53 protein-coding genes and 1 pseudogene (2 of these 54 cut by a window edge) are annotated in these 57,046 nt (G+C 64.4%); 30 read left to right on the top strand and 24 right to left on the bottom strand.

Annotated features, from left to right (window positions below):
* From dapA to FOB72_RS06510, 4 genes are all read right to left on the bottom strand, one after another.
* Positions 1 to 721: the 5' portion of a 4-hydroxy-tetrahydrodipicolinate synthase gene (dapA, locus tag FOB72_RS06495; RefSeq protein WP_150373771.1), read on the bottom strand. Its footprint begins 164 nt before the window's first position; the window shows 721 of its 885 coding nt (coding positions 1-721); it begins with the start codon at positions 719 to 721; its stop codon lies off the left edge, out of view.
* A gap of 322 nt (positions 722 to 1,043) precedes the next feature.
* Positions 1,044 to 3,494 (bottom strand): TonB-dependent siderophore receptor, encoded by a 2,451-nt coding sequence (locus tag FOB72_RS06500; protein WP_191002211.1) that lies wholly within the window; start codon positions 3,492 to 3,494, stop codon positions 1,044 to 1,046.
* Positions 3,495 to 3,594: 100 nt separating this feature from the next.
* Positions 3,595 to 4,425, bottom strand: coding sequence for a FecR family protein (locus FOB72_RS06505; protein WP_150371779.1), 831 nt, complete (start codon positions 4,423 to 4,425; stop codon positions 3,595 to 3,597).
* A 20-nt stretch (positions 4,426 to 4,445) separates the two neighbouring features.
* Positions 4,446 to 5,036: an RNA polymerase sigma factor gene (locus FOB72_RS06510; RefSeq protein ID WP_150371780.1), complete on the bottom strand. Its 591-nt coding sequence runs from the start codon at positions 5,034 to 5,036 to the stop codon at positions 4,446 to 4,448.
* A 201-nt stretch (positions 5,037 to 5,237) separates the two neighbouring features.
* Between FOB72_RS06510 and FOB72_RS06515 the strand changes: the two genes are divergently transcribed.
* Entirely contained in the window at positions 5,238 to 5,786 is a 549-nt protein-coding gene (locus FOB72_RS06515; protein WP_150371781.1) for a type 1 glutamine amidotransferase domain-containing protein, read from the top strand.
* Here the strand turns inward: FOB72_RS06515 and FOB72_RS06520 are convergent.
* The gene (locus FOB72_RS06520) at positions 5,783 to 6,598 is read right to left on the bottom strand and encodes a TlpA disulfide reductase family protein (RefSeq protein WP_150371782.1); all 816 of its coding nucleotides are present in this window, start codon (positions 6,596 to 6,598) and stop codon (positions 5,783 to 5,785) included. The two genes, FOB72_RS06515 and FOB72_RS06520, sit on opposite strands and share 4 nt — an antisense overlap.
* 90 nt (positions 6,599 to 6,688) lie before the next feature.
* Complete coding sequence (locus FOB72_RS06525) at positions 6,689 to 7,597, bottom strand: LysR family transcriptional regulator (RefSeq protein WP_223851438.1); 909 nt, start codon at positions 7,595 to 7,597, stop codon at positions 6,689 to 6,691.
* A 226-nt stretch (positions 7,598 to 7,823) separates the two neighbouring features.
* Here FOB72_RS06525 and FOB72_RS06530 point away from each other — a divergent pair, with 226 nt between their 5' ends.
* The 4 genes from FOB72_RS06530 to gcvA all read left to right on the top strand — a co-directional run bounded on the left by FOB72_RS06530 (position 7,824) and on the right by gcvA (position 14,141).
* Positions 7,824 to 8,993 (top strand): efflux RND transporter periplasmic adaptor subunit, encoded by a 1,170-nt coding sequence (locus FOB72_RS06530; protein ID WP_150371784.1) that lies wholly within the window; start codon positions 7,824 to 7,826, stop codon positions 8,991 to 8,993.
* On the top strand, positions 8,990 to 12,175 hold the full coding sequence (locus FOB72_RS06535) for an efflux RND transporter permease subunit (RefSeq protein WP_150371785.1): 3,186 nt from the start codon (positions 8,990 to 8,992) through the stop codon (positions 12,173 to 12,175). Before FOB72_RS06530 ends, FOB72_RS06535 begins: the two co-directional genes overlap by 4 nt.
* Before the next feature lie 133 nt (positions 12,176 to 12,308).
* Positions 12,309 to 13,190, top strand: a complete 882-nt coding sequence (yghU, locus tag FOB72_RS06540; protein WP_150371786.1) for a glutathione-dependent disulfide-bond oxidoreductase — start codon at positions 12,309 to 12,311, stop codon at positions 13,188 to 13,190.
* 66 nt (positions 13,191 to 13,256) lie between these two features.
* Positions 13,257 to 14,141, top strand: coding sequence for a transcriptional regulator GcvA (gene gcvA, locus FOB72_RS06545; protein ID WP_150371787.1), 885 nt, complete (start codon positions 13,257 to 13,259; stop codon positions 14,139 to 14,141).
* A gap of 268 nt (positions 14,142 to 14,409) precedes the next feature.
* Here gcvA and FOB72_RS06550 read toward each other — a convergent pair whose 3' ends face one another.
* The 7 genes from FOB72_RS06550 to FOB72_RS06580 form a co-directional block, all read right to left on the bottom strand.
* Positions 14,410 to 15,597 (bottom strand): CaiB/BaiF CoA transferase family protein, encoded by a 1,188-nt coding sequence (locus FOB72_RS06550; protein ID WP_150371788.1) that lies wholly within the window; start codon positions 15,595 to 15,597, stop codon positions 14,410 to 14,412.
* A gap of 13 nt (positions 15,598 to 15,610) precedes the next feature.
* Positions 15,611 to 16,600, bottom strand: a complete 990-nt coding sequence (locus FOB72_RS06555) for a tripartite tricarboxylate transporter substrate binding protein (RefSeq protein WP_223851439.1) — start codon at positions 16,598 to 16,600, stop codon at positions 15,611 to 15,613.
* Between the two features lie 52 nt (positions 16,601 to 16,652).
* Positions 16,653 to 17,456 carry an enoyl-CoA hydratase/isomerase family protein gene (locus FOB72_RS06560; RefSeq protein WP_150371789.1) on the bottom strand — a complete coding sequence of 268 codons (804 nt, stop codon included), beginning with the start codon at positions 17,454 to 17,456 and terminating at the stop codon, positions 16,653 to 16,655.
* Between the two features lie 8 nt (positions 17,457 to 17,464).
* Entirely contained in the window at positions 17,465 to 18,220 is a 756-nt protein-coding gene (locus FOB72_RS06565; RefSeq protein ID WP_150371790.1) for an SDR family NAD(P)-dependent oxidoreductase, read from the bottom strand.
* Between the two features lies 1 nt (position 18,221).
* Entirely contained in the window at positions 18,222 to 19,367 is a 1,146-nt protein-coding gene (locus FOB72_RS06570) for a thiolase family protein (protein ID WP_150371791.1), read from the bottom strand.
* A gap of 8 nt (positions 19,368 to 19,375) precedes the next feature.
* The gene (locus tag FOB72_RS06575) at positions 19,376 to 19,735 is read right to left on the bottom strand and encodes a Zn-ribbon domain-containing OB-fold protein (RefSeq protein WP_150371792.1); all 360 of its coding nucleotides are present in this window, start codon (positions 19,733 to 19,735) and stop codon (positions 19,376 to 19,378) included.
* 174 nt (positions 19,736 to 19,909) lie between these two features.
* Positions 19,910 to 21,421, bottom strand: coding sequence for an argininosuccinate lyase (locus tag FOB72_RS06580; protein ID WP_150371793.1), 1,512 nt, complete (start codon positions 21,419 to 21,421; stop codon positions 19,910 to 19,912).
* Positions 21,422 to 21,570: 149 nt separating this feature from the next.
* Here FOB72_RS06580 and FOB72_RS06585 point away from each other — a divergent pair, with 149 nt between their 5' ends.
* Entirely contained in the window at positions 21,571 to 21,825 is a 255-nt protein-coding gene (locus FOB72_RS06585) for a translation initiation factor 1 (RefSeq protein WP_150371794.1), read from the top strand.
* A 52-nt stretch (positions 21,826 to 21,877) separates the two neighbouring features.
* On the opposite strand, the gene FOB72_RS06590 is transcribed toward FOB72_RS06585, so the two are convergent.
* The 4 genes from FOB72_RS06590 to FOB72_RS06605 form a co-directional block, all read right to left on the bottom strand.
* Positions 21,878 to 22,564: a hypothetical protein gene (locus tag FOB72_RS06590; protein WP_150371795.1), complete on the bottom strand. Its 687-nt coding sequence runs from the start codon at positions 22,562 to 22,564 to the stop codon at positions 21,878 to 21,880.
* Positions 22,565 to 22,602: 38 nt separating this feature from the next.
* Entirely contained in the window at positions 22,603 to 24,606 is a 2,004-nt protein-coding gene (locus tag FOB72_RS06595; protein ID WP_150371796.1) for a hypothetical protein, read from the bottom strand.
* Position 24,607: 1 nt separating this feature from the next.
* Entirely contained in the window at positions 24,608 to 26,251 is a 1,644-nt protein-coding gene (locus tag FOB72_RS06600) for a hypothetical protein (RefSeq protein ID WP_150371797.1), read from the bottom strand.
* A 189-nt stretch (positions 26,252 to 26,440) separates the two neighbouring features.
* Positions 26,441 to 28,510, bottom strand: a complete 2,070-nt coding sequence (locus FOB72_RS06605) for an FUSC family protein (protein WP_150371798.1) — start codon at positions 28,508 to 28,510, stop codon at positions 26,441 to 26,443.
* A gap of 231 nt (positions 28,511 to 28,741) precedes the next feature.
* Between FOB72_RS06605 and FOB72_RS06610 the strand changes: the two genes are divergently transcribed.
* Positions 28,742 to 30,295, top strand: a complete 1,554-nt coding sequence (locus FOB72_RS06610) for an acetyl-CoA hydrolase/transferase family protein (RefSeq protein ID WP_150371799.1) — start codon at positions 28,742 to 28,744, stop codon at positions 30,293 to 30,295.
* 30 nt (positions 30,296 to 30,325) lie between these two features.
* Here the strand turns inward: FOB72_RS06610 and FOB72_RS06615 are convergent, their stop codons facing one another.
* The gene (locus FOB72_RS06615; RefSeq protein ID WP_150371800.1) at positions 30,326 to 31,231 is read right to left on the bottom strand and encodes a LysR family transcriptional regulator; all 906 of its coding nucleotides are present in this window, start codon (positions 31,229 to 31,231) and stop codon (positions 30,326 to 30,328) included.
* Between the two features lie 125 nt (positions 31,232 to 31,356).
* Here FOB72_RS06615 and FOB72_RS06620 point away from each other — a divergent pair, with 125 nt between their 5' ends.
* The 3 genes from FOB72_RS06620 (at position 31,357) to FOB72_RS06630 (ending at position 34,820) form a co-directional block, all read left to right on the top strand.
* Positions 31,357 to 33,249: an FUSC family protein gene (locus tag FOB72_RS06620; RefSeq protein WP_150371801.1), complete on the top strand. Its 1,893-nt coding sequence runs from the start codon at positions 31,357 to 31,359 to the stop codon at positions 33,247 to 33,249.
* A 135-nt stretch (positions 33,250 to 33,384) separates the two neighbouring features.
* Entirely contained in the window at positions 33,385 to 34,014 is a 630-nt protein-coding gene (locus FOB72_RS06625; RefSeq protein WP_223851440.1) for an ATP-binding cassette domain-containing protein, read from the top strand.
* Positions 34,011 to 34,820, top strand: a complete 810-nt coding sequence (locus FOB72_RS06630; protein ID WP_223851441.1) for an ABC transporter permease — start codon at positions 34,011 to 34,013, stop codon at positions 34,818 to 34,820. The genes FOB72_RS06625 and FOB72_RS06630 overlap by 4 nt, the downstream gene beginning before the upstream one ends.
* Before the next feature lie 23 nt (positions 34,821 to 34,843).
* Here the strand turns inward: FOB72_RS06630 and FOB72_RS06635 are convergent, their stop codons facing one another.
* Genes FOB72_RS06635 through FOB72_RS06650 form a run of 4 tightly spaced genes read right to left on the bottom strand, consistent with a single transcriptional unit; the run spans position 34,844 to position 38,558 of the window.
* The gene (locus tag FOB72_RS06635) at positions 34,844 to 35,752 is read right to left on the bottom strand and encodes an oxaloacetate decarboxylase (protein ID WP_223851442.1); all 909 of its coding nucleotides are present in this window, start codon (positions 35,750 to 35,752) and stop codon (positions 34,844 to 34,846) included.
* Between the two features lie 55 nt (positions 35,753 to 35,807).
* Positions 35,808 to 36,539, bottom strand: a complete 732-nt coding sequence (locus tag FOB72_RS06640) for an HpcH/HpaI aldolase/citrate lyase family protein (RefSeq protein WP_150371802.1) — start codon at positions 36,537 to 36,539, stop codon at positions 35,808 to 35,810.
* Between the two features lie 2 nt (positions 36,540 to 36,541).
* Positions 36,542 to 37,534, bottom strand: coding sequence for a Bug family tripartite tricarboxylate transporter substrate binding protein (locus FOB72_RS06645; RefSeq protein ID WP_150371803.1), 993 nt, complete (start codon positions 37,532 to 37,534; stop codon positions 36,542 to 36,544).
* A gap of 52 nt (positions 37,535 to 37,586) precedes the next feature.
* Positions 37,587 to 38,558: a tripartite tricarboxylate transporter substrate binding protein gene (locus tag FOB72_RS06650; RefSeq protein WP_191002212.1), complete on the bottom strand. Its 972-nt coding sequence runs from the start codon at positions 38,556 to 38,558 to the stop codon at positions 37,587 to 37,589.
* 128 nt (positions 38,559 to 38,686) lie between these two features.
* Between FOB72_RS06650 and FOB72_RS06655 the strand changes: the two genes are divergently transcribed.
* From FOB72_RS06655 to FOB72_RS32140, 16 genes are all read left to right on the top strand, one after another.
* Positions 38,687 to 39,598, top strand: a complete 912-nt coding sequence (locus FOB72_RS06655; RefSeq protein WP_150371805.1) for a LysR family transcriptional regulator — start codon at positions 38,687 to 38,689, stop codon at positions 39,596 to 39,598.
* A gap of 63 nt (positions 39,599 to 39,661) precedes the next feature.
* Complete coding sequence (locus FOB72_RS06660) at positions 39,662 to 40,507, top strand: helix-turn-helix transcriptional regulator (protein WP_150371806.1); 846 nt, start codon at positions 39,662 to 39,664, stop codon at positions 40,505 to 40,507.
* A gap of 88 nt (positions 40,508 to 40,595) precedes the next feature.
* The gene (locus tag FOB72_RS06665) at positions 40,596 to 41,237 is read left to right on the top strand and encodes a LysE family translocator (RefSeq protein ID WP_150371807.1); all 642 of its coding nucleotides are present in this window, start codon (positions 40,596 to 40,598) and stop codon (positions 41,235 to 41,237) included.
* A 131-nt stretch (positions 41,238 to 41,368) separates the two neighbouring features.
* Entirely contained in the window at positions 41,369 to 42,196 is an 828-nt protein-coding gene (locus FOB72_RS06670) for a TonB family protein (protein WP_150371808.1), read from the top strand.
* 527 nt (positions 42,197 to 42,723) lie between these two features.
* Positions 42,724 to 43,101, top strand: a complete 378-nt coding sequence (locus FOB72_RS06680; RefSeq protein ID WP_179594381.1) for a helix-turn-helix domain-containing protein — start codon at positions 42,724 to 42,726, stop codon at positions 43,099 to 43,101.
* Complete coding sequence (locus FOB72_RS06685) at positions 43,098 to 43,967, top strand: alpha/beta fold hydrolase (protein ID WP_150371810.1); 870 nt, start codon at positions 43,098 to 43,100, stop codon at positions 43,965 to 43,967. The genes FOB72_RS06680 and FOB72_RS06685 overlap by 4 nt, the downstream gene beginning before the upstream one ends.
* The gene (locus tag FOB72_RS06690) at positions 43,964 to 44,332 is read left to right on the top strand and encodes a DUF4180 domain-containing protein (protein ID WP_150371811.1); all 369 of its coding nucleotides are present in this window, start codon (positions 43,964 to 43,966) and stop codon (positions 44,330 to 44,332) included. Before FOB72_RS06685 ends, FOB72_RS06690 begins: the two co-directional genes overlap by 4 nt.
* Positions 44,333 to 44,334: 2 nt before the next feature.
* The gene (gene blaOXA, locus FOB72_RS06695; protein ID WP_150371812.1) at positions 44,335 to 45,165 is read left to right on the top strand and encodes a class D beta-lactamase; all 831 of its coding nucleotides are present in this window, start codon (positions 44,335 to 44,337) and stop codon (positions 45,163 to 45,165) included.
* Entirely contained in the window at positions 45,162 to 46,256 is a 1,095-nt protein-coding gene (locus tag FOB72_RS06700) for an acyltransferase family protein (RefSeq protein ID WP_150371813.1), read from the top strand. Before blaOXA ends, FOB72_RS06700 begins: the two co-directional genes overlap by 4 nt.
* Before the next feature lie 421 nt (positions 46,257 to 46,677).
* Positions 46,678 to 47,178, top strand: a complete 501-nt coding sequence (locus tag FOB72_RS06705) for a hypothetical protein (protein WP_223851443.1) — start codon at positions 46,678 to 46,680, stop codon at positions 47,176 to 47,178.
* 238 nt (positions 47,179 to 47,416) lie between these two features.
* On the top strand, positions 47,417 to 48,073 hold the full coding sequence (locus tag FOB72_RS06710) for a DUF6680 family protein (RefSeq protein WP_150371815.1): 657 nt from the start codon (positions 47,417 to 47,419) through the stop codon (positions 48,071 to 48,073).
* Between the two features lie 15 nt (positions 48,074 to 48,088).
* The gene (mauJ, locus tag FOB72_RS06715) at positions 48,089 to 48,835 is read left to right on the top strand and encodes a methylamine utilization protein MauJ (RefSeq protein ID WP_150371816.1); all 747 of its coding nucleotides are present in this window, start codon (positions 48,089 to 48,091) and stop codon (positions 48,833 to 48,835) included.
* A 27-nt stretch (positions 48,836 to 48,862) separates the two neighbouring features.
* Positions 48,863 to 49,216, top strand: coding sequence for a hypothetical protein (locus FOB72_RS06720; protein ID WP_150371817.1), 354 nt, complete (start codon positions 48,863 to 48,865; stop codon positions 49,214 to 49,216).
* 90 nt (positions 49,217 to 49,306) lie between these two features.
* Positions 49,307 to 50,032, top strand: coding sequence for a hypothetical protein (locus FOB72_RS06725; RefSeq protein WP_150371818.1), 726 nt, complete (start codon positions 49,307 to 49,309; stop codon positions 50,030 to 50,032).
* A gap of 1,150 nt (positions 50,033 to 51,182) precedes the next feature.
* Positions 51,183 to 51,626, top strand: coding sequence for a hypothetical protein (locus FOB72_RS06730; RefSeq protein ID WP_150371819.1), 444 nt, complete (start codon positions 51,183 to 51,185; stop codon positions 51,624 to 51,626).
* A 153-nt stretch (positions 51,627 to 51,779) separates the two neighbouring features.
* Entirely contained in the window at positions 51,780 to 52,508 is a 729-nt protein-coding gene (locus FOB72_RS32140) for an SMI1/KNR4 family protein (protein WP_191002213.1), read from the top strand.
* A gap of 639 nt (positions 52,509 to 53,147) precedes the next feature.
* Here the strand turns inward: FOB72_RS32140 and FOB72_RS32145 are convergent.
* Entirely contained in the window at positions 53,148 to 53,372 is a 225-nt protein-coding gene (locus FOB72_RS32145; RefSeq protein WP_191002214.1) for a hypothetical protein, read from the bottom strand.
* 264 nt (positions 53,373 to 53,636) lie between these two features.
* Between FOB72_RS32145 and FOB72_RS06745 the strand changes: the two genes are divergently transcribed.
* The 3 genes from FOB72_RS06745 (at position 53,637) to FOB72_RS06755 (ending at position 55,277) form a co-directional block, all read left to right on the top strand.
* Positions 53,637 to 53,939: an ArsR/SmtB family transcription factor gene (locus tag FOB72_RS06745; protein WP_150371820.1), complete on the top strand. Its 303-nt coding sequence runs from the start codon at positions 53,637 to 53,639 to the stop codon at positions 53,937 to 53,939.
* 74 nt (positions 53,940 to 54,013) lie between these two features.
* Positions 54,014 to 54,991 carry a zinc-dependent alcohol dehydrogenase family protein gene (locus FOB72_RS06750; protein WP_150371821.1) on the top strand — a complete coding sequence of 326 codons (978 nt, stop codon included), beginning with the start codon at positions 54,014 to 54,016 and terminating at the stop codon, positions 54,989 to 54,991.
* The gene (locus tag FOB72_RS06755) at positions 54,981 to 55,277 is read left to right on the top strand and encodes an antibiotic biosynthesis monooxygenase family protein (RefSeq protein ID WP_150371822.1); all 297 of its coding nucleotides are present in this window, start codon (positions 54,981 to 54,983) and stop codon (positions 55,275 to 55,277) included. The genes FOB72_RS06750 and FOB72_RS06755 overlap by 11 nt, the downstream gene beginning before the upstream one ends.
* 4 nt (positions 55,278 to 55,281) lie before the next feature.
* On the opposite strand, the pseudogene FOB72_RS06760 reads toward FOB72_RS06755, so the two are convergent.
* Positions 55,282 to 56,222, bottom strand: a pseudogene (locus tag FOB72_RS06760) (GlxA family transcriptional regulator).
* A 167-nt stretch (positions 56,223 to 56,389) separates the two neighbouring features.
* Here FOB72_RS06760 and FOB72_RS06765 point away from each other — a divergent pair.
* Positions 56,390 to 57,046, top strand: partial view of an SDR family NAD(P)-dependent oxidoreductase gene (locus tag FOB72_RS06765; protein ID WP_150371823.1) — the 5' portion only. It continues 174 nt past the right edge of the window; only the first 657 of its 831 coding nucleotides appear in the window; the start codon lies at positions 56,390 to 56,392; its stop codon lies off the right edge, out of view.

Here is a 57,046-nt window from a genome sequence, read left to right on the forward strand (position 1 = left end):
ACGCGTGAAAGTGGTGTCTGGCGACGTCGAGTTGCTGTTCGGTGACCGCGCGCCATAGCGCGACGAAGCGCTCCGGGTGGATGTGGGCCGATGCGATGATGGCGCCCCGGCCGCCCAGGCTTAATGTGGAAAGCAGCTGATGGTCTTCGCCCGCGAGGACGGCCAGGCGGCCGTCGGCGATCAGCGTCTGCGTGGTGCCGGCGTTGCCGCCGCAATCCTTGATCGCGCGGATATTGGCGTGGCTGGCCAGCGAGAGGATCGTTTCCGCGGTCAGCGTGGCGCCGGTGCGATAGGGGATGTCGTACAGCACCAGCGGCGCGCGCGAGCGATCGGCCAGGGTCCGGAAGTAGGCCTGCGATCCCGCCTGCGACGGGCGGATGTAATACGGTGCGGGCGCGAGGATGCCCGCCACGGGACGTTCGTTGATCCGGTCCAGACGGGCCAGCACATGCCGGACGTTATTGCCGGCCAACCCCATGATGACCGGCAACGTGCCGGCCTCGGCCAGCACCGTGTCGAGAACGGCCAGTTGTTCGGCTTCGTCGAGCGCCGCGGCTTCGCCCGTGCTGCCGCATACAACGAACCCCGCCATTCCGCTGTCGCGATAATGGCCGACGAGTCGCCGCAGCGCGGCGTGATCGACCTCGTCACGGCGAAAGGGCGTGACGAGGGGCAGCCAGATGCCGTCGTAATCTGTTTCAAGCGATTCCACTTCCTGCATTGTTTGCTCCGGATCGACCGATTCGGAAACCGCACAGGCAAGCGGCAGAGCAGGGGAGGCGCTCGAGACGGCAATACGAGGGGGATGGATGACCGTCTTCCGCACTGATGCTGTTCCGTCGCTCATCTGACGGAACAGCACGCTCCGGTCAGGTGAGCGACTGTTTTTTGGCTTTGGCGCGCGCGTCGACGGTGTCCCGCTGCGGCAGCGAATACGCGGCAGATTCAGGACGAAGCGAGGCGGGACGGCGGCTCATGATTCCCGCAATGTAGCGGCATCCCGGGAATCCCGTCAAGACGCCGCCTTCCCCACGCGACGGCGATCAGAACTTGTAGCTGACCGTCCCCAGCACCGTGCGCCGGCTGCCGAAGTAGCAACCGGTCGACGAGATACACGTGCTGACGTAGCGGCGATCGAACAGGTTCGTCGCGTTGACGGCCACCTTCACACCGCGCAGCTGCAGCACCGACTTGCTCAGATCGTAGCTCAGCGCCGCATCGAACAATGTGGCGGCCGGCACGCGATAGACGTTGGCCGCATCGCCATACGACCGGCCGATATACCGCACGCCCAGACCCATCCCCAGTCCTTGCAGCGGCGTCTGCTGGAACTGGTAGTACGTCCACAGCGAAGCCTGATGCTCGGGCACGAACGGCAATGCGTTGCCGGCGATCGTCACGCCCCGTGCATTGGCATTGGCCTTGAGCACCTCGGTATTCGAGTACGCATACGATGCCACCACATCCAGCCCGCGCATCGGGCTGGCCTTGCCCTCGAGTTCCACGCCGCGCACCCGCGCCTCGCCGCTCTGCGTGTTGAAGTTGGTGTTCAGCGGATCGGGCGTTAGCACATTGGTCTGCCGAAGATCGAACGCCGACAGCGTGACGAACGCGTTGATGCCATTGGGCTGGTACTTCACGCCCACCTCGGTCTGGCGCCCGCGCGTGGGCTCGAACGGCGTGCCCGTGCGCCCCGTGCCCGCCTGCGGCTGGAACGACGTGGCAAAGCTTGCAAACGGCGCAATGCCGTTGTCGAAGCGATAGCTCACGCCAGCGCGTCCCGTAAAGGCGTTGTCGCTCTGCCGCGTGCTCACCGTGTTGCCCGTTTGCGCCGTGAGCGTATCGGTATCGCTGCCGGCCCAGTCATAGCGGCCGCTCAGCAGAAACGTCCAGCGGTCGATCGCAAGGCTGTCCTGCAGATAGCCGCCCACCTGATGGCGCGACTGGTCCACGCGCGTGCCCAGCGGCGGGCGGGTGACCGGCGCGCCGTACACGGGATTGAACACGTCGAGCGCCCGCACCAGTACCAGCTGCGACTCCTCGTAACGCGCATCTTCATACTGATAATCGACCCCCATCAGCAACGTATGCCTGATGGGACCGGTACGGAAATTCGCTTCCGCCTGATTGTCGATGGAGAACACGCCGCTACGCTCGGGGAACGCCCAGCCGTATCGGCTCTCCGTGCGCAGGTCGGGGTTCATGGCCAGCCCCTGCACGCGCTGCGAATCCGTATCGATATAGCTGTAGCGCGCGTTCTGCCGGAACTGCCACGTATCGTTGGCGCGATGCTCGAACTTGTAGCCGAACATCATCTGCTCGCTCTCGAACTTGTCGTAGCCGGGCTCGCCGATAAAGCGGCTAGTCGGAATGCTGCCGTTCGGGTTCGGCAGCAGCGTGCCGGCCGCGGGCAGGGCGGGCGGCGCGCCGCCGCCATCGGAGCGGATCTTCTGGTACTGCGCCATCAGCGTCAGCGACGTATCGGTGCTGGGCCGCCACGTCAGGCTGGGCGCGACCATCACGCGGCGCTCGTCGATGTAGTCGATCTCCGTATTGGTATCGCGCGCGAGCCCCACCACGCGATACAGCAGCTTGCCTTCCTCGTCGACGGGGCCCGTGAAGTCGAACGCGCCCTGTGCGCGGTCATGGCTGCCCGTCTGCAGCACGACCTCGCGCGAGGCCTGCGCCTGCGGCAGCTTGCTGACCAGATTCAGCAGGCCGCCCGGCGAGCTTTGTCCATAGAGCACCGACGCCGGCCCCTTCAGTACCTCGACGCTTTCCAGCGCGTAGGGGTCGATACGCGGCTGCGAATAGCCGCGCGCCCCATAGGGCAGGCGCAGGCCGTCGAGGTAGCGCAACGGCACAAAGCCGCGCACCGCCAGCCAGTCATAGCGCAGGTCGGTGTCGCCATACTGGTTGACCACGCCCGGCGTGTACTGCAGCGCCTGCATGACGCTCTGCACGCCCTGTTCGTCCATCTGCTCCCGCGTGACCACGTTGATGGTCTGCGGTGTGTCGATGAGCGGCGTGCTCGTCTTGCTCCCGCTGGCGCGGAGCGGCACCACGCCGTCCGCGTAACCGGACAGATCCGCCGCGCTGGCGCTGACCGTGACCATCGGCAACGTGGCGGCACTGGTATCGGCGGGCGCCTGCACCACGGTAAAGGTACGCGGGCCGTTGCTGACGACGCGCAGGCGCGATCCGGCCAGCATGCGGGCGAGAGCGTCTTCCACCGTCAGCGTGCCGCGAACGGCGGGCGCGCTCAGGCCATCCGCCAGTGACGTGGCAAACAGGATCTGCGTATCGGACTGGCGCGCGAGGGCGGCGAGGGATTGCGCGAGCGGCTGCGCGGGGATGTCGATGGCGCGGGCCACGCCCTGCGCGATGGCGCCGGCGGCGAGCATCGCCGCGAGCACGGGTACGAGTACCGTAAGCGGGCGGACGGCGAGACGGGAAGCGCGGGCAGAGCGCCGGCGGCGGACGGTGGACTTCACGAAAACTCCCTGAGGACGGGCCGAACCATTCGGCCTGTTCATGGAGTTGCCGTACGTCGCCGCCGGCTTGTACACCTATATCGAAAAACTTTTTTTCCGGTCAGGGGCGCTGCCGCGAAGACAGGTGCGTGCTGCCGTCCGCATCGCCACGGACCGCCACGGGCAGGATGCCCGGCAGCAGCCGCAGAATCGCGGCCACCTGGTCGCGATCGAACTCGCCGGAGAGCCGCAGCTGCGCCGCGCGCGCGTCGTCGATCACGATGGGCGATGGCGCGTGCGGCTGCATTTCCGCGACGGCATCGGCCAGGGTCGCGCCATCGAACGAGAACTTGTCGCGCTGCCATGCGAGGGCACGGTCGACGTTCACGGTCATCGTCTTGCCCGGACGGCCATCCGCCGACACATCGAGGCGCTGGCTTGCCCGCAATGACCGGATCTGGCCACCGGCCTCGACTTCCACCGCGCCTTCCAGCACGGTGACGCGCGTGCGTTGCGGCAGCCGCTGGACGTCGAACACCGTGCCGATATCGCGCACACGGGTGTCGCCGGCCGTCACGACGAAGGCGCGCGGGCCATGCGCGACCGTGAAGACGGCCTCGCCCTGATCCAGCGACAGCGTGCGCGAGCGCAACCCCCACTGCACGGTCAGGCGGGTGTCCTTGTCGAGCGTCGCGCGGCTGCCATCGGCGAGCGTGACGGTGCGCGATGCGGACTCGGCGGTGAACTGCTCGGTGCGATAGACAGGATCGGCGAACCATGTGCCCGCGGCCAGCACGAACACCGCGGCGGCCGCGGCGGCAGTCTGGCGGCGGCGCTTGCGATGGCGCGCGCCGGCGGCGGCCGTAATGGCTTCGACGGAAGGAAAGCGTTCGCGCAGGGCGTCCTCGTAAGGAGACAGCCGATCGGGCGACCGCCTGGAAGAATTGGGCATAGATGGGGCAGCTGTGCGACTCACGCCGGCAGATCCTGCATCGCCGACGTCGGTAGCGGTTTGCCGAGGGCAGCCAGTTCCGGCGCCAGCAGGGTCATGGCACGCGCCATATGGCGCGCTACCATGCCGCGCGAGATGCCCAATCTTACCGCGACTTCCTGCTGCGGCAGGCCATGCAGGCGATGCAGGATAAACACTTCCTGACAGCGGGGCGGCAATGCGGCAATGCATTGCTCGAGCCGATCGACGGTCTGCCGGTAGGCGATGGCATCGGCAACGTCCGCGCTTGCCTCCGCGCCGCTAGCGTCCGCTTCCCATGCATCGGCATGGGTCTGGCGCGTCGATTCGGCGCGATACCGGTCAATCGCGCGATGCGTGGAAACATGCCGCAGAAAGGCGAGGGGCTTCCCGACATGGCCGGCCGGCGGACGCTCTAGCAATTGCACGCAGACGTCCTGCAGCACGTCGCGCGCGAAGTGCTTGTCCCCGAAGCGCCGGCGCACATGATCGACCAGTTCGTCGTAATGGCGAAGCAGCGCGGCGAAGAGTGACGAGGGCGAGGAGGGCGGAGGGTGAGCGGGGTCGCGCAGCACGGCCGGGTCGGAAGACATCAAAGTCTGAACCGCGCGAAGTATAAATGACAATGATTCGCATTTGCAAGCCATGACCTGGACCCGCCAGATTTACAAAGACTGGTCCTCAAAGTGCAATCGGGCTGGGGACATCGGGGGTCGCTACACGCGCGCTGGCGGGTAAGGGGCGTTGGCATGCGCGATGCGTGACGACACTGCGTCTAACCACAGGAGCACCGTATGAGCGAACAAACACTGAAGGGCAGAAAGGTCGCGATTCTCGTCACCGACGGGTTCGAGCAAGTCGAATTGCTCGCGCCACGCAAGGCATTGGACGAGGCAGGGGCGCAGACCAGCGTGGTGTCGCCGCAGGACAAGCAGGTCAAGGGCTGGAACTTCACCGATTGGGGCGAGACCGTCCCCGTGGATGTACCGTTGGCCCAGGCAAAGCCCGAGCAGTTCGACGCGCTGCTGCTACCGGGCGGTGTCATCAATCCCGATACCCTGCGCATGCAGCCGGAAGCGGTCGCGTTTGTCAAGGCATTCGTCGACGCGAAAAAGCCGATCGCGTCGATCTGCCACGGGCCCTGGACGCTGATCGAAGCGGGCGCGGTCAAGGGCAGCAGGATGACCTCGTGGCCGTCGCTACGGACGGACCTGACGAATGCCGGCGCGGAGTGGGTCGATGAAGAAGCCGTGGTCGACGGCAACCTCGTGACGAGTCGCAACCCCGACGATATCCCCGCGTTCAGCCGCGCGGCGATCGAAGCGTTCGCCCGGCGCGGTTAGGACTTTTCCTTTGTGCGCGACGGATAGGCACGCCGGATCGCATCTTCGAACGTCGCGCGCGAGAAACCGCCGATATGCGTGCTCACAAGCCGTCCCTCGGCGTCGTAAAACAGCGTCGTCGGATATCCCTTGACCCCCGTCGCGCGGGCGAGCGACAGTCGCGCGTCGTACATGAGGTTCTGAATGCGGACGTCGTGGTCTTCCAGGAATGCCTGCACCACCTCGGGCGGTTCGGCCTGATTGACGAAGACGACGTTCAGCTCCGGATGGGCCTTCTGCGCCGCGGCCAGCGCGGGCATTTCCGCGCGGCACGGCGGACACCATGTGGCCCAGAGATTGACCACCATCGGCTTGCCGTCGCCGCGCGCCAGCGGTTGCGCATTGCCGACGCTGTCGGCAAGCAGCATCGCGGGTAGCGTCGCCACGGGCGCCATGATGCTCGCCCCGACGGTCGCCGTGCTCCACGTGACCACCCCGGCCGCGGCCGCGACCAGCAGCGGCTTGCGCAGCGCGCGCTTGCGGAACAGCCACCATGCCAGCAGACCGCCGCCGGCGATGGCGCCCGCCGTCAGATCGAATCCGCGATCGCGAATATCGAGCACGCCGAAGAGACCCGTCGCCTGGTACGCTGGCAGATAGCTGAGCACGAAGATCAGTCGTGCCACCACGAGCCCGAAGACCACGACCAGATAGATCAGCCGCTCCACGGGCGAGGTGTCCTTCACCAGACACCGCACGCTGCCCAGCGCGACGAGGATGCTGAGAAACAGAATAAGCGGGCCTTCAGGCAGCAACAGCGAGCCAATCTTCATTGCATTTCCAACCTGTGCGGGGAGGAGGCAGTGTAGAGGGAACGCAGACGGCGCGCCGACTCGTTCGTCTCACAAACTTGCCCGATCGGCTCAGCGCGCCGCCGCCATATGCCACCCCGGTTCCACCTCGCGCACGAGCGCGGCGACCCAGTCCACGAACGCGCGGACCGTCGGGGAAAGGTGGCGGTTTCTCGGATAGAGGACCGATAGCGGTACCGAGGGCGACGTGAACTCGCCGAGTACGCGCTGCAGGCGGCCGCTGGCCAGGTGGTGCAGCACCATGTAGCTGCCCGCGCGAATCATGCCGAGGCCTTCGAGCGCGCAGGCGACGTAGCCGTCGGTGTCGTTGACGATCAGGTGCTCGCGCATGCTGATGTTCCGGTCTTCGCCATCCACCACAAAATGCCAGTCCAGCGTGCGGGCCGTGCGGCTCGACAGATAGCCGACCGCGTGGTGGTCCGCCAGATCCTCGAGCGTTCTGGGCGTGCCATGCCGCGCCAGGTATTCCGGGGAGGCGCATGTGACCCAGTCGAACGCGCCGATGCGCTTTGCCACGAGGGTGGGGGAGTCGTCGGGCGTGCCGGTCCGGATCACGCAGTCGATGCCTTCCTGAATCAGCTCCACCGTGCGGTCGTTCATCGTCAGCGTGAGCTCGACATCGGGAAAGCGCGACTGAAAGTCCTTGAGGGCGGGCAGCACCACCAGACGCGCAAGAGACAGCGTCATATCGACCCGCAAGCGGCCACGGGGCCGGCCGGCACTGCCCGGAAAGCTGGCCTCGACCGCCTCGATATCGGCCAGCAGGCGCCGGCAGTGGTCGTAGTACTGCGTGCCGTCCGGGGTCAGGCTGATATGGCGCGTCGTGCGTTGGAGCAGCCTCACGCCCAGGAACGACTCGAGTTCCTTGACCGCGCGGGTAACGCGCGACGCGGGCAGGGAGAGGCTTTCCGCGGCCCGGCTGAAGCTGTGCATATCGACCACGCGGGCGAAGATCTGCATTGACTGGAGGCGATCCACGGCGGCTCTCTCAGGGATGAAATTTATTGCTCAGTGGGCAATAAGTACAAAGACAAACAGGGCTTCAGGCCACGTTTAATCGAGCCATCCCGTCACCCGCAAACGGCAATAATTCTATATCAGGCAATAAACATAGCCAAATCGAGGTCTGGAAGACGACGCCCGGCGGATGCAGACTGCAATCCAATTTCCTCTGCCCCCAAGTCGTATGTCCCCCCTCAAGACATCTCATCTGGCCGCCATCGCGGCCGCCGCAGTCGCCGTTGCTGCCACCGTGTTGTGGCGGCAGCCTCCCCAGGCCCATGCCAGGGCGCCCGCCGCGCTGCCCACGGTCACCTATCGACCGGCCCTGCAACGCCCGGTCACCGACGCGCAGGAATATCCGGGGCGCCTCGAGGCCGTCGACGTCGTCGATGTCCGGCCGAGGGTGCCCGGCACGCTGCTGACCGTGCATTTCAAGGACGGCCAGCAGGTGCGTCAGGGCGACCTGCTGTTCACGATCGACCCGGCCCCGTTCGAGACGCAGGTCCGGCAGGCCCAGGCAAACTTCGCCGGCATCGAGGAGCGCCGGCGGCTGGCGGAGATCGAGCAGGCCCGCGCGCGCAGGCTGATGGAATCGAATGCCATCGCCCGCAAGGAGTTCGATGCGCTCGACAACGCCGCGCGCGAAGCGGCCGCCGCGCTGAAAGGCGCGCAGGCCGCGCTGGCCCATGCGCAACTGCAGCTCGGCTATACGCAGGTGCGTGCGCCGATTGCCGGCCGCGTGTCCCGCGCGGAAATCACCGCCGGCAATGTCGTGGGCGCGGGCGGCGACGCGGCGCCGCTGACGCGTATCGTGTCCGACGGCAAGCTGTACGCCGCGTTCAACGTCGACGAGCAGAGCTACCTCCGGCTCATCGCGCCCTCGCTGCGCGCCGGCGCGCAGCCGGTGGTCCAGGTCGGGCTCGCCGACGACAACGCCTTCCCGTACTCGGCCTCCATCGTCGCGCTCGACAACCAGATGGATACGCGCTCGGGCACGGTCCGCGTGCGCGCGCGCATCGACAAGGTCAGCCCCGAAATGCTGCCGGGGCTGCAGGCGCGCGTCCGCCTGCAGGGCGGCAAGCCCTACGATGCCGTGACCGTGGACGACGCCGTGGTCGGGACCGATCAGGACCGCAAGTATGTGCTCGTGGTCAATGCGCAGAACAAGGTCGAACGGCGCTTTGTCGAACCGGGCGGGCTGCAGGGCAGGGAGCGCGTGCTGCGCAGCGGCGTGGCGCCCGGGGCGAAGGTGATCGTCGATGGTGCGTTCCGCGCGCCCCCGGGTACGGCCGTGTCGGCTGTCGAGGCGGCAGAGGCGCCGGTTGCGCCCGCCACCGACGGGAGCGCGTCGTGAATATCTCGAAGTTCTTTATCGACCGGCCGATCTTCGCGTGCGTGCTGTCCGCGCTGATCCTGCTCGCGGGCATCGTATCGGCCTTCCATATGCCGGTGTCGGAGTACCCGCAGGTCATCCCACCCTCGGTCGTCGTCCACGCGCAATACCCGGGCGCCAACGCCAAGACCATCGCGGAAACGGTTGCCGCGCCGCTGGAGCAGTCCGTCAACGGCGTCGAGGACATGCTCTACATGGACTCGAAGGCCAGCGCCGATGGCCACCTGTTCCTTACCGTGACGTTCAAGCTCGGCACCGATCCGGACCGCGCCCAGCAGTTCGTTCAGACCCGTGTCTCACAGGCGCTGCCCCGGCTGCCCGAGGATGTGCAGCGGCTTGGCGTCACCGCGGTCAAGAGTTCGCCCGTCATCACCATCGCGGTCCATATGGTGTCGCCGAAAGGGACCTATGACGACAGCTACATCAGCAACTACGCAATCCTGCACGTCAGGGACCGCCTGGCGCGCATCGCGGGCGTCGGCGACGTCGTGCTGTGGGGCCCCGGCGGCTACGCCATGCGCGTGTGGCTGGATCCGGCCGCGCTGGCCGAGCGTGGCCTGAGCGCCAGCGATGTCGCCAGCGCCATCCGGCGCCAGAATATCCAGGCGGCGGTCGGCACCATCGGCAGTTCGCCCGCTTCCCCCGACACGGCGTTCCAGCTCACCGTCAACGCCGACGGGCGCCTGAAGTCGCCCGAGGAGTTCCGGCGCATCGTCATCAAGTCCGACGCGCGCGGCGCCATTACGCGCCTGGGCGACGTGGCGCGCGTGGAACTCGGGGCCGAGGACTACGGCATTCGCGCGACGCTGAACAACGCGCCCGCCATCGCGCTGGCCGTGCAGGAAGCGCCGGGCGCGAACTCGCTCCAGATCTCGCGCGAGGTGCATCAGCTGATGAAGGAGCTGGAGAAGGAGTTCCCCGACGACCTGGCCTACCGCGTCGTCTACGAGCCGAGCCGCGCGGTGCAGACCGGCATCGATGCCGTGCTGGAAACGCTGCTGGAATCGGTCGCGCTGGTGGTGCTGGTCGTGTTCCTGTTCCTGCAGACGTGGCGCGCATCGATCATCCCGCTGCTCGCGGTGCCGATCTCCATCGTCGGTACGCTCACGTTCCTGATGCTCGCGGGGTACTCCATCAACACGCTGTCGCTGTTCGGCCTTGTGGTGGCCATCGGCATCGTGGTCGATGATGCCATCGTGGTCGTGGAGAACGTGGAGCGCAATATCGCGCGCGGCCTCGGTCCGCGCGAGGCGACCTACCGCGCCATGCAGGAGGTCAGCGGGCCCATTGTCGCCATCGCGCTCACGCTGTCGGCCGTGTTCCTGCCGCTGGCGTTCCTCAGCGGCCTGACCGGCGAGTTCTACAAGCAGTTCGCGGTCACCATCGCCATCTCCACGCTGATCTCCGCGGTGAACTCGCTGACGCTGTCGCCGGCGCTGTCAGCGCTGCTGCTGAAGGCCCATGGCGATGCGCCCGACGCGGTGACCCGCTTCACGCACAAGCTGTTCGGCCGCTTCTTCACGCGCTTCAATCGCATATTCGACCGTGCCTCCGAAGGGTATGGCGGCCGTGTCGGCCGCATCGTCAGGCACAAGGGCGCCATGCTCGTCGTCTACGGCGTGCTGCTGGCCGGCACGTGGTGGCTGACGAACCATGTGCCGGGCGGTTTCGTGCCCGCGCAGGACAAGGAGTACCTCGTCAGCCTGGCGCAGCTGCCCGAAGGGTCGACGCTGGACCGCACGGAAGCGACCATGAACCAGATGAACGCCATCGCGCTCAGGCATCCGGCCGTCATGGGCACGTCCAGCTACAGCGGCCTGTCGATCAATGGCGTGACCAAGAGCTCGAGCACGGCGCTGAGTTTTGTCCTGCTGAAGCCATTCGCGGAACGCAAGGGCATCAGCGCCGACCAGGTCGCCGCCGACCTCACGCGCGAGTTCGGCCAGATCGGCCATGCCTTCGCGGCGATTTTCCCGGCCCCGCCGGTCTATGGGCTCGGTACCCTCGGCGGCTTCAAGCTGCAGATCGAGGACCGCGGAGACCTCGGCTACGAAGCGCTCTACACGGCGACGCAGGCCTTTATCAAGAAGGCCGCCGAAGCGCCGGAGCTCAGCCCGCTGTACTCCACCTACACGGTGAACGTGCCCCAGCTCAAGGTCGATATCGACCGCGCCAAGGCGCAGCAGCTCGGCGTCGATACGCCCGCGGTGTTCAGCACGCTGCAGGCATTCCTCGGCTCGTACTACGTGAACGACTTCAACTTCCTTGGCCGCGTGTATCAGGTGCGCATGCAGGCCGACGGCAGGTTCCGCTCGCGTCCGGACGATATCGGCCAGCTGCATATCCGCAGCGAGTCCGGCCAGATGGTGCCGCTTGCCTCGGTCGCGAAGATCGGCCAGACCTACGGGCCCGACCAGGTGCTCCGCTACAACGGCTTTACGGCCGCCGACGTCAGCGGCGCGCCCGCGCCCGGCTACTCGTCGGACCAGGCGATGGCCGCTATCGATCGCATTGCCGCGGAAACGCTGCCGCCGGGCATGACCTACGAATGGACGGACCTGACGTACCAGCAGATCATCGCGGGCAACAGCGCGGTCTGGATCCTGCCGCTGTGCGTGCTGCTTGTGTTCTTCGTGCTGGCCGCGCAGTACGAGAGCCTGACGCTGCCGCTGGCCGTCATCCTGATCATTCCGATGAGCATCTTCTCCGCGCTGCTTGGCGTGTGGCTGACGAAGGGGGACAACAATATCTTCACGCAGATCGGCCTGATCGTGCTGGTGGGGCTCGCCTCCAAGAACGCCATTCTGATCGTCGAGTTCGCGCGCGAGCTGGAGATAGCGGGCATGTCGACGATCAAGGCCGTGATCGAGGCCAGCCGCCTGCGGCTGCGTCCGATCCTGATGACGTCGCTGGCGTTCATCATGGGCGTCATTCCGCTGGTCGCCTCGACGGGCGCCGGCGCGGAGATGCGGCAGGCGATGGGCATCTCCGTGTTCTTCGGGATGCTTGGCGTCACGCTGTTCGGGCTGTTCCTGACGCCGCTGTTCTATGTCATGGTGCGCGCGCTCGGCGGCGGCAAGCCATTGCACTCGGCCGCGCATCACGAGGCGCCCGTGCTGACATCTTCGGAGGGGCAGGCATGAGTCATCGCATGCGGTCACGACCAACTACCTCCGCAAGGGCGGCCTGAGCGAACGCTTTATCGCCCATATGCGAGGCTGGCCGAACTTTTTTGTCCCGAACTGATATCGTTAGACCCATTGAACAGGAGTTGACATGAGCGATGACGAACGCATGAACAATTTCCCGGCCGGATACGTGGTGCCCGAGGTCTGGGCCTGGGAGAACGAGAACGGCGGGCAGTTCTCCACGATCAACCGGCCGACCGCCGGCGCCACCTTCGAGAAGGCGCTGCCCGTCGGCAGGCATCCGCTGCAGCTTTACTCGCAGGGGACCCCGAACGGCCAGAAAATCACGATCCTGCTCGAGGAGCTGCTGGCGCTCGGGCACCAGGACGCCGAGTACGATGCGTGGCTGATCAATATCTTCCATGGCGACCAGTTCGGCTCGGGGTTCGTCGAGGTCAATCCGAACTCCAAGATTCCGGCGCTGGTGGACCGCTCGACCCCCACGCCGACGCGCGTGTTCGAGAGCGGCGCCATCCTGCTCTATCTCGCGCGCAAGTTCGACGCGTTCCTGCCGAAGGACCACAAGGCCCATACGGAAGCGCTGAACTGGCTGTTCTGGCAGGTGGGCGCGGCGCCGTATCTGGGCGGCGGCTTCGGCCATTTCTATGCGTATGCGCCGATCCGTATCCAGTACGCGATCGATCGGTTCGCGATGGAGGTCAAGCGCCAGTACGATGTCCTCGACCGTCACCTCGCGGACCACCGGTTTCTCGCGGGCGATGAATACTCCATCGCCGATATCGCGGTATGGCCCTGGTATGGCGCGCTGGCGCAGAACGAACTCTACGGCGAAGGCGGCAAGTTTCTCTCGACGGAAAGCTATCGCCATGTGCAGCGATGGAAAGACGAGGTCGCGGCGCGCCCGGCCGTCAAGCGCGGGCGCCTCGTCAATCGGACCAATGGGCCGGCCGATCAGCAATTGCGCGAGCGGCACGACGCTTCGGACTTCTCGGTATTGGGGCTGGCATAGCACCGGGCCATCCGGGCCGGGTTTCCCTCGATTGAGATTTTCTCAAGCGGGGACCAGAATCCCGGCATGGACCGCCTGCCGCCGCTCAACGCCATTCGCGCCTTCGAAATCGTCGCGCGCCGCCTCAGCATTACCGTTGCCGCCACCGAGCTGCACGTGACCGCCGGCGCGGTAAGCCGGCAGATCCGCACGCTCGAGGAAGCGCTGGGCGTGCCGCTGTTCGTACGCGGGCATCGAGAGATCACGCTGACGCGCGAGGGCGAGGAGTACTACCGCGCCGTTACCAGTTCCATGGACGGGCTGCGGCGCGCCACCAGCCGGCTCACGCATCGCACGCGCCGCACGCAGCTGAAGGTGCGTGCGTACACGACGTTTGCAATGCGTTGGCTGATTCCGCGCCTGTCCAGCTTTCATGCGGCCAACAAGGGCATCGAGGTCCTGCTGACCGCCTCGCTCGATCCCGTCGATTTCCGGCGCGAGGATATCGATGGCGCGATCCGGCTCGGCGACGGCAAATGGCCGGGGGCCAATGCCTACCGCCTCGTATCGAATCTGCTCGTGCCCGTTTGCAGTCCCGCCGTTGCCAGGGGCGTGCGCGGCGTAGCGGATCTGCAGCGGCAGGTGCTGCTGCACTCCATCGCGCGGCCCGACGACTGGGCTTGCTGGCTCACGGCCGCGAAGGCCGGCGATCGGGTCGATGCGCGCAGCGGCATGACGTATCAGAGCTCGGCCATGGCGTATGCGGCGGCGCTCGAAGGGCAGGGCTTCGCGATCGCGCAACGCTTTCTGGTCGAGGACGACCTCGCGTCGGGCAAGCTCGTGACGCCGTTCAGGAAGGTCGTCGATATGGGCGACTACACCTACTATCTGCTGACCCCGGCCGATCGCGCGGAGAGCGCCAGCATGGCCACGTTCCGCAAGTGGCTGCTGGCGCAGTTCGCGCAGGCCTGAGTCACGCCACCTCATGGGTCGCGCCACCTCATGGGTCGCGCCACCTCATGAGTCGCGCCACCTCATGGGTCGCGCCACCTCATGAGTCACGCCACCTCATGAGTCACGCCACCTCATGGGTCGCGCCACCTCATGGGTCGCGCCACCTCATGGGTCGCGCCACCTCATGGGTCGCGCCACCTCATGGGTCACGCCACCTCATGAGTCACGCCACCTCATGGGTCGCGCCACCTCATGGGTCGCGCCACATCATGGGTCACGCCGCGCACTAAATGGCCCGCCGATCGGCCAGCGCGTCGATCTCGGCGTCGGCGAATCCAAACGCCCGCAACACGGCCACCGTATCCTGCCCGCACGCCGGCGCATGCCGATGCGGCCGATCGTTGACCTCGGCGCTGCATACCGGAAACCCGGGCATGCGAATCGTGCCTAAGACCGGATGCTGCGCCTCGGCGATCATGCGGTTGGCCGCCACCTGCGGATGCGCGGCCACGTCGGCATACGTGGCTACCCGCGCGCAGAGGATATCCGCGGCCTGCAACACGGGCAGCCATTCGTCCGTCGTTCTGGTCACGAACACGGTGGTCAGCGCGCCGACGAGTGCCGCGCGGTTCGCGACCCGCAGCGGCGAGGTAGCGAAACGCGGATCGTCGGTGAGCGCCTGTACGTCGAGCACCCTGCACAGGCTCCGCCATCGCGCCGGCATATAGGCCGCCACCATGATCCATCCATCGCGCGTCCGGAACGCCTGATTGGGCGCGGAATAGGGCGCCGCGCTGCCCGCACGCACGGGCAGTTCGCTATCGGCCAGATACCCGGCCAGGGCCGATTGCTGGAGGGCCAGCGCCGCATTGAGCAGGTTCACGTCGAGGTGGCCGCCGTTGCCATCCCGCTGCCGCTGCGCGAGCTTGGCAAGGATGCCCATCACCGCCACATAGCCCGTCATCACGTCCACCACGGGCGACTGGACCTTGCAGGGTTCGAGCCCATCGATGCCGATCAGGCTCATCAGCCCCGAGTCCGCCTGCAGAATGCCGTCGACGCCCGCGCGATCCGCATAAGGGCCGGTTTGGCCGTACGCCGAGATGGAGCAATAGATCAGCGCGGGGTGATCGGCGGCCAGTTGCGCATAGCCAAGGCCGAGCCGATCCATCACGCCGGGCCGCATGCTCTCCACCACGATATCGGCCTCCGCGATCAGCCGCCGGGCCACCGCCACGCCCTCGGGCGTCTTCAGGTCCAGCGCAATACCGGACTTGTTGCGATTGAACGCGTGGAACAGCGTGCTGTCGTCGCCGAGCCAGCCCGGGCCGAGGCCGCGGCCCAGCTCGCCGCCGGGCGGCTCGACCTTGATCACGCGCGCCCCCATGTCCGCCATCAGCATCGTGGAGATCGGGCCGGCGGCAATCTGCGTGAAGTCGATCACGGTCAGGCCGTCGAGTGCATTGCCTAGCATGATGGGCTCCCGGTCACATCGCGACCCTGATGTTGTTCTCCGAGATCACGCGCTGCCAGCGCTGCAACTCCCGGCCGATATATGCCTTGAGCTCGTCGGGCGAGGAGCCCTTGACCTCGAAGCCCTGGTTACGGAACTGCTCGGCCAGGTCGGGCGCCTTCAGCGCGTTCAGCAACGCGGCATTGAGCTTGTCGACCACGGCGCGCGGGGTCCTGGCCGGGGCGAGCATGCAATACCAGAGCTCGACGTCGTAGCCCTTGAGACCCGCTTCCGTAAAGGTCGGGAGGTCCGGCATCAGCGACGTGCGTTGCTGGCCCGCGATACCGAGCGCGCGCAGCTTGCCCGTCTTGACGTATTGCGAGGCGGAGGCATAGGTGGCGAACGACACCTGCACCTGATTGCCCATCAGATCGGCGATCGACGGCCCGGTGCCGCGATAGGGCACATGCAGCAGCTCGGTCTTGTTGAGCCGCGCGAAGACCTCGCCCGCCAGATGCTGCGGCGTGCCCGGCCCCGGGCTGCTGTAGCTGACCTTGCCCGGGTTGGCGCGCGTGTAGTCGATGAATTCCTTGAGCGTGCGGTACGGTTGCTCGGGGTTCGACACCAGCATCAGCGGCACCGATCCGATCTTGCCCACCGCCTCGAAGTCGCGCTCGATATTGAACGGCACCTTCATGCCGAGATACGGGTTCATCGTGATCTGGCTCGACGCGATGACCACCGTATAGCCATCGGGCGCCGCATGCGCGACGTAGTCGGCGCCGAGGTTGCCGCCCGCGCCGGGCTTGTTCTCGATGACGATGGGCTGGCCCAGCTGCTGGCTCATTTTCGGGGCGATGAGGCGGGCGAGGATGTCGTTGCCGCCGCCGGGGGCGAAGGGTACGACGAGCGTGATCGGCTTGTTCGGATAGTTGCCTTGTGCCGAGGCGGGCATCGTCGTGCAGACGAGCGTTGCAACGGCGCAGCAGGCTAGTGCGCGCGCCATGCGCGGAAGGGTGTTCATGGTTGTCTCCGGTATGGGTATAGGTTTGTATCGGCGGCTATGCGCGTGCGACTCAGCGTCCCGAGAACGCCGCCGGACGCTTCTCGGCGAACGCCGCGCGCCCCTCGATCCGGTCTGCCGTATCGCGCAGCGCGCCCCAGTAGAGTTCGGTGAGCTCCTGCGCATCGGCGTCGCTCAGGTGCGCGGTCTGGCGCGCGAGCTTTCTGACCGCCTGCACCGCCAGCGGTGCATTGCCGGCGATCTTGCAGGCCAGCGCCATCGCGCGATCGACCAGTTGCCCCGGCGCCGTCACCTCCGAGATCAGGCCGATGCGCGCGGCCTCGGCCGCATCGATACGTTCGCCGGTCAGCACCATCTGCATCGCATGCGCTGACGGCACGGCCTTGAGCAGCCGGTGCAGGCCCGATACGCCCGGAATCGACCCCACGCGCACCTCGGGCAGCCCGAAGCTGGCTTCCGCCGACGCAATACGCAGGTCGCACTGCAGCGCAATCTCGAGCCCGGCGCCCAGGCAATGGCCATTGACGGCCGCGATCATCGGCTTCCAGCATTGCAGCGCGCTCAGGTCCATCAGGCGCAGATAGAGCCCGAGCTCGGCCGCGGGATCCGGTGCGTGGAACAACGCTTCGGCGTACGACGCGGGCGATGACTGCGTGCCTTTGAGATCCGCGCCCGCGCAGAACGCGCGCGTGCCGCTCCCCGTCAGCACGATCGCCCGAAGCTCGGACCGGTCGCGCACCTCGCACAGTATGTCGCGCAACGTATGCAGCGTGGCCACGTTCAGCGCGTTGAGCGCATCGGGCCGGTCGATCGTCAGCAGCGCCACGGCGCCGTCGATATGGAGTTGTACGGTCATGGCGGCTCCTACACGCTCGGCGACGACAGGCTGCGGCCGCCGCAGACGTACAGCGTCTGGCCCGTCACGTACGACGCGTCGGCGCTCGCGAAGAAGCTCACCGCGTTGGCGATGTCCTCGGCCGTGCCGATGCGCTGCACGGGCACCGACTTCTGCAGCCGCGCCTGCACGTCCGGCGCGAAGTTGCGGAACAGCGGCGTATCGACGATGCCCGGCGCCACCGCATTGACCGTGACGCCCTTGCCCGCGAACTCGATGGCCAGCGAGCGCGTCAGGCTGACCACGCCGCCCTTGGCGGACGAATAGTTGGCCTGGCCGAAGCCGCCGAGCCACGCGCGCGACGAGATATTGACGATGCGGCCATAGCCGCGGTCGACCATGCCGGGCAGGGCGGCACGGCAGCACAGGAACGGCGCGCGCAGGTTCGTATCGACGACGAGGTCCCAGTCTTCGTCGCGCATTTTCAGAAAGCGCATGTCGCGGACGACGCCGGCATTGTTGACGAGGCAGTCGATGCGGCCGAGCGTCGCCTCGATATGCGCGAACGCGCCGTTAACGGCGGCCGAGTCCGTCAGATCGACGGTCACGCCCATTGCGCGGCAGTCCGCCTGGATCAGGCCCGCCACGGCATCGGAGAGCGCGGCGGCGTCGCGATCGAGCAGCGCCACAGCCATGCCCTGTGACGCGAGCCGCGTGGCGATGCCAAGGCCGATACCGCGTGCCGCCCCGGTGACGACGGCAACCTGCTGGATGTCCGCGTTCATCTCACACTCCCAGAATATGCACCGACGACGCGGCATGATCGACGCCCGCGATACCGCCGCCCGTGCACTGCGTCAGGCCGATGCGCGCATCGGCGACCTGCCGGCTGCCGGCGCGGTCCTGCAGATGCCACATCACCTCGACCATCTGCGCGATCCCCGTGGCCCCGAGCGGATGCCCCTTGGCGAGCAGGCCGCCGCTCGGATTGACGGGCACGCGCCCACCCAGGCGCGTGGCACCCGAGCGCAGCAGCGGCACCGCATCGCCGGGCGCGGCGAGTTGCAGCGCCTCGTAGTAAAGCAGCTCGGCGATGGTGAACGCATCGTGCAGTTCCACCACGTTGACATCGCGCGGGCTCACGCCGGCTTGGTCGTACGCCTGCCGCGCGGCGCGCGCGGTGATCTCGGCATCGAGGATGTCGTCGTCGGCCTGCTCGCGCACGCCCGACACCACGACGGAGGAGAGCACCTTGACGGGCTTCCGCTGCGTCGGCCGGCGGGTCGTCATCACGACGGCCGCGGCACCATCCACCTGCGACGGGCAGCACTGCAGCAGCGTCAGCGGATCGGCGATCATGCGCGAGGCCAGCACCTCGTCCACGGTGGTCTCGGTGCGTTGCTGTGCGAGCTCGTTGAGCGAACCGTGGTGCCGATTCTTGACGGCCACCGCGGCCAGGTCTTCGCGTGTGGCATCGCGCTCGTGCAGGAACCGCGTGCCACGCATCGCGTAGACCGCGGGCAGCACCATGCCGGCCGTGGCATAGAGGTCGGTCTTGATGTCGTTGCGCTGCATCGGAATCGTGCCGCCGCCGAGCGCGGTGAGCTGTTCGATGCCGAACACGAGCACGGTCGAATACTGTCCGGCCATCAGCGCATGGCGCGCCAGATGCACGCCCGTGGCACCGCTGGCACAGGCGTTCTCGACGTTGTAGACGGGAATGCCGCGCAGGCCGAGATCGCGCACGACCAACTGGCCGAGGATCATGCCACCCAGCACGTTGGCGCAGTACACGGCCTCGATATCGTCGAGGGCCACGCCCGCGTCGTCCACGGCCTTGAGGATGGCCTGCTGTGCGAGCTCGGGGGCGAGCACGCCCGTATGGCGGCCGAAGGCCGTCATGGCACCGCCGGAAATGTAGATGTCCTGCATGATCGCCATCACTCCTGAGTTGCCACAAACACATAGCCGAACGTATCGTCGGCCCGCGCCATGTACCGGTCGCCGATGCTGGGACGGTCCTTGCCGACCAACCGGCCAAAGATCCGCACAGGACCGTCGAAGTCGACGTAACCGAGCGCATAGGGCTGGAGTCCGGTCTTCACCGAGGGATGAATGATCGTGTAGCTGTACACGGTGCCCGCGCCCGTCACCGGCACCGTGGCATGGCGCGAGGCCAGCGACGAGTGATCGGGCAGGGCGGGGAACACATACTCGCCCGTGGCATGGTCGCGGGACGCGAGCAACGCGGGCGGGGCGTCGGCGCTCCACAGGTTGGGCGGGATGGCTGAGGCTGACATGGGCGTCTCCTTTATCGGTCTTTGCGGGCGGCGGGTGCCGTGCGTTGACTCGATATTGGTGGCCGGACGCCATGCCGACAAACGAGATTTCTGCCGCCTTCGATTGAGAAAAACGCAATCGACGGACAGCAAAAAGCCCGCGCGAGGCGGGCTTCCGGTCAGGCGCGATGCAACTCAGGGCTGCCCGGCCAGCTTCGCAAAGTCGCGATCGAGCCGCGCGAGCGACGCATCGATCTTCGTGCGCTTCTCCTGAATCCACGTCGCCTGTTCGGCAAGCGTCTGCTTCGCTTCCTTCAGCATGCGGTCCATCTCCGCGGGCTGCGGACCGCCGGCCGTCGCGCGATGGTTGACGATGGCCACGGGGTCGAGCGTCTCGCGGAACTCCTGTTCGCTCATCGGCAGGGTCGCCGGACCGGTCGCGGTATCGAACTCCTTGATGGCCTGTGCGTAGATGCGCTGCGCCTCCGCATACGGGAAATCGCTCGGGCGGATGTTCTTCGCCTTCGCGTAGTCGACGACTTCCGAGGCAAAGTGGTGGCCCACGCGGAACGGCAGCTTGTACTTGCGCATCAGCACATCGGCCAGCTCCTGCGAAGCGGTCCAGTCGCTGTTCAGCTCGTCGAGCGCGCGGTCGCGGTCGATGACCAGCGCGTTGAGGATGCGGTCCCAGCCCTGCAGCACCTTGATCGCGCTCTGGACCATCTCCTTGTTCGGCTTGACTTCCTTCGCATCGGCCATGCCCGGCGGCAGGTTATGCGCGCGCATGACGGGGCCCATGGCCAGCGTGATCGCGGTGGAGGCTTCGGCGCGCGTGCCGTTGAGCAGGCCCGGATTGCGCTTCTGCGGCATGGCGCTGGACACGTAGGTATTGCCGCCACCTTCCCGCAGCAGGATCCACGGACGCGAGTTGGCGTACTGCGCCATCACGTCCTCGATAAAGCTGCCCGCATGCAGCGCGATGCTGGTGACGATCGCGCCAGCTTCCACGGGCTGGTCGACGGCCGCGATCTGGTGGGCGTCGTAAGCGTTGTTGACGATCTTCGAGAAGCCGAGGTAGTTGCCCATGCGCGCGCGATCGAGCGGCCAGCTCGTGCCGTTCAGGACCGTCGTACCCATCGGCGACTGGTCGAGGCGCGCATAGGCCTCGCGAATGCGCTGCGCATCGCGATCCAGCGCGGCAGCGAAACCGAGCAGGTAATGGCCATAGCTGTTGGGCTGCGCCGCGACGCCATTGGTGTAGTTCGGCACGATGGTCTTGGCATGCTGTTCCGCCAGTCGCACGACGGTGGTCGCCGTGGTATTCAGTTGCGCCGCGAGCTTCAGCATGTCGTCGCGCAGGATGGCCGCGCGGTATGTGGCATGCATGTCCTGGCTCGAACGGCCCGCATGCAGCAGCGTGACTTCCACACCGCCGGCCTTGATCAGCAGCGGCTCGAACGTGATGACGGTGGACGGGCGCTTGCCGCCCGGCTGGTCGCCGTCCTTGAGTACCTTGTCGAGGCCCACGGCGATGCGCTGCGCGGTCTGCCTGTCCAGCAGGCCCTGCTCGGAATTGATGACGGCCGTCGCCTTGTTGATCTCACCGAGCCAGTAGAACTCGTCGCGGTCTTTGGCGTGCTGGGCGTGGACCGGGATCGCCTGCACCAGCATCAGCGTGGCAAGAGCGATGATTTTCGATTTGAACATGGGGGAGTGCGGCGCGCGCAAAGCCTTGGAAGGTAGCGTAGGACTATATCGCATCCACATTCGATGACAAATATCGATGGGGTCGTTATCCATATGTTGCGCGTATGGATGGCCCGGGCAGCAGGGAGGGGTGCGTGTTAGAATCCGCGATGCTTAAAATCGAAGAGTGGGAAGAACTGCACCTGACGGCCGACGGCTGGATCAGTGGTACACATCGCGTCGAACCGTGGTCCGAAGTGACCGCGCCAGCGCCTGAAAACCGCGTGCTCACGGCACGCCGCCGCGTGACGGCGACCTACGGTGGCGCGTCGGAAGTCGTGGAAGTGCGCTCGCCGCATACGACCGACCTCGATCACATCGCCGCGCTGCTGCAGCGCTACGGCGACCCGGCCTTCCGTATCTAGTCTCCCGCATCAAAAAAGGCACGGCTCTCCCGAGCCATGCCTTTCCCGACGCTTAAATCTCCTCGACCTTCTTCGGCTTTTCGGAAGCCGACGTCGGCAGCGAGGCGATCTTGCCTGCCTTGGCGAGCTTGACCAGGCCTTCGCCAATCTTCGCGGTGTTGCTCAGTTGCGAGCTCACCGACGACGCCACATCCTTCAGCGCGCCCAGACGCGGAATCAGCGTGGGGTTCGACGACACGCCGGACACCAGCGCCGTGCTGCCGTCCGCCAGTTGCTTGTCCTTGAGCACGCCCAGCATGAACGTGAACGCGGCGTTGCCGAACGAGGCCATCTGCGCCTTGTTCATCGAGGCCAGCTTGGCCTCGCCATCCTTGCTCGCGAGTACCTTCTGCACGGCCGTGGCTTCATCGCTCTTGATCTTGCTGACTTCCGCCGCCTTTTCGGCCGGATCGGCAATCGCGTTGGCGGCGGCCATGCGCGCTTCCAGCTCGGCGATCTCTTCCTTGCTTGCCAGTGCCTTGAAGATGTGCGCCGACGACGTGCTGATCATCTGGTTCGCGTCGTTCGCGGTCTGGATGAATGCGTCGATGTCGCCACCGGACACAGCCGCGGCGGAGCCGCCGCCCACGCCCGGAATCGCCGAGGTGATATTGCCAAGGCCGAACGCCATGGCGGCAGGCGCGGACACGAACAGGGCGCCGCTCACGAGCGCGGCCAGTGCTACAGAGGTCTTCTTCACGTTGACGTTTCCTTCTTTCGTTCTCGGGTGGATCAATTTCAGTTGGGGTTCAACAGTTGCTTCATGACGCCGTCGAGGCTCGTGCGGGTATCGCGGTCCAGGTCCATGGCCTGCAATGCCGCCACGTCGCCTGCATCGGTGGCGGCGGGATAGCCGTTCGAAACAAAACCATGCTCGAGGATCGCCTGTCCCACCACGCTGCCGCCGGCACGCTGCCGGTAGGCGAGGCGGACGTTGTAGCCCTGCGCGCAGGAACCGTCCTCGCATTTGCGCTCGCGTGGATCGATGCGATACAGCGCCTCGATGCAGCGGTCATACGTCCCCGGCCGCAGCGACAGGTCGCGCGCGAAACCCGACTGGCCGCCCACGCGTCCCTTGACGAGGTCCGCCAGCGCGGGATTGATCATCACGACCCTGGCCGATGCCGCGCCCGCGTAAGCCAGCAGATTGAAGCGGTCCATCGCCACCGAGCCGATCTGGCTCTTCTCGGCGGGGCAATAGGCCAGACGCTGGCCGCCGCCGCCGGCGCCCGCGACGCTTTCCGCCAGCACCACGTCACCGGCCTCGGGGCGCGGCGGCTTGCCGGCGATCGGCAGTACCGGGGTGGCGGTCACGCGTGAACCGTCGCGGCCGGTGACCGTGGCATCCCACGTGGGCACCAGCGCCTCCTCGGTCAACGGACCCGGCTTGCCGATGCCGTGATACACGCGGATGGTGTCGCCGTTCTGCAGCGCGCCGGCCGCATCGTCGATCTGGAAGCTGTCGGCGGCCGCGGCCGTCACCTTCAGCGACAGCGGCTGGAAGCGGACTTCCTTGCCGAAGCGGTCGGCCAGATCGTTCAGCGCATTCTTGAGCACCACCTCGCGGCGGTCCGCGGCATTGAAGCCGGCCTTGTCCGTCACGGTGTCGTCGATACGCTGCGTGACGTCCGCCGCGTACAGTACGCGGCCGTCACGCGACAACAGCTCCGCGAACGCCCAGGCCTGATAGCTTTGCTGCGTCTTGTAGGCGAGGTTGGTCGGCAGCGTGTACTGCCGCGCGGGCGGCACCACCATGCGGATGAAGTAGTCGGGCAGCGCGCGCTTGCCGCTGACGTCATGGCCGATGCCGGTATTGCTGTCGATCGATGCCTGCACCTGGCTGAAGTTGGCATTGAGAGGCAGCGTGGCAAACGGCGCGCCGCTGCCGAGCTTGTCGGTGAACAACTGCGTGCTCACCGCATCCGACAGGTCGTTGTTGCCGTCGCTCACGAGCGCCAGCACGCGCGGCTTCTTCACATCGGAGAGCGCCATCGTGCCGGCCCGGCTGAATACCGCACCGTCCTTCGGGTTGCCCAGCACGGGCACGGCCACCGCATAGTCGGCGCCGGCATGCTCCACGCGGATCTCGCTGGCGCCGTCGTTCATGACGTCGCCCTTGCCGATGCCCGCGCGGTAGCCCTTGTCGAGAATCACGAATCCGCGCCATGTATCGGCGACGCGCGTCTCCACGACGTACGGGTTGAACTGGCGCGCGGCGGAAGCGAGCATCGTGTCCAGCAGCGTCGTGAAGCCATTGCGATAGGCATTGGCCACGCTGGCCTCGATGGCGGGCTGGCCCAGCGCACGCGACGCGGTCAACACGTCGTAGCGCGTCTGGCTGAACGACTGCAGCACCTCGCCCGTCATCGGATTGCTGAAGTACAGGCTCAGCGTGACCGGTAGATAGATATCGGTCGTGCCGTCGGACTTGTCGATCTGGTAGCGCGAGGCGCGCGTGACCTGTACCGACAGCGCCAGCGTCCGCAGGCGGTTCTTGCTGTCGATGGTCGGCGCCAGCGATCTGAAGTGGGCCTGCGCGCGCTGCTGTAGCTGCGCCACGCTCTGCCGGATATCGAGCGCGGGCCGGAATGCGGGATCGATCTTGCTGCTGCCCGTGCCGGCATCGTCGAAGAAAATGCCGGGCACCACGTACAGTCCCACGCCCGCCGCGGCCGATGCGCCGCCGCTGGCGAGCAGCAGCGCGGCGACGGCCGCCGTCGTTGTCAGCGATGTCTTGCGCATCTCAGCGTGCCGCCTTCGTCTTGACGCAGCCATTCATGCACAGCGTCACGATATTGCCGTCGACCATCGAGTCGAGCCCGGCGAACATCGGGTTGCCGCCGAGCGCCATCGCCACGGCCTGGTCCAGCGGATCGGTGCCGCGGTAGGTGGCCACCACCTCGAGCTTGTCGGTACCGGCCTGACGCTGCGTGGGCTTCTCGAGGCCCGGCACGTTCTTCAGTGCCTGATTGAACGCGGTACGGTTCATCAGCGTCAGCGTGCCGCCGGTCAGCCGAATCACGTACTCTGCACCGTACATCGTGCGGCGCTTGACGAAGTCCTGGATGCGCTTGCCCACCTGATTGCCGAGGCTCGCGGCGAGCTTGCCCGCCAGCTTCGCGCGGCAGTCGTCGGAAGAGATACCGATGGCGGCCTCCGATTGCGTGGCCGAGCCGATGTCCTCGCCGGTCTTCGTCGAGAAGGTCTTGGTGCTGGCCACGCCCGTGCAGGCGGGCTGGCCCGAGTTGCGGTCGACGCCCACGTCGTAGATGACGGACGAGCCGATCATCAGGTAGTCCGCGATCGCTTCCTGCCGCGCGAACTCCGTGTACCTGGCGAGTTCCGCGCCGTTCTCGAGCTGGTCGAGCGTGATCGCACGGTTGCCGAAGTACTTGCTCTTGAACAGCGCGTTGTCGATGACCTTGATGTCGAGGTCGCCAAGCTGGCCCTTGAGCTCGTTGTACGTGTAGTTCTTGCTGTCCGGACCCGTGTTCTGCGGCTGGTACTTGACCAGCTTGCGGAAGTACGTGTTGTTGTGGTCCTCGGCGGCGACGTTGCGCGAGTATGCGGACTGCGACGACGACGCCGATGCCACGCTGCTGGTGCTGGCCGCGGCGACCTGACGCGATGCCGCGCCGGCGGCCTGGCGGCTGCTGGCACTGGCGGCGTCGTAGCGCGCGGTATCGCGGCCGGCCACGGCCGCTTCGCCACCATAGCCGTCGCGCGCGGCACCGGCCACCTGCGTATCGCGCGCCGCGCTCACGCGGCCGGCCGATGCTTCCTTCACGGCGAAAGCGGCCTGTTCCTTCGAGGCATAGGCGGAGCTGCTGTTCGCGGCATAGGCGGCCTTGCGCGAGCTCGATGCCGCTTCCTTGTCGCTATAGCTGCTGCCTTCCTCGTGACGGAACTCGGTCAGTTCTTCCAGCGGCGCGCGCAGGTTCGTCGGCGTGGTGAAGAACTCGTCCATCATCACGAGGATGGGCTGGCTGCGCGTCGCGGTCGTGTTCAGGGCCAGGCCGAGATCGCTGATCTGCGTGCGCAGTTCCTTGTCGTCCATGCGCAGCGTGATGCTGACGCGGAATTGCCCGTCCACCGAGCTCGGCACGGGGCTGTAGAACGATTCCTCGCCCACCTGCACGACGAGGTCGTCGAGCTTTGCCTGTACATCGGGGTTCTTGCTCGTGCCCGCCCCCACGACCTTGTCCAGCGCCGCGAGTACCGCGTTGCGCTTGGCCTGCCGCATCGCTGCCGTGCGAACCGATGCCAGATCGTCGGTGATCGTCGCGGTGCCGACGCCACGCGCCTCGATATCCATCGCCTGTGCGGCGGGCGCGGTCAGCACGAATGACGCGGCCGTTGCGAGCAGCGTTTTTTGGAATGCGTTCATTGATCAGGATGGTTTTACGAATGGAGGGACGAGCGCCGCCACAACCAGTCGTGCTGGCTGATTTGCAGGGCGTTTCCGGGAGTGTGGTTTCGGCGCTGTGTGCGCGGTGATGATACGGTTTTCGTGTGCTTTATGCGCCCCACTAGAGTGGGGCGCGGAATCCGCGATCGCTGCCGATTAGGCCTGCAATCAAACGGTTGCAGCGGTTTGCACTGCAGAACGCATATAGCCGTCGAATGCCGTGATGAGGTTGCGCACCGCGTGGTCGAGGTCGTCGGCGGGGGCGTCGAGATCCACGCGCGGCGGACCGCTATCGGCGGCATTCAGCGCACCGAGCATGCTGGCCGCGATGGCGTCGTAGTGATCGGCACGCTGCCGGTCGCGCGCGTCGGGTTCGCCGGTGCGCAGCACTTCGATCACGGCCGCCGCGCCGCACACCACGCGCGCCGCGTGAATCAACTCGTGCAGGCGCTCCAGCCGCGCCGACCGCCAGCGCCCCTCCAGCAGCATGCGTTCACGCGCGGTTTCCAGCCGCGTGCTCGCCATGCCGGCCTCGCGTTGCAGTTGGTCGAGCTTGGCCGCGTGGCTCGGGCCAAGGCGCGCTACCGCGGCCGCAAATGCCATGTTTGTCGAGATCACCGCCGAGATCGCCTCGGGCAGTCCGTTGCCGGCGCGCCCCGGCCATAGCAGGAAGCTCGCGGCGACACCGACGCATGCGCCGACGAACTCGTTCGTCAGCCGCGCAAGGATCAACCCCTCGGTAGGGCGGATGAAATCCGACAGCAGCATGAACATCGGCGTGAGGAACACGACGAACAGGCCGTAGTTCACGAGCCGCAGCGATACCGTGATGGCCGCCAGCGGCAGGATGGCGAGCGTCATCGCCAGCGGCGTGGAGACATGCGTCAGCAGGTAGGCCGCGAGGATCCCGCCGAGAAAGCTGCCGCACGCGCGCTCGACCACGCGTATCCACGTATTGGCCGAGATCGGCTGCGTGACGACGATCGCGGCGATTGCGCCCCAGTAGGCGAACGTCACGTTGAACGCGGTGCAGATCAGATAAGCCAGCACCGACGCGGTAGCCACGCGCAACGCATGACGCCAGACCAGTGCGTCGAGATGAAAGGTTGCCGAGGGAGGGGCCACGGATGGGGTGCCGGGGGACGCCACAGTGGGCGCCGCCGTTGCCGCATCGCTTGATACCGGCACGGGCACAGGACCGCGGTCGCCAAGCCGCGCGATGGCCCGCGCGGCAAACGACACCGCGCGCGCGGCCTGATCGTTGCGGCCCGCCGTCTGCCGCACGAGGGCATGGGCCTGCGCGATCGGCGCGTCGGCCATCGGCATCTCCTGCTGCGCAAGATCGCTCAGGCTTTGCAGCAGTTGCCGCAGGCTCTGGAGCAGCGACCGCCAGTCGTCGCAAATGGCCACCTCGGGATTGCGCCGCGAATGCCCCAGCGCGATCAGCGCGGAGAAGACCCGGCCCGCCGCATCGATACCGGGGCCGAGCACGGGGCCCGTGCGCGGGTCATGCGCCGCCAGCGCGCGGCCACGCTCGATCGACATGCGCACGCCGCGGCGATAGACGGTATCGAACTCGTCCCAGCCTTCGGTATCCATGCCCGGCCGCGCGTCGAGCGACTCCAGATGGGCCGCCATATCGTCGAGCCGCGCGAAGATCGTGGCGAGCGTCAGGCAGGCGGACTGCCGGAACGGCAGCGGCCAGAGCACGATGCAGAACAGCATCGTCCATAACGAACCCAGCAGGAAGTAGCCGCCCTGCGCAAGGGCGCCGGAGAGTTCCGCGGGCGAGGCAATGCCGATGACCACCGCAAGCGAGGCAATGAGGCCTGCCTGCGCGGGCATCGGTCCCAGCGCGGGCTTGTACGAGCGCGTGAGCCCGCAGAGAAAGACCAGCACGAACAGCGTCGCGAGGCTGACGCCATAACCCCAGTGCGCGAGGTACGCGGACGCGGGCAGCACCACGGTACCCAGCGCGGTGAACATGCCCATCGTCCGAAGCCGTTCATCCTTCGGCCCCTGCGGGTCGCACAGGACGTTCCAGAACGCGGCGACCGCCCCGAATGCAATCTCGGGACGCGCGAGCAGCACGGCCGCGCAAAGCATCGGGGCCATCGCCAGCGCGGTGTGAATGCCTTCCGCCACGGCAATGCGCTCGGGCGTCACGGCAAAGACATGCCCCTCCGACCGTAGCGTGCGACGGCTGACCAGGGAAACGAGCTTGCCGATGAGGGCCATGGAACCTTTGGCGTGTCGGGAAGGGGGCGATGTGGCTGTTACCTCATTCTAGATACCTGAAGGATTCCGGCAAGCTCGACCATGGTCGGGGGTGCCCCAGCCCCCGCGCGATCCGCCCCAACCATGAAAATCCCGACTGCTTTCCAGTCGTTTATGTCGCCGCCGGAATACATCGCCCTCGCTACACTCAACTCATGCAAAAGGCGCCCCCGCGCCGCAGAAGGAGACAAGATGTATCGCGATCGGATCCGGCTGGCGAGCCTCCAGGACAAGGTCATGTCGGCGGAACAGGCCGCCGGCCTCATTCAGGACGGCATGACCGTCGGCATGAGCGGGTTCACCCGCGCGGGCGACGCCAAGGCCGTGCCATTCGCCCTGGCGCGGCGCGCCGAAACCGACCCGCTGCAGATCACGCTGATCACCGGTGCTTCACTGGGCAACGACGTCGACAAGGTGCTCGCGGAAAGCCATGTGCTCGCGCGGCGCCTGCCGTTCCAGTCCGATGCGACCCTGCGCGAAAAGATCAACAACGGCGAGGTGATGTTTATCGACCAGCATCTGGGAGAAACCGCCGAACTGCTGCGTAGCGGCCAGATCGCCCCGGTGGACGTCGCCGTGATCGAGGCCTGCGCCATCACGGAGTCGGGCGGCATCGTGCCGACCACCTCGGTTGGCAACTCGGCCAGCTTCGCGATGCAGGCCAGCAAGGTAATCGTCGAGATCAATATGAACATGCCGGCCGGCCTCGAAGGCCTGCACGACGTGGCACTGCCCGTGGCGCGGCCTTACCGCCAGCCGATCCCGCTGATCGCGGTGGAGCAGCGCATCGGCCTGCCGTATATCCCCGTGGATCCGGCAAAGATTGCAGCGATCGTCATCACGCAGCGCGACGACAGCCCGTCGAATGCATCGGCGCCCGACGACGACACGCGCCACATCGCGCGCCATCTTATCGACCTGCTCGTGAAAGAGGTCGAGGCCGGCCGCCTGCCGTCGTCGCTGCAGCCGTTGCAGGCCGGTATCGGCACCATCGCCAACGCGGTGTTGCACGGTCTTGCCGATTCGCCGTTCCACGACCTGACGATGTATTCGGAGGTGCTGCAGGACAGCACGATCGCGCTGATCGATGCCGGCAAGCTGCGTTTTGCTTCGGCCTCGTCGATGACGCTGTCGGCGCCGGTCTACCAGAAGGTGCTCGGCGATATCGAGCGGTACAAGTCGCGCATCGTCCTGCGGCCGCAGGAGATCAGCAATCATCCGGAAGTCATTCGCCGGCTTGGGCTGATCACCATCAACACGGCACTCGAATGCGATATCTACGGCAACGTCAATTCGACGCACGTGGGCGGCACGCATATGATGAACGGCATCGGCGGCTCCGGCGACTTCGCGCGCAATGCGTCGCTGTCCGTGTTCGTCACCAAATCGGTGGCGAAGGGCGGCAAGATCTCGAGCATCGTGCCGATGGTCTCGCACGTGGACAATGCCGAGCATGACGTCGATATCCTCGTGACCGAGCACGGGCTGGCGGACCTGCGTGGCCTTGCGCCCCGGGAACGGGCGCGCGCGATCATCGCGAACTGCGTCGATCCCAGCTACCGGGGGCCGTTGCAGGACTATTTCGATCGGGCCTGCGCGCGAGGCGGCCAGACCCCGCACTTGCTGGAAGAAGCCTTTGCGATGCATCTGCGGTATCGGGATACGGGCACGATGCTGCCGGCACCGGCGGTCGTACCCGTACGCGACGCCGCGTTGCTGACAGCCGTGGAACCGCTCGCGGCCTGACGCTGTCCTCGCTGGGCCACGGCGGGGGGCCTACTTTTTCGGCGCGGGTCCCATGACTTCCTTGCAGACCTCCAGCCACGCCCTGGCCGCATGCGACAGGTAGCGGCCGGGCGACCAGATATGGGCCATCGCCCAGTCCACGTTCGGTTCGATCAGGCGCGCAACGGCGAGCCCGTCGCGCGACTCCAGCCGCGCCAGCAGGGGTTCGGGCAGGAATGTCGTGCCCAGACCGGCGGCCGCCATGGACGCAAGGAAGTCCCAGTGGCCGCTCTGCGCCACCACGCGCGGCTCGATGCGCGCCTCCAGAAACGCCTGCCGTAGCATGCGCGTCAGCGAGAACGCGTCGGTCAGCAGCACCAGCGGCTCCTCGCTCAGTGCCTGCAGCCGCACGGTGCGGCCCCTGGCCCATGCCGCTTCGCGCGGTCCCACGGCCCAGATCGGGTACTTGGCGAACTGCCGCGTCTCCAGCGCCAGTCCGCTGTCGCCGGGCAGCACCGTCGCCCCGACCTCGATCTCGCCGCTGGCGACGCGTTGCTCGATCACTTGCCCGCCATGTTCGGCCAGCGTGAGTTGCAGATTCGGATAGCGCTTGCGGAACGTACTGACAGCGGGCGAGAAGAACAGATTGACCATCGGCGGAATGCCCACCTCGAGCTGGCCACGGCCCAGCGACGAAAGGTCGGCCACTTCCAGCGTCAGCCGATGCACCACGCCCAGCGCTTCCTGACCCCGGTCGTAGACGACCTTGCCCACATCGGTCAGCCGCACGGACTTGCCTTCGCGGATCAGCAGCGGCTGCCCGACCTCGTCCTCCAGTTGCCGGACCATCTTGCTGATGGTGGACTGGGTGACATAGAGCGAGGAAGCCGCCTGCGTAAAGCTCTTGAGGCGCGCGGTCTCGACGAAATAGCGCAGCGCGCGGATGTCGATGGGCATGGTGGTTCTATGAAAATTTCGACTGGATCGCCGAATCTTAAATCATGCCGGGAATGTCCGCACGGCAACTACACTTCCCATCTCGACCCCCGCAATCGCGCCGGACCGCCGGCGCGTGACTCGTTATGGCGCACTGGCCAAATGCCCGACAGTGGCTGTTCTCGCTGAAGGCATTCGTGGCCGCGATGCTGGCCCTCTACATCGCGCTTTACTTCGGTCTGCCTCGCCCGCATTGGGCCATGGCCACCGTCTACTTCGTCGCGAATCCGCTCACGGGCGCAACGCGGTCGAAGGCCGCCTACCGCGTGGCCGGCACCGTGCTCGGCGCGGCGGCGGCGGTGATCACCGTACCGCAGCTCGTCAATATGCCGATCGTGCTGACGGGCGCGATCGGGCTATGGATCGTGCTGCTGGTCTATCTGTCGCTGCTGCAGCGATCGCCGCGCAGCTACGTCTTTCTGCTGGCCGCCTATACGCTGCCCATCGTCGCGCTGCCGACCGTCATGCATCCGGCAGACATCTTCGACGTGGCGGTCTCGCGCGTCGAGGAAATCGTCATCGGTATCGTGTGCGCGTCGCTGGTGGGGGCTATCGTCTTTCCCGCGCGCGTGGCGCCGGCGCTGCGGGCGCGCGCGCAGCAGTGGCTCGACGATGCGAACGCATGGGCACGCGATATCGCCGCGGGAAAGCCCGGCGCGGTCGCCAGCCGGCACCGGCTGGCGACGGACATGCTCGCACTCGACCATATGATCGAACAGCTGTCGTTCGATACGGAGAGCCGGGAGACGGTGGCCCGCGCACGTGCGCTGCGCGCGCGCATGTCCAGCGTCATGCCCATCCTGTCCGGGCTGGAGAGCGTACTGCATGCCATGCGCGACGATGCACCGGCCCGGCTGCCACGCGCCGCGCTCGAGACGGCCGCGGCGGGCCTGCGGGCACGGCTGGACGCCCTGATGGCCAGTTGCACGATGTTGCAGCAGGGGATCGGTGACCGCGGCGTCCGGGGTGCAGAGACGCCCGTCCGTCCGCTTGCGGCCGGCGGGCGGGACGCCGCCGCGGACCTGCACCACGATCACGCCATGCTGCTGTTCAACGCCATGTCGGCCGGGCTGGCCGTTTTCTGCGCCGGCATGCTGTGGATACTTTCCGGCTGGGAAGAGGGTGGGGGACCGGTGGCGCTGTCGTCCATCGCCTGCTGCTTCTTCGCGACCGTCCACGAGCCGCGACCCGTGGCCCGTCTGTTCGTTCGCTGGGGCGCGGTCTGCGCGGCCATCTCCCTGTTCTATCTGTTCGTGGTGCTGCCTTGCGCCGAAACGTTCGAGACGCTGGCCGGCATGCTGGCCATGCCTTACGTGGCCCTGGGCGCCCTGATCGCACGTCCGGGCTACAACGTGGTGGCGATGCTCCTGGCCATCACGACGGCATCGTTCACCAACGTGCAGAGCGTCCATGACGCCAACTTTCTTGGCCTGTTCAACACATATCTCGCGAACGCGGCGGCCCTGCTGTTTGCGCCGCTGTGGGCCATCCTCGTGCGCCCGTTCGGCGCGCAGGTCGTGGCGCGCCGGCTGATCGGCGCCAGCTGGCGCGATCTCGCGCGCGCGGCCACATGGCATGCCGCCGACAGAGGGCTTCCCGACGAACGCTCCCGGCTGGGCGCGCGCATGCTCGACCGGCTGGGGCAATTGATGCCGCGCCTTGGCGCGACCCGCGGACGGATCGCATCGGATGGGTTCGCCGAACTGCAGATCGGCTATTGCACCGTGGCCCTGCAGCGTGCGATGCCTTCGCTGACGGGCCCGCTGCGCCGGTCGGTGCGGCGCGTGCTCAGCATTGTCGCGCGCCATTTTCGCGCGCAGTCCCAAACGGGCGACGCTGCGCCCGTCCCGCCGGAACTCGAGACATGGATCCGCGCGGCGATTGCCGAGGCATCGCTGCTCGGCGATCGGGACCTGGCACTGCGGGTCGAGAGCGCGCTCGTGGTGCTGAGCCTGACATTGTCGACCTCGCGAGCCTGACCTGCGAACCAGCCTAGCGCGCGAACCTTACGCCAGCGTTAATTGCGCCGCGCAAGCGATGCCGGAGAGCGCGCCGCGTCGCATGGGCGCGACCTCGCCGGCCGCCGGGGTAGCGTCCGGCATCCCATTGCGCATATGCTCAAGCCATATGCAATGGCGGAGGAGGATATGGGGTTGCGGGTCTCCGGGATGGCTGGCGTCGGGCGCGGGCCGTTTTCATTGAGCGTGGCGCGCGGGCAGTGCGTCGTGTTGAGCGGGCCGTCCGGATCGGGCAAGAGTCTGCTGCTGAGAATGATTGCCGATCTCGATCCGAACGAGGGCGACGTCGCGCTCGACGACACGCAGCGATCGGCGGTCAGTGCGCCGGAATGGCGGCGGCGCGTCGTCTATGTGCCCGCCGAGTCCGGCTGGTGGGAGGACGAGGTGGGCGCGCATATGTCGGATATCGCGGCTGCCAGCGCCTTGCTTGCCCCCCTTTGCCTGCCGCCCGCGATCCTGTCATCGCCGGTCAGCCGCGTCTCCACCGGCGAGAAGCAGCGGCTCGCACTGATCCGCGCGCTGGTGCGCCGGCCGGACATCCTGTTGCTCGACGAGCCGACCTCGGGCCTGGATCAGGCGTCCACGCGGGCCGTCGAAACCGTGCTGCGGGAGCGGCTGGAAGAGGGCGTGGGCATCCTGATGGTGTCGCACCACGACGAGCAGGCCGCCAGAATGGGCACCGCGCACTATCGGATGGGCCCGCACGGACTGGAGAACGGACGATGACCGGCACCATCGCGCCCGACCCGCTCTCCGCGATGGACCTGGTTCTCGCCAGCGGGTTCGTGCTGGCCAGCGCCGGAGCGTCGCTGCTGCTGTCCCTTGGCGTCCATCGCACGCTGATGTGGTCGGCCATCCGCATGGTCGCGCAGTTGCTGGTCGTGGGTTTTCTGCTGCGGATCGTGTTCGGGCTGGCATCGCCGTGGGTCACTGCGCTGACCGTGGCCGCGATGATCGCGGCGGCCGCGCGCGAAGTCGGCGCGCGGCAGGAGCGTCGGTTGTCCGGGCCGATCCATATCGCCATCGGCGCGGCCTCGGTGTTCCTGCCCACGGTCGTGGTCACGGTGCTGGCCCTGACGACCGCGCTGCAGCCCACGCCGTGGTACGACCCGCGTCACGCGATTCCGCTGGCCGGCATCGTGCTGGGCAATGTCATGAACGCCGCGAGCCTGACGCTTGGCGCCACGTTCAACGCGGTCTGGCATCAGCGCGCGGCCATCGAGGCAAGGCTGGCGCTCGGCGACGACCGGTTCACGGCCCTGCGGGGCGTGGTGAAGCAGGGTGTGAGGACGGGACTGATGCCGACGCTGAACACGATGGCCGCGGCCGGCATCATCACGATGCCCGGCATCATGACCGGTCAGATCCTGGCGGGCATGGATCCCATCGCGGCCGCCCAGTATCAGATCCTGCTGATGTTCCTGCTGGCCGGCGGCAGCATGCTCGGCGTTACCGTGGCGGCGCTCCTTGCGGTGGCGCGGCTGACCGACGAGCGGCATCGGCTGCGGCTCGACCGGCTGGTCCGCCGGTGAGACGGACCGGCCGGATTCATCATTCAGCGCGCCCAGGATTCCAGCAGCGCTTCCTCGAATGCCATCTGGCCGGCGGTATCGAATAGCGCATCGATCGTCGGCGACATGGCGGGGCTCTCCGCCGTCGACGCGGAAGCTGGCTGCAATGCCTCCTGCAGCGTGCCAAGCGACTGCCCCATGCCGCGCATGGCGGCCAGTGGAAGCAGGGTAGTGAGGCTGGCGCGCCGCACGCCAATCTCGCGCATGCGTTCGAGCGTGAGATGGCCGGCCGATGCCGCGGGCTGCAGGCCGGTACCGGCGCTCAGCGTCACCGGAATCCGCAGTGCGCGCACGAGTGCCGCGACATCGGCCTCGCATGTCGCGCTCACCGGTCCGATCGGCAACAGCATGTCGGCGCCCGCATCCTGATACGCACGGGCCCGCGCGATGATCTGCCCGATCGGCTCCACGCCGAACGCGTCGGTGCGGGCAATGATCATGAAGTTGTCGTCGACGCGCGCCCGCACGGCCGCCGCCAGTTTGGCGACCATCTCGCCGACGGGCACGACCTCCTTGCGGCGCGTGCTGCCCCACCGGCGCGGCACGACCTGATCTTCGATATTGAGTCCGGCGGCGCCCGCATCCTCGAACAACTCCACCGCGTGGTGCACACCGCGTGGATTCCCGTAGCCGGCATCGCCGTCGGCCGTGATGGGGATGCGGGCATGTCGGGTCAGGCGCCGGCAATGCTCCACGCATTCGGTCAGCGTCAGCAGGCCGATGTCCGGAACGCCGAGCAAACTGTAGGAGAGCATGGCCCCGCTGATGCAAGCGCTGTCGAAGCCCGCCTGTTCGGCCAGCCGCAGGCTGAACATGTCGTGCACGGCCGGCGCGACGACGAACGGGGTGTCCGTCAGCAGGCGCCGCAGGGCAGCGTTCTTCTGTTGCCGCATGGATGGACGCATAGAGGGCGCGATATCGATTGCCATAGAAGTATCCGTGAATGAATCAGCGTTCCGCGGGCCCATAGACCGCATTGACGGTCGCCACCTGCGCAGCCGTGAGGCACGTGGCGACGCGGAAGCCGAACTCGCGCGAGCGCGCCACCATCGCGGCAAATGCGTCCGGTCCGGACTTGTCGGCCACGCTCGCCAGAAAGCCTATCGGGGTCACGCCGCCGGCAAACGCCGCATAGATCAGTTGCTGCTTGAGCGGCAGCAGCGTCTCCGCGCTCGCGCGGAAGCCGCACTCCCGGGCAATATCCTCGCCGCCCAGTCCCACTGCGCGCAGCCGGCCGCCAGCCTGGCAGATTTCGGCCATGCGCTGCGTGGCGGCAGCCGTCTCGATCAGTGCGATCAGCTTGATACGGCCGTGCGGCAACCCGCGCGCGTCTTCGAGTTCGCCGACCAGTTCGTCCAGCAGCGTCAGATGATCGGCCCCCATGACCTTCGTGACCATGATGGCGTCCACCGCTTCCAGCACAGCGCAGCGCAGGTCCGCAACGGCCTGCTCGAGCGACCGATTGATGCGGACCACGACGCCCATACCGTGCTCGCGCAGCGTCGCTGCGCTGTTCGTCAGCGCATCGCGCGCAGCGGGCTTGGACGCGTCCGGAACGAAATCCTCGAGATCGAGAACGACGGCATGCGCGTCACTGCCGAGGGCGGCGCGCAACCGTTCCGCGTCGTGCGCGGGCACGTAAAGCATCGACTGCCACGGGAACTGCCGGATCTCTGCCATGCTCAGTCCGCCGTGATGTGCTGTTCGGTAACGATCATCTTGCGCAGCGCGTACTCGTGCTGGATCACCTCGACGAACGCCGCGGGCGGCTTCGCTGCTGCATTGGCGCCATTGCGACGGAGCACGGCGATCAGCTCCGGACTCTGCACGGCCTGCAGATTGGCATCCGCAAGCCGTTTGGCGACGGCCGGGGGCAGGTTCTTTGGTCCCACCAGTCCGAACCACGCCATATTGTTCAGCTTCGGGAAACCGGCCTCGGCGTAGGTGGGTACGTCCGGCAACTCCGGAATGCGGCTGCTCGACGCGACGGCGAGCGCGCGCAGCTTGCCGGCCTTGATAAAGGTCAGCGACGACGAGACGTTGTCGAACTGCGCGGTCACCTGGCCGGCAACGGTATCGTTGAGCGCCGGGCCCGAGCCGCGATACGGGATGTGATCCATCTGGGTATGGGTCAGGCTCTTGAACAACTCGCCGTCCAGATGCGCGATGCCGCCCACGCCGGAACTCGCATACGAGTATTTGCCGGGATTGGCCTTGAGCAGCGCGATGAATTCGGCGAGGTTCTTTGCGGGGACCTGCGGATTGACGGTCAGCACATTGGGCACGAAGGCGACCAGACCGATCGGCGTGAAATCGGTAAGCGGATTGTAGGCCGGCTGGCGCGTGGTGAGCGGCGCGGTGGCCAGCGTGCTGACGGTGGCAACGCCCAGCGTATAGCCATCGGCCTCGGCCCGCGCCACTGCGGCCGCGCCCAGCATGCCGCCGGCACCGGCCCGGTTGTCCACCACGACCGGCTGGCCCAATCTGGCCGACAGTTCGCGGGCGAGTGCGCGACCGACGATGTCGGTGGTGCCGCCGGCCGGATACGGTACGATCAGCCGAATCGGCTTGTCGGGAAACTCGGCGGCGGAGGCGGGCGTAACGGGCGCGAACGCGGCGAGGCAGGGCAGGCCGATCGCTACGGCGCGGCGGAACAGGGCGATGGGATAGGGCATGGCAGGGAAGAATGAAACGACGGAAAGCGTGCGCGCGGACTCGAGGTACCGCCTATTCCTTTGGCATCGCGGCGGCAAGCTTGCGCATCATCTCCGCGCGGCCGGCGATGGCCTGGGTCCATGCCGCACCGGGCAGATATGCCAGCGCGGGCGCATCCTCGCCGGCACGCTTCAGGTACTCGGGGTCTTGCATGGTGGCCGCAATCGCTGCCTGCAGGCGTTCGCCGATATCCGGCGGCGTTCCGCGGGGCACGGCAAAGCCGCGTTCGGCCGGCATGACGTCGTTGAAGCCTTGCTCGTTGGCCGTGGGGATTTTCGGGAGCGCCGGCGAGCGCTGGTCCGCCATCTGGGCGAGCACCTTGAGCGGCACGGCCTCTTTTCCCGCTTCGCGCAATTCGCTTACCGTGATCGCGGCGAAATCGATATGACCGCCGAACAGCGCCGTCTTCGATTGCGTGGTGCCGTTGAACGGAATCTCGTTCATCTTCACGCCTGCGCTGCTGGCCAGCTGCATCAGCGCCAGATGGCCATTGGTACCGACGCCGTTATGCCCGAACGACAGCGACGACGGATGGGCCTTGAGGGCGCTCACGACGTCCTTGAGCGTCGCGTAGGGGCTGTCCTGCTTCGCCACGAGAATCGTCGGGTCGCTCATCACGCGGGCCACGAGCGTCAGCGCGGCTGGGTCGAAGCTGGTCTTGCGGTACAGCGGCGAGAATGCCATCGCAGGCAGATTCACCACGCCGATCGTGTAGCCGTCCTTGCGGGCGTTCATCAGGCTCAGGTTGGAAATCTCGCTGGCGGCACCGGGCTTGTTGACGACGATCAGGTTGGCGCGCGGCCCAAGGTGGCGCGCGATGACGGGTGCCATGGCACGGGCCATCGTGTCCGTGGCGCCGCCGGCGGCAAAGCCGACCAGCACCTGGATGGGGCGGTCGTCGGGCCATTCCGCCAGCGCGATCGAGGGAAGGGCGAGGGCGGCGCAGAACAGCGAGGCTGCCGAGGCAAGGTGCGGGAAGCGCATGCAATCTCCTTGGGGCATCGAACCTGCCCGATGCATGGAGATTACGGAGTGGACGTCCGGAGAAAAAGCGAAGAATCTTCACCCCTCCCCATGCATAAAGCGAATGTGCGGACGAAAGGAACCCGGAATTGACCATCAAGCAGCTCGAAGCCTTCTTCTGGGCCGCCAAACTCGGCAGCTTCTCGCTGGCCGCCGCGCGGCTTTGTGTCACCCAGTCGTCGCTGTCCAAGCGTATTGCCGAGCTGGAAGCCGATCTGGGCAAGCCGCTGTTCGACCGTGCGGGCCAGCGGGCGGTGATTACCGACGCCGGCGTTCGGCTGCTCGAGCACGCGGGCCGCATGCTCGAACTCGAAAGCCTGATCCGCTCGGACCTCGACACGCAGGGCACGTTGCGTGGATCGTGCCGGTTCGGCATCAGTGAGCTGGTGGCATCGACGTGGTTCCCGGCGTTCGTCGCCCGCGTGCGGCGCGAGCATCCGGATCTGGTGCTGGAGCCGCATGTGGAGTTGACCAGCAAGCTCGAGCGGATGCTGGAGCGGGGCGAACTCGATTTCGCGATCGTGCCGGGCCCCTCGGCGTCGCCCAACCTCTCGCACGAGAAGGTCGGCGAGCTGGAATACCGGTGGATGGCATCGCCCGAACGGCTGCCTGCCGGCACGGTGCTGACGCCCGCGCATTTCAGCGAGCATCCCATGATCACGCTCAGCGCCGACGCCAGACTCTCGCGCGAAGTGGAACGCTGGCGCGCGCACGTCGGCGTGGCCATTCCGCACGCACTCGTCTGCAACAGCCTTGCGGCGTTGATCACGCTGGTGATGGCGGGCGTGGGCATCAGTACGTTTCCCACGGCCTACGTGGCGCCATTCCTGGCATCGGGCAGACTGGTCGCGTTAGTCAGCGATCCGCCGCCGTACAACCTGAACTATTGCTTCCACTGGCGTACCGACGACCCGCGAGCGGTGGTCCGCGTCCTCCGCGAGATCGTCCGCGCCGAGGCGAATTTCCTGATGCCTTCACCGCTGTGGCCGGCTGCGACATAGCGATGTGGACAGTGACGGTTCGCCGACTCACACCCATCTTCCCAACGATACCGAAAGCACTGGATGTCAGCCCATTCGCCTTCTCGTGCAGCACCGCGCAACAAGTCGACGCAGCTGTTCTGGCACGACCCGAGTATGCCTTTCGTCGAGAGCCGCCGTGCCTGCCATAGCCGAGCCTGCTACAAGCCGCACCAGCATCCCACCTTTTCCATTGGCGCCGTCGACGACGGCCACAGTGTCTTCGACGGCGGCACCGACGGTCCGGTCGCGCTGCACCCCGGCACGCTCGTATTCGTGCCCGCGACACGCGTGCACGCCTGCAACCCGGCACCGGAAGCGGCTTGGAGCTACCAGATGCTGCACCTGGACGCGGCCTGGCTCCAGGCCGTCCGGATGGAGTACGCGCAGGCCCACCCGCTAGCTGCCGAGCCAATAAGGATCGTGGCCGACCCGTCGGCCTACGCACGGTTCTGCGAACTCAACGCGTTGCTGTTCTCCGAGGCACGCCCGTGCGAGAAAGAAGCCGCGTTGATCATGTTCATCGGCGACTGCGACACGGGGCAGGGCCTGCGCATCGAAGCGCCAGACGCGCCGTCGAACCTGCTCGCGCAAATCCGGCCAGCCCTCGATTGCCTTCGCACCGCGCCCGCTTCCAACATGCCTTTGGACGAACTGGCGCAACTGGCGGAGATGAGTCGCTACCAGCTGATCCGCGCTTTCCGCGCAGTCACCGGCCTGACGCCGCATGCGTGGCAACTGAGCCAACGCATCAATCTGGCAAGGGAGCGGATTCGGGCCGGAGACCGCATCGCGGACGTGGCGCAGGACCTCGGCTTTGCCGATCAGGCGCATTTTCAGCGGGTTTTCAAGGCGCATGCGGGCATCACGCCAGGCCGCTTCCGCGCGTAGCAGCGGAAACGGTACGACTGCAATTTCCTTCAATACAGAGCGCGCCGCGTTCGGCACACTGCGAGAAAGGTTCGCAGGTGTAAATTGAATGCAGCAGTTCTTGATGATCGCCGCAGCCCATTTCCTGGCGCTGCTGTCTCCCGGCCCTGACTTCTTCCTGATCGCCCGAACATCCCTGTCGGCTGGATGGCGCATCGCCAGCGGCGCCTGTCTTGGCATCGCCATCGCCAATGGGGTGTTCATCGTTGCGGCATTCGCCGGCACCGCCGTGCTGCGGCCGGACACGACCGTGTTCGTGGTTCTGCAGTTGGCCGGCTGCGCCTATTTGCTCTATATCGGCGCGCTGTTCGTGCGGTGCGCCGGCAGCAATGACCTCAGGGGGGCGGCATCCGTTGGCCGGGACGCGCCGCTCACGCATCCACTCGTCGCCTGGCGACGTGCCGCCGGCATGGGGTTCGTCTCTGGCATCCTCAACCCGAAGAACGCGCTGTTCTATGCCAGTCTGGCCGCGATGCTGACAGGTCCGCACGCCAGTGAGGGGTGGAAGGCGCTCTACGGGACTTGGATGTTCAGTGTGGTGCTGCTTTACGACCTGGCGATAGCTGTCCTGATTGGCCACCAGCGCGTGCTGCGGCGCTTTGCACGGATGCTGCCTTGGCTGGAACGCATTTCCGGGCTAATTCTGATCCTGCTCGCACTTGGCGTGATCACGGTGCTTTTGCTGCGTTGAGCCATGCCACCGCAGCTGGGAGCCGTCTCTTGTCTCCAACACCCCACTTCACGACACTGCTGCTCCGAGATGCGTTCTGCTAGGCTCTCCGCCGATAGAACCTGCCAAGGCCGCGTCGCCCCTGATAAAACATGCCGAGACTCGATCCACGGTTGTCCCTTCTCGCGGTAATAACTGCTGTCGCCGGCTGCGCGACGCAGCCGGTCGAGCCGCTAACCGACGCAGAGGCAGGCAATATCGCCACCGTATTTTTCGCCGAAAAGGCGCGCTCGAGTCTGGCTCGCGACTACTGGCGGCAGGAGCGGATGAAGTGGGCAGTGAGCTGTGTGGGCGGATGGAGCGCTGGGGACATGGGCCAACGGCTCGTTCCCGCCCTTCGTCGCGAGCTGACGGAGGACGAACTGCATCAGGCACGGCGGTTTCTCGCGACACCCACCGGCCAACTCTATGCGGAGCAGGCCGTGTACCGGGCCCCGCGCGCGGCCTTGACGCCCGAGCAGTCCGTCGACATGCGCGTGTTCGCCGAATCCGACGCTGGGCGCAAGCTCATGAACCCTGCCACTGTCAGCCAGATGGTCCACGAACTCGCATCGGCGTCAGGGGCTACCTTGGAGGCTTGCAAGACGCGGCATGCGTCGGCACCCGGGCCAAGCGTCGAGCCGATCACCGACCCTCGTATCCTGGAGCGAGCGATAGGCGAGATCGCCTGCACAAGACCGACCCCCTCGTACCCCAGAGAGGCCATCCGAGACGACCAGACCGGCAAAGCCAACGTCCGCGTCTGGATCAACCCGCAAGGCATCGTGTTCATGACCTTGGTCGTCAAGTCCTCGAACTTTCAAGCGCTGGACGACGCTGCAGAGAGAGCGGTGCAAGCGATGCGATGCGCACCGTTCATCCACGAGGGCAAGGCAATTTCGGTCACGGCCATCCAGCCCATCAGCTTCGAGCTGCGCTGACTAGTAGTTTTAGAGCGTGGTGGGCTGTATTGCCGTGACAGGCGACTCATCGAACGTCCGCGCAAAACACTAAACTTCGATACACCGGCAGAACGATTCCATCATGCTGTTGCATCGACCGGTTGACTCCACAGCCGGAAGCCGCCGGTCATTCGACATGAGGTGCAACCTGAGTCGTGTCATCGTCCGACACCTTGGCCAGCGGACTTTGGCGCATCGCGCGCTCGAGATCGAGGCGGTTGATCTGTCGCTGACGACGCGCATTCGGCGGAACAGGTGGAGCGCCTGGCGGCACGCCTGACATGGTTCGTGACGGCCCCTCTTGATGGCGGTTGTCGCGTAGCGCCCGTACCTTCTGCGCGACCTCCAGTACGTGGCCGAGCCGTATGTTCGCGACGATCGCGTCTTGGTCGAGGGCTGATCCTTATTGCTACCAATTTTAGTAGCAATAAGGAGTATTTGGTCTTAGAATGTGCGCTATGCATGGAAACACATACACGGTTGAGGAAGTAGCCAGACAACTGAAGTTGCACGTCAAGACAGTGCTGCGCCATATCAAGGAAGGGCGCCTGCGCGCCTCTAAGATCGGTAAGTCCTATCGGATCTCCGGTAAAGACTTGGATGGCTTTGCTGGTTTGGCGGCACCGACGTCCGAGCAGGGCAGAGTCGTAGTACGCACGACGAGCATCATCGATGTGCCGAAGATTTCGGCGACATTTGCCGACCGCATTGCAATCAGCCTTCAGGCTTTACTGATCAGCCGGCAGGAACGCGACGGGCCGATGCACGTTGATACGGTTTACAACCCGCTTGAGGGCGATCTGAAAATCATCGTGGTTGGGTCACCCAAGGACGCCGCAACCGTGCTGGAGGCGCTCGCGTCTTTCCTGGACGCGGCGCGATGATGGCGATGTTCAAGACGAACCATGCCGAACGCGTGGCCTTGACGCGCTATCGCGAGCTGCTGGACGAATGGGACATCACTCATACCCAGCGCATGGTGCCGAGTGGTACCGGAGAAACCTTCGTGCTCTCATGCGGCCCTGTCGACGGGCCGCCGCTGGTGCTGCTGCACGGTGCCCAGGCCAACTCGGCTAGCTGGCTGGCGGATGCGGCCACATGGTCGCAGCAGTTCCGTGTCCATATCCTCGACATTCCAGGTGAACCCGGCCTGAGTACGGCTTCCCGTCTTGTCCCGATCGATGGCGCGGCCGTGCCCTGGCTCGACGAAGTGATGGACGCGCTGGGACTGGCGAAGGCCTCCTTCGTTGGCATTTCACTTGGCGCGTGGATAGCGTTGAACTTCGCGATATCGCGTCCTGCGCGGGTCGCGCAGTTGGCCCTCATCTCGCCTGCGGGCATAGGGCGGCAGCGTCCATTCCTGCTCAAGGCCTGGCCTTATCTAATGCTCGGACAGTGGGGGCTGCGCAGGATCCGCACCATGGTCATCGGTCCTGTTGCCGGCAAGCTGTCGCCTTTCCATGCCAAGGTTGCAGCGCTCATGGAGTACATCGGCTTGCATGTGCGCATCCGGCCCTTCGTGCTACCAAGATTCAGCGATGCCGCGCTGCGTTCGCTGGGCATGCCGGTCGTGGCCGTGCTGGCGGGAAAAGACGTGCTGCTTGACTCCGGCCACACCCAGGCTCGGCTTCAACAGTGTGTGCCGCACGCCCGTATCCACTGGAGGCAGGACGCTTTTCACTTCATTCCCCGTGAAGCGGCAACCATCCATTCATTCCTCCTCGCGCCTCAGACGCGCAGAGCATCATGAGAAGCGTGATCGTCCAGTTCGGCTCGACCCGGGTATTGCATTGCCCCGCCGAGGAAGAGCGTATTGCCAGCGAAGGCGATACGGACGCCGTCCTCGGCGCAGCGTGGGAGCATCGCGCGCATCTGGTGGCCATCGATACAAGCCGCCTGGACGATGCCTTCTTCGATTTGTCGTCCGGACTGGCGGGCCGCATTGTCCAACGCTTCGTGAACTATCGCATACCGCTCGCCATCCTCGGCGATATCGGTCCCCACCTGCATAGGAGTCGGGCACTTGCAGACTATTTGCGGGAATCCAATCGTGGCAGCGCCGTTTGGTTTCTTGACAGTCTCACGGATCTGGAAACCCGACTCCTGGAGAAGTAGAAATGCGTAAGACATCGATTTTTGCGCTCCTGATCGTAAGTGGACTTCTTTCGACCGCGGCGTCGGCGCGGACGATATGCACGATCGTCGCCGATGCGTCGAAGAGCGGTGCCGTCCTTCAGAGTGGAGACTGCACCAGCCGGGTCACGCCGGCCTCCACCTTCAAGATCGCCATCAGCCTGATGGGTTTCGATGCAGGTGTCTTGCAGGACGAGCACACGCCGGCGTGGCCATATCAGCCGGGATATCCAGATTGGGGCGGCGATGCCTGGCGCCAATCCACCGACGCCAGCCGATGGATGCAGTATTCGGTAGTCTGGTTCTCACAGCGCGTGGCGCACCAGCTGGGAGAGGCAAAATTCCAACGCTATGCGCGCGACTTCGGCTATGGCAACCACGATGTGTCGGGGGAACCGGGCAAGCGCAATGGAATGGAGGGGGCCTGGATCAATTCATCGCTGCGCATATCGCCGTCGGAGCAGATTGTCTTCCTGCGCAGGCTGGTGAACCGGCAACTGCCCGTCAGCGCGCACGCGTATGAAATGACCGGCAGGATCACACTGATTGCGGCTGCACTGGACGGGTGGGAAATCCACGGCAAGACCGGTACGGGTTCACCGGGTTCGGATGGTCGCTACGATCCGGCACATGCCTATGGCTGGTTTGTGGGTTGGGCCATCAAGGGAGGCCAGAAACGCCTGTTCGCGCGCCTCATCCAGGATGACAAGCCTACTCAGCCCAACGCCGGACTGCGAGCCCGCGATAGCCTGCTGGCGGACTTTCCCGTACTGGTGGAGGCAATGGACGACAATCGCGCGAGTCGCCAGCGATGAGCGTCGGCCAGCGCAATGCACATATCGACGCGCTGCGCGGCGTGTCCATTCTGTTGGTGCTGTTCCATCATTTCAACATCGCTTATCCGCTCAAAGAAACGCTGCTGGCGACAGTCCTCGGTTGGCCCGTCGTGCACGCGATTGCCCGCAACGGCAACTACGGCGTGACCATCTTCTTCGTGATTTCCGGCTATCTGATGACGGCCAACACCTTGCGTCGATGGGGGCGGCTCGAAGCCATCGATGCAATCCGCTTCTACGCGCTGCGGATGGCGCGCATTTTGCCGTGTGTCCTCTTGCTGCTGGCGATCGTTACTAGCTTGGCAGCGCTCGGCGGGACACTCTTTCAGAACCGGGGATTTGGCGAGACACCGTTACCGATGTGGATGATCTGCCTGGCGAGCATCACGTTCTGGATGAACGTACTGATTGCGCAGCATGGCTGGGTGAATTATCCGCTGGGGGTGCTTTGGTCACTGTCCGTCGAGGGGGTGTTCTACCTGGTGTTTCCTCTTGTTTGCCTGATGTTCCGCAGCACACGTCGCATCTTCGCCTTCTGGTTGCTGTTCGTCGTGACGGGCCCCTTGTACCGCCTCGCGCATCAGGGGGATGAAGGCGGCTTTCTCTATTCTTACATGGCGTGCTTCGACGGAATCGCCATCGGCTGCTGTACGGCGATCCTGACTCAACGAGGCACGTATCGATGGATCTCGAAGGGCTGGCTGCAGGGCACGGTGATGCTGGCAATGGCGCTGCTATACCTGTGCTGGCCCATTGCGCGGAGCAATGTGCTGGGCGTGACGGGAATGGCGCTGGGGACGAGTTTCCTGCTAGCTGGCGCCTCGAGGCAAACTACATCGACGGGTAGTGCCGGTCGCCAATGCCTGACCTTTTGTGGTCGGCTCAGCTACGAGGTCTACTTGTTTCACTTGATCGTCTTGGGACTGATGCGCACCGCCATTCCGGCGAACACTGCCTCATCCGCCCTAAAGATGGGGCTTCTCGCGACGTACTTCGTTTGCTCTTTAGTGGTGGCGCACGTCGTAGCCAATTTATTTTCGCGCCCCTTTAGCAGGCTTGCATATGAATGACCACTTCTGGCCCCGATGACGGACGCCTCGCGGCGGGCTAGCGGCGGAAAGCTGTGAGCATAGCCCGTCCGTGGACGTCTCGGATCGGCCATGAGCCGCCATTGAAAGCCCGACCTCAAACTGTGTGCAATCTTTGAAAGAAGTACACTTAAGAGCGCCTTAGTGCCAATGGCAAGGGACCGGAGGATCCATAAAGGCTGGCGCCTGCATGGTTGCCTCTGGAGTCGGAGCAAAAGATTTGAACACACCCCAATTGCGACATTAGGAATAGCGCCTAGCGTCTGGAGAGATAATGATTCACCTATTGTTGAATTCTGAGGCTCCGCCGGTAGCGGAGATTGCTACAAGATTTGGTGGGCTTCCGTTGGTTCCCTCTGAGTCGCAGTTCCAATGGCCTTGCTGTTCAACTTGCAATGGGGCCATGCAATTTCTCGGCCAGATCGTTTTGCATGATGGCGATGCAACGCGTCTAGTACTTATATTCATGTGCCAGAATGACCCCGGACTATGCGAGGAATGGGATGCAAACGCCGGGGGAAATCACGCGACTGTCATGACGATTGAAGGCGAGATGCGCCTCGCCGATGCGCCACCTACAGGCGTAGTCCAACTGGATACGGTTTACGGAGCGCGAGTTGAAGTTCTCGAGGCCGCTGACTACGACAGCGCACGGCAACGGTGGCAAGACACCAACCCAAATCAACAGCGACAAATTCTAGGTCAGATTGAGGGGCAACCGTTATGGCTTCAGGCGGATGAATCACCAGTCTGCGATGCGTGCGGAGACGCAATGTCGTTCTTGGCCCAACTTGAAGAGGGGCCGGACTATAGAACTTCCATGAACTTCGGTGGTGGAGGCTGCGCGTATGTGTTCCGATGCCACTGTAGCCGACAAGGTGCAAAGCTGCTGTGGCAGTGCTGATGAGCATGGCCAGCCAGTCTGCTTCTTGGTCAAACGAGCGACTCTTGGCGATCGTCACTATTCGGCAGAAGGGATATCGGGCAGTTCTCTTTCACGGTCGTTCCGCCGTGCGCTGTTCAAATGTTGAGACGATACAGTCTACAGCCCGCCGCGGAGCGGCCGAAGTTCCCCGTATGCTTACCGCTACCGTTCTCCCCTACAATGCCTCTCATTCCATCAAGGCGACCGGGAGACGACAATGGGCTGGTCTGACGCAGCGATTATCTTTGCAACGCTTTTCGGCCCCGTCTTTGCAATCCAAGTTCAGAAGTTCATAGAGCGCCGGGGAGCCAAGCGAGGCAAGCAAGAACAGATTTTCTTTACCCTCATGGCTACCCGTGCCGTCCCTACCTCTCCGGGACACGTAGAGGCACTTAATGCCATCCCCATTATGTTCTATGACCGCAATGTCCGTAGAACATCCAAAGAGGGGCGAGCGCTGGAAAAGATCAACTCCGGCTGGCGACGCCTACTGCATCATTTCAATGACCGGGCCAATTACGCCGACGACCAAGGACGCGAATGGGAGCGAGATAGAATCGCTAATGAGGTCCGCCTATTGAAAGACATGGGCGATTATCTAGGGTTCAATTTTGAAGAATTGGAGTTAGAGAATCAGCATTATTTTCCCGTGGGACAAGGCAGTCTGATAGAGGATCAAGAGGTAATCCGGCGTGGGCTGGCGACTGTCCTAAGTGGAAAATCAGGTTTCCCGGTGTTTATTACCGGTGCCGCCGCGCCGCCACCTCAAACGGCCCCGACAGAATCCGCACCCGTGCCCGCAACGGCGCCCGCGAATGACGCCCCTGTGCCAAACGTAGACGGCGCGGATTCCGGCAATCGCCCTGCGGCGTAACCCAAAGGGACGACGATGGACGATTGGCTTAACGTGACGGTGCGCGGAACAGCTATATGGCCCGCCGAAGAAACCACTGTGCAATTCGGCGGACATACGCTGATCCTCAAGCCCATGAAGAGGGACACAGAGCAATCCATACACATTAACTTACGGGGCACGTCAGAGATTGAGGCGCAGACGATCATTAACAGATTTCTTAGTCTGCTGTCGTGGATCGATGATCAACCCATGGAAAACATATTCGGATTCTCTGGGTCACCCGTACCTATTCCCGCAGGTAGGGGAGACCGGGTTACCGCTCAGTCAAGGATATTCCCCTTTGGGCGCACTCTTGAGACGAACCCAAAATCCCGGCTTGCACTGGCATTATTCCGCGAGGCCCGGACTGTAAATAGCACTCCCTATGAATTTCTAGGCTATTTCAAGATTCTAAATATCGTTTGGAATGATCGGTGGGCGACCATTAACGGCACCCGCGAGCGCCCCATTGTTGACGGGATACGTACGACGCTACCGCACCTGAAAGACAGCCGGTCACTACAGCGTCTCCGGGTAATCTCGCAGACACACACCGACTCCGCCGCCTATCTGTATGAGTCTGGCCGCTGTGCCGTGGCGCATGCCAATTTGTCCAATGTGGTGGACCCTGACGACTTCGGAGACCTGCGCCGCCTGTCCGCCGACATGTGCATCATCAAGGAAATCGCAGAGTACCTGCTAGAGACGCATTTCGGTCAGTCCCGGTCAATCCTTGGGTGACACCGGCAACCTCAGCCTCCAACTTCGATGAAATCCGCGCTTTCCGTGAACACCGTGCTTGATGAACTAGCGACATTGGTAGGTAAGGACGTCGCCTTGGTAGGCATCCTGCGCTTCGAGTTCGAGGGGACGGCGCTGGACCATTTCCCAAAGTCAGAGCGCCGCAATGCGGAGAATGGCGGCCCGCTCGAGCCATCGAGCGTCTGGTTGAGCGTCGGGTCAGGCGCCCTTCAATTTAACGAAGAGCAGCTTCGGCGATGGCACGGAAAGCGAGTCACGGTGCTTGGCACCTTGCTCCGTCCCGATGGAAAGCTCGGGGGATGCGGCCATTTGTCAGCGTTTCCCGCTGAGGTGTTGGCACGGTCCATCGAGCGGCTCTAGCCGGCCAGAAGCGGCCACTCGACCTCCTGACCTCGATCGTCGGCAATATATGCTTCAAGCCACTGCTATACGCGTCGTCGAATCAGACTCATGGCGTTGGCCTTCCACTTCTTCTATGGTGTTGCGTCGATGAGCATCAGCAATTGGATAGCGCGCATACGTAAATATGCAGAAAGTAGCGAAGCATTCAACACGGTGAACTTGGAGGAGGCGCATAGGGTAATCTACCCTGTCGTCGATGCCGCTCTGAATCCGCGAGGATTCGAGGCAGTCTCGCCGCTGAAGTGGGTGCGATTCGACGGGTCACCCATCCGCCAAATATTTGCGTTCCCAGCATGGAAAGGCGGTGTAATAGCGCCACGCTGGGGTCTGTCCATTGACTTTGTCCCACACGTATCGGGCAGCTCTGTGCGCTGGCACCGTACCAACAAATCTGCGATCTTTGATCTTGCCGTCGATGCACGCGACAGAGATTTGGACATCAGTGTTATTCGCGGAGAGCGCTTCGTTGCAGAGAAATCGTCAACGGTCGTGGAAGCCTCAATCGCACGGGCAGACGAATTTTGGCGACCGGTCAACTCGGTGGAGGATGTCGTCGGGGCCTTCGAATGGCTGCGAAGCCATCTGGCGAATGGAGGCCTGGGGTTCTACAACTACACCCAGCATCCGATTGCGCTCGCGTTCGTGCTCGCGAGGATAGGCGATGCTGATGGCGCACGTAGGGAGCTAGATCGATTCCTAGAGGGGCGCTCAGCCGAAGACCCCGTTTCCTTACAACTCGGCAGAATGTTGACTAGAGCTACCTCCATCGCATGATGTCGGTAGTTGCCCTTAGCGCTGGAAAGCCTTCACTTGAATCGGTAGAGGGCCAAGATCGGCCAAGAGCCGCCACTCGATGAAGGGACCAAAGATGGAGATTCACGGGAAGCAACCACCAGCTTCACGGCCGAAGGCCGCCGTTTGCCACGCTTACCCAGGCTCCGGATACCCCCCGTCGTTGCGCTTGTCCTGCTCCGCACATTGCCTTTAAGCTCACCCGCGATGGGCGCGTCACTGCAGAGTGAATGTCTTTGGTCCACGCCGCCTTGCCGCCGCTCCCCAATGCACGCCGAACCCTGAATAACATGGTAGACCAGAAGAACTTCGCGTTAGTCGTCTCGCTGTGGACGTTCATGTTCGCGGTTATCTTCATACTGTGTTGGGGATTTGTGTTCGGATATTCCCTTCAGAATGTTGTTGTTCTTGGCTCGGCCGGAGCCCTTATAGGTGCTATTGGGGCGCCGGAAATATACCCGCGACTGTTTCGATTTCCACGGCTTTGGCAAATGACCCTCGCAGTGCTCGGCTGCGTTCTTGTTGCAGACAATATTGGAGTGGGAACACTCGGCTATATTGTTGCGATAGCGTCGGGGCTTGCCCTTGGCTACTTCGCGCGCTTCTGGAGCCTCCGTGTTTAGCTCGGAGACCAGTGATTCAATCTAGCGACGAAGTCCGCGGTCGGCCAATTTGACTGGGTATCGAGACGGGGACGATAGAACCGAATCAAGCGAAGGAATGGGCAGATCAGGTGATCGCACAGAGCGAGCAAGCTCCTGGCGATCTTGTCGACATAGCTCTGAGCGCGACGTCCCGCAGGTACTTCTTGGGCTTGAAGAAGTGACTGGGGATCGGAATAGGGACAAAGGTTCGCGTTAGCTGTTCAGAGTTCTGATAGCGCAGCTTGACTATCGCCGCGATCCTCAGGAAGTGATAATGGCGGCCAAGCATTCTGCGATGAGGTCGGATATGGAAGGGACGCTCTACGAGTCGCTCTGTTCCATCGATAGCAGCCTTGACGTGGCAGAGCTCGGCTATTTCGGTACAGTTCCCGAAGTCATGGATGATTTGAGGCGGATTCTCGCACAAGTAGCAGCATCTTCTCCGCCTCCGTTATCTTCTTGACGATCACAACAGACAGTGCTTAAAAATGAAGAAAATTGATTTATTCGGAAGGGCGTTCATCCTGCTTCCCGATTACTGGACGAGTTTCTTGGACGGCGATTGTTGCGTTATCCATGAACACGGCGACGATGATCGCACGCTTCGCGGAAAATTACTTTCCGTAAGCACAGGAGGATCCAAAGAGGGCAATCTGCCATTAATTATTCTGAGGGACGTCGCAAATAAAGATAATCCGCAAATTAATAAGATTGGTGACAACAAATATTGTCACAGAGATGAAGATAATCAACCGGAAGGCGGGACATCAATTCACGGAATACGATGGTGTGTTGCCGCCATGTCAAATCAGGATGAGGTGGTATTGGCAATATTCACCCTCACGTTCCCCGAGTCGCTGAGAGATGACTTAGAAACGATTCAAATCGTAGCGATGTTAGATGAAGCGATAAATTCATGTGAATTTATTTGATTGGTTGTTGAAACATTATATTAGTTTGCAACTAATTAATTGCGAAAAAGGCCGAGCCGTCGATCATCGGCTAGAAGCGGACCGTCGGCACGCCCCTCTATATCGTCGACAATCTGCCTCTAGGCGGCTGGAAACGATCCGGTAGTAGTCTCCATGGCAAAAATGTCCAAATTCGCGCTGTATTCCGATAATCAACTCCCAGTGGGCTTTATCTATCCCGCAGAAATCAAGAATTTTTCGTTAAGCGGTGAGTACCCACAAATTTATCCATGGTGGTTTTTCGATGCTCATTCAAAAGCGGGTGAACTTGCTTATTCGATAAGGCTGCATGATGGTCGGAACCTTATCCCCTTTGCGAAGGTGGATGATGGTAGGGGCGACATCGCGTGCTTCGACGGTGACGATGTATCGGGGGACCCAAGAGTCCTCATGCTGGTACTGGACGAATCGGGGCGTTCCTATTCCTTCGTAAATTTCTCACACTGGAAAAATACTGTGCTGGAAGATACAACTTCCCAGTTTTTGATTGCTGCAGATTTTTTGCCGGTTGGGGAATTACTTCTGGCGGAACTGGCGAACAAAATTCCTTCCGTATGTTTGCGCGATTGGGGCGAAGACGTAAGGCAAGCGTATGCACGTTCTGTCGCGCTCCTCGATATCGAGTTGCGTGGAATATTGGGCGTAGTTCATCTGACCGATTGTGTCGCGTTTTACAATGCATATTACTGGAGCTTGATCTTTACGCAGCGTTATCAGACCCGATATGGCTCCGATTCCGGCATTGAACAGGAAGCCATCAAAAGGCTGGCACAAGCACCGAAAGAGGTGGACTGGCAGGTGGTAGAGAGCATCCGGCAAGTAGCGCAGCGGAAATATAAATAACATCCATTTCAGACCGCCCTATACACAACACTGATGATCACCTATTTCTGAGGTCGGACATTGCTGCCAAGGCGATGAATCGCCCTACCTCGGGGGCGTTGATACGACGAACATGATTCGTCGCCGATATACGAAGTGTGCAAGCGCCGAGAGTTACGAGACGTTTCCGCGCCTGGGGGAGCCGTCTTACTAGGCCTTACGAATGACTGCTTTGGAGAAATCTGGGAGGCCGTTATGGGTCGGAAGCCGCCGGTCATTCGACATGCGGCGACCTGAGTCGGGTCATCGTCCGACACCGTGGCCAAAGGACTTTGCCGAATCGCGCGCTCCAGATCGAGGCGGTTGATTTGGCGCTGGCGTCGCGCGCCCGGTGTGACAGGCTGAGGGCCTGGCGGCACGCCTGACATGGTGCGCGACGGCCCCTCGTAGTGCCGATTGTCGCGTAGCGCCTGCACCTTCTGCGCAATCCCCAGTCGACCTCTGGATAGCGATAGTGGGTGGTGTAGGGCAGGGAGGTGTCGTCCGCCCATAGCTCGGTCGCACCGTCCGGATACTCGGCCACTTCGATGTAATGGTGGATCAGTTGCCGGTGCTCCGGAAGGTCATCGAGCAGATACAACGTCTTGTCGTACTGGAGGCTCAGGCTATGGGTGACCTTGTGCCATTCGCGCCAGCAAAAGATGCGCCGTAAGTCCTCATGGTTGTGTATCGGCCGATGGCGTTGAAATCGCTGCGTGGAACCTTGGCGAACCGGGCGTTGAAGTCGGCGATGAAGGCGGCCGCATACGCGTTGGCGTCGGCCATCGAGCTGATGCCGCGCAGGCGCAGCTCCTTCACCAGCCGGTCCTGCAGCGTGCCATTCATTCGTTCGACACGGCCCTTGGCCTGGCTCGTTTTGCAACCGCGGCAGCTGGCGGTGCCCGGGCTGGCCGCGCTGATGCGACACCAGGCCCATCGGGCCGTCCCGGTTCCAGCTCAGGCGCCACCAGTATAGGTCCGGGAAGCGGACATTCTGATTTGGCCCTGACAATCGAAATGATGTACAACACTTATTATGTTAAATGACGTAAAAGGATAGGCACCGACGATCCGCTTCGCATATCGGAATATTCCGATATACTCCCGGCCATGGACTTGCTCGAAGTATTCAAAGCCCTCTCGAATCGCACGCGTCTCGAGATCCTCAAAGGTTTGAAGGATCCCGAGAAGCATTTCCCTCCCCAGGACGAAGGTGACGTCCACACGGTCGGCGTGTGTGTCAGCAGCATCCAGGAAGGCGTCGGACTGTCGCAATCGACGGTGTCCGACTACCTCGCGACGCTGCAACGTGCGGGTCTGGTGGAAGTCCGGCGCATCGGTCAGTGGACCTATTACAAGCGGGACGAAGCCGCCATCCGTGCGCTGGCCGAGCATATCGGGGCTGACCTCTGAGGGGTTGCCCTGTTTTTTTGACGGTTCATATCGATATTTCTCGATATCTCGTTTTTTCGAAACAAAGGAATGCTATGAAAGCCCTCGTACTCACATCATTTGGCGGCCCGGCGTCGTTCGAGCTTCGCGACGTCCCGAAGCCCGTCCCGCACGCTGGCCAGGTTCTCGTCCGGGTCCATGCGACGTCCATCAACCCGCTGGACTATCAGGTCCGTCGTGGCGACTATCCCGATCTGGTGCCGCTGCCGGCCATCACCGGCCATGACGTGTCCGGCGTGATCGAGGCCGTTGGCCCCGGTGTTACCGCCTTCGCGCCGGGCGACGAGGTCTGGTACACCCCGCAGATCTTTGATGGACCCGGCAGCTATGCCGAGTATCACGTGGCCGCCGAAGGCATCGTCGGCAGAAAGCCTCGCTCGCTGAGTCATCTCGAGGCGGCGAGCCTGTCCCTGGTCGGCGGAACCGTGTGGGAAGCACTGGTCGTGCGCGCGGGCCTGCGCGTCGGCGAAAGCATCCTGATTCACGGCGGCGCGGGCGGTGTCGGGCATGTGGCGATCCAGGTCGCCAAAGCGATGGGCGCCAGAGTCTTTACGACCGTGCGCGAGGCGAACTTCGAGTTCGCCCGAACGCTGGGTGCCGACGTGCTCATCGACTACACGAAAGAAGACTATGTGGACGCCGTCATGCGGGAATCGGAAGGCCGCGGCGTCGATGTCGTGTTCGACACCATCGGCGGCGACACGCTGTCACGCAGCCCCGACGCCCTTGCGCAGCTCGGCCGCGTCGTGTCGATCGTGGACATTGCCCAGCCGCAGAACGTCGTGCAGGCCTGGGGCAAGAACGCGAGCTACCACTTTGTCTTCACGCGACAAAACCGCGGCAAGCTCGACGAGCTGAGTGCATTGGTCGATCGCGGCCTGTTGCGGCCCCACGTTGGCGCCGTCTATTCGCTGGCCGAGATTCCGCTCGCGCATGCGCGGCTGGAGACGCCCAATAACGGCATCAGGGGAAAGATCGCGATTACCGTGTCGGAGGGACGTCATGATCTATGAGATCGCCCTGCTCCCCCTGCGCCACGACCGCGTCGACACGTTCAGAGACGCATTTGCCAGGGTCGCCCCACTGCTCGAGCGCGCAAAAGGATACCGCGGTCACATGCTCGCGCAAGGGGTCGAAAGTCCCCTCCTATTCAACCTGATCGTGCAATGGCAATCGCTCGCCGATCATTCGCCGGGATTCGAATCGAGCGACGATCATCGGCGGTTCATGATGGAACTGGAGCCATATTTCTCGGAAGAACCGAAGGTTTATCACGTTGAGGGGGACTGGAAAACGTAGATGACTACAGCACCAGCGTGCCGCCGGCAGACGTGCGCTGAATGGCCTGCGGCGATTGGCCGAACGCACGCAGAAACGCCTGTCGCATGCGTTCGCGATCGCCGAATCCCGTCTCGCGCGCGATGACTTCGATCGGGTGCCGCGTCGTCTCCATCATCAGCCGCGCGGCCTCGACGCGGAGGCGTTCGATGGCCTTGGCCGGCGACTGGCCGGTCTCTTCGCGAAAGACGCGGCTGAACTGCCGCGGGCTCAGCCGTGCCACCTCCGCCAGCGATTCCACCGAGAGGTCGGCGCCCAGATTCTCCTTCGCGTAGGTCACCGCCATCTGCACGCGATCGGACTTGGCATCGAGTTCCAGCAGCGCAGAACATTGCGATTGGCCGCCACCGCGCCGCTGATACACCACGAGCTTGCGCGCGACCATGCGCGCCGCCTCCACGCCAAAGTCTTTCTCGACGATGGCAAGCGCGAGATCCACGCCCGCGGTCATGCCCGCCGAAGTCCAGATGTCGCCATCGACCACGAAGATGCGGTCTTCATCGACCTGCACGAGGGGTATTGCTTCCGGAACGCCTGCGCATGCAGCCAGTGCGTGGTCGCGCGTTTGCCGTCGAGCAGGCCCGCCGCCGCCAGCACGAACGCCCCCGTGCAGATGGAGGCGACGCGCCGGCTCGGCGCGGTCCGGATGTAGTCGAGCAGGCTCTCCGCCGGCAGCCGGCAATCGTTGTCGCCCGCCACGATCAGCGTGTCGTACGTGGCGTCCCGGACCCGATCGGTGTTGACCGAGAAACCCTGGGACGTCATTACCGGACCACCGTCTTCCGACACGAGCCGGAACTGATAGGCCACCTCTCCGCGCATGCGATTGGCGTATTCGAACACGCTGCCCACAGCCAGTCCCATGACCTGAAAATTCGGGAACACGACGAGTCCGACGGTATGCATGGCCACTCCGAACGCAATGAAAGGGTTCACGGAATATAGCAGAGGCCATGACCTAAATCATTGCATCTACGTCATTGAGGATATCGCGCCGGGATACCAGAATGGGTTCCAGGCCCGGCACGCCGCCGGGTGACCCAAATCGGTTATCCCTTATCGAGACAATGACCATGACTTCGACCGCCATCACCCCGGACACCCCCTCCTCCAAAGGCACCGCCCTGATCACGGGGGCATCCGCCGGCATCGGCGCCGTGTACGCCGACCGCCTGGCCAAACGCGGCTACGACCTCATCCTCGTCGCCCGCAACGCCGCCCGCCTCAGCGCGCTGGCCAATCGACTCACCACCGAGACCGGACGCTCGGTCAGCACCATCGCGGCCGATCTCAACCGCAAGGAAGATCTGGCCAGCATCGAGGCCGTCCTGCGTCAGGATCCGAACATCACCATGCTCGTGAACAACGCCGGCGTCGGCTCCGTCGCCTCCGTGCTCGCCAACGACGTGGACGATATGGAAGCGATGATCGGCCTGAACATCACCGCCCTCACCCGCCTGACCTATGCCATCGCGCCGGTCTTCGCGGCAAAGGGCGCCGGCACGATCGTCAATATCAGCTCGGTGGTCGGCATTGCCGTGGAAATGCTCAACGGCGTCTACAGCGCTTCCAAGTCCTACGTCCTGAGCTTTGGCCACACGCTGCAGCGCGATCTCGCCGACAAGGGCGTGCGCATCCAGACCGTACTGCCGGCAGCCACGGCTACCGAATTCTGGGATGTCGCCGGCTACGCGAAACAGAAAGAGGCTGCCAGCACGATGACCGCCGAC

Origin of the sequence: Cupriavidus pauculus, from assembly GCF_008693385.1 — a bacterium.
GTDB lineage: Bacteria > Pseudomonadota > Gammaproteobacteria > Burkholderiales > Burkholderiaceae > Cupriavidus > Cupriavidus pauculus_D.

Bases quoted from the DNA above. Each gene is read 5' to 3' on its own strand.
- FOB72_RS06690 (WP_150371811.1), top strand. From the start codon at position 43,964: ATGAGAAGCGTGATCGTCCAGTTCGGCTCGACCCGGGTATTGCATTGC.
- FOB72_RS06610 (WP_150371799.1), top strand. From the start codon at position 28,742: ATGTATCGCGATCGGATCCGGCTGGCGAGCCTCCAGGACAAGGTCATG.
- blaOXA (WP_150371812.1), top strand. From the start codon at position 44,335: ATGCGTAAGACATCGATTTTTGCGCTCCTGATCGTAAGTGGACTTCTT.
- FOB72_RS06585 (WP_150371794.1), top strand. From the start codon at position 21,571: ATGCTTAAAATCGAAGAGTGGGAAGAACTGCACCTGACGGCCGACGGC.
- FOB72_RS06660 (WP_150371806.1), top strand. From the start codon at position 39,662: ATGTCAGCCCATTCGCCTTCTCGTGCAGCACCGCGCAACAAGTCGACG.
- FOB72_RS06570 (WP_150371791.1), bottom strand. From the start codon at position 19,367: ATGCAGGACATCTACATTTCCGGCGGTGCCATGACGGCCTTCGGCCGC.
- FOB72_RS06750 (WP_150371821.1), top strand. From the start codon at position 54,014: ATGAAAGCCCTCGTACTCACATCATTTGGCGGCCCGGCGTCGTTCGAG.
- FOB72_RS06625 (WP_223851440.1), top strand. From the start codon at position 33,385: ATGCTCAAGCCATATGCAATGGCGGAGGAGGATATGGGGTTGCGGGTC.
- FOB72_RS06665 (WP_150371807.1), top strand. From the start codon at position 40,596: ATGCAGCAGTTCTTGATGATCGCCGCAGCCCATTTCCTGGCGCTGCTG.
- FOB72_RS06580 (WP_150371793.1), bottom strand. From the start codon at position 21,421: ATGTTCAAATCGAAAATCATCGCTCTTGCCACGCTGATGCTGGTGCAG.
- FOB72_RS06720 (WP_150371817.1), top strand. From the start codon at position 48,863: ATGAAATCCGCGCTTTCCGTGAACACCGTGCTTGATGAACTAGCGACA.
- FOB72_RS06645 (WP_150371803.1), bottom strand. From the start codon at position 37,534: ATGCCCTATCCCATCGCCCTGTTCCGCCGCGCCGTAGCGATCGGCCTG.
- FOB72_RS06525 (WP_223851438.1), bottom strand. From the start codon at position 7,597: ATGCAGATCTTCGCCCGCGTGGTCGATATGCACAGCTTCAGCCGGGCC.
- gcvA (WP_150371787.1), top strand. From the start codon at position 13,257: ATGGACCGCCTGCCGCCGCTCAACGCCATTCGCGCCTTCGAAATCGTC.
- FOB72_RS06560 (WP_150371789.1), bottom strand. From the start codon at position 17,456: ATGACCGTACAACTCCATATCGACGGCGCCGTGGCGCTGCTGACGATC.
- FOB72_RS32145 (WP_191002214.1), bottom strand. From the start codon at position 53,372: ATGAATGGCACGCTGCAGGACCGGCTGGTGAAGGAGCTGCGCCTGCGC.
- FOB72_RS06605 (WP_150371798.1), bottom strand. From the start codon at position 28,510: ATGGCCCTCATCGGCAAGCTCGTTTCCCTGGTCAGCCGTCGCACGCTA.
- FOB72_RS06595 (WP_150371796.1), bottom strand. From the start codon at position 24,606: ATGCGCAAGACATCGCTGACAACGACGGCGGCCGTCGCCGCGCTGCTG.
- yghU (WP_150371786.1), top strand. From the start codon at position 12,309: ATGAGCGATGACGAACGCATGAACAATTTCCCGGCCGGATACGTGGTG.
- FOB72_RS06555 (WP_223851439.1), bottom strand. From the start codon at position 16,600: ATGAACACCCTTCCGCGCATGGCGCGCGCACTAGCCTGCTGCGCCGTT.
- FOB72_RS06725 (WP_150371818.1), top strand. From the start codon at position 49,307: ATGGCGTTGGCCTTCCACTTCTTCTATGGTGTTGCGTCGATGAGCATC.
- mauJ (WP_150371816.1), top strand. From the start codon at position 48,089: ATGGACGATTGGCTTAACGTGACGGTGCGCGGAACAGCTATATGGCCC.
- FOB72_RS06620 (WP_150371801.1), top strand. From the start codon at position 31,357: ATGGCGCACTGGCCAAATGCCCGACAGTGGCTGTTCTCGCTGAAGGCA.
- FOB72_RS06575 (WP_150371792.1), bottom strand. From the start codon at position 19,735: ATGTCAGCCTCAGCCATCCCGCCCAACCTGTGGAGCGCCGACGCCCCG.
- FOB72_RS06600 (WP_150371797.1), bottom strand. From the start codon at position 26,251: ATGAACGCATTCCAAAAAACGCTGCTCGCAACGGCCGCGTCATTCGTG.
- FOB72_RS06635 (WP_223851442.1), bottom strand. From the start codon at position 35,752: ATGCGGCAACAGAAGAACGCTGCCCTGCGGCGCCTGCTGACGGACACC.
- FOB72_RS06640 (WP_150371802.1), bottom strand. From the start codon at position 36,539: ATGGCAGAGATCCGGCAGTTCCCGTGGCAGTCGATGCTTTACGTGCCC.
- FOB72_RS06700 (WP_150371813.1), top strand. From the start codon at position 45,162: ATGAGCGTCGGCCAGCGCAATGCACATATCGACGCGCTGCGCGGCGTG.
- FOB72_RS06630 (WP_223851441.1), top strand. From the start codon at position 34,011: ATGACCGGCACCATCGCGCCCGACCCGCTCTCCGCGATGGACCTGGTT.
- FOB72_RS06565 (WP_150371790.1), bottom strand. From the start codon at position 18,220: ATGAACGCGGACATCCAGCAGGTTGCCGTCGTCACCGGGGCGGCACGC.
- FOB72_RS06745 (WP_150371820.1), top strand. From the start codon at position 53,637: ATGGACTTGCTCGAAGTATTCAAAGCCCTCTCGAATCGCACGCGTCTC.
- FOB72_RS06510 (WP_150371780.1), bottom strand. From the start codon at position 5,036: ATGTCTTCCGACCCGGCCGTGCTGCGCGACCCCGCTCACCCTCCGCCC.
- FOB72_RS06730 (WP_150371819.1), top strand. From the start codon at position 51,183: ATGAAGAAAATTGATTTATTCGGAAGGGCGTTCATCCTGCTTCCCGAT.
- FOB72_RS06550 (WP_150371788.1), bottom strand. From the start codon at position 15,597: ATGCTAGGCAATGCACTCGACGGCCTGACCGTGATCGACTTCACGCAG.
- FOB72_RS06650 (WP_191002212.1), bottom strand. From the start codon at position 38,558: ATGCGCTTCCCGCACCTTGCCTCGGCAGCCTCGCTGTTCTGCGCCGCC.
- FOB72_RS32140 (WP_191002213.1), top strand. From the start codon at position 51,780: ATGGCAAAAATGTCCAAATTCGCGCTGTATTCCGATAATCAACTCCCA.
- FOB72_RS06705 (WP_223851443.1), top strand. From the start codon at position 46,678: ATGCAATTTCTCGGCCAGATCGTTTTGCATGATGGCGATGCAACGCGT.
- FOB72_RS06515 (WP_150371781.1), top strand. From the start codon at position 5,238: ATGAGCGAACAAACACTGAAGGGCAGAAAGGTCGCGATTCTCGTCACC.
- FOB72_RS06530 (WP_150371784.1), top strand. From the start codon at position 7,824: ATGTCCCCCCTCAAGACATCTCATCTGGCCGCCATCGCGGCCGCCGCA.
- FOB72_RS06615 (WP_150371800.1), bottom strand. From the start codon at position 31,231: ATGCCCATCGACATCCGCGCGCTGCGCTATTTCGTCGAGACCGCGCGC.
- FOB72_RS06710 (WP_150371815.1), top strand. From the start codon at position 47,417: ATGGGCTGGTCTGACGCAGCGATTATCTTTGCAACGCTTTTCGGCCCC.
- FOB72_RS06505 (WP_150371779.1), bottom strand. From the start codon at position 4,425: ATGCCCAATTCTTCCAGGCGGTCGCCCGATCGGCTGTCTCCTTACGAG.
- FOB72_RS06685 (WP_150371810.1), top strand. From the start codon at position 43,098: ATGATGGCGATGTTCAAGACGAACCATGCCGAACGCGTGGCCTTGACG.
- FOB72_RS06670 (WP_150371808.1), top strand. From the start codon at position 41,369: ATGCCGAGACTCGATCCACGGTTGTCCCTTCTCGCGGTAATAACTGCT.
- FOB72_RS06520 (WP_150371782.1), bottom strand. From the start codon at position 6,598: ATGAAGATTGGCTCGCTGTTGCTGCCTGAAGGCCCGCTTATTCTGTTT.
- FOB72_RS06755 (WP_150371822.1), top strand. From the start codon at position 54,981: ATGATCTATGAGATCGCCCTGCTCCCCCTGCGCCACGACCGCGTCGAC.